This is a genomic window from Trinickia symbiotica (genome assembly GCF_003028655.1).
In the GTDB taxonomy this organism is placed as follows: Bacteria; Pseudomonadota; Gammaproteobacteria; order Burkholderiales; family Burkholderiaceae; genus Trinickia; species Trinickia symbiotica_A.
In genome coordinates this window covers 745,528-786,277 of sequence record NZ_PYUC01000001.1, presented here as the reverse complement: position 1 = coordinate 786,277, position 40,750 = coordinate 745,528, and the positions used below count along the sequence as shown (strand labels likewise).

At 63.2% G+C, this 40,750-nt stretch carries 36 protein-coding genes (1 of these 36 cut by a window edge); 26 read left to right on the top strand and 10 right to left on the bottom strand.

The window, feature by feature from the left end; all coding sequences use genetic code 11:
- From C9I57_RS03450 to C9I57_RS03425, 5 genes are all read left to right on the top strand, one after another.
- On the top strand, nucleotides 1–188 hold a 188-nt coding region (locus C9I57_RS03450; protein ID WP_369008102.1), incomplete at its 5' end, for a citrate/2-methylcitrate synthase.
- Nucleotides 189–344: 156 nt separating this feature from the next.
- Nucleotides 345–857 (top strand): hypothetical protein, encoded by a 513-nt coding sequence (locus C9I57_RS03445; protein ID WP_107149195.1) that lies wholly within the window; start codon nucleotides 345–347, stop codon nucleotides 855–857.
- Between the two features lie 30 nt (nucleotides 858–887).
- On the top strand, nucleotides 888–2,339 hold the full coding sequence (locus tag C9I57_RS03440) for a bifunctional 2-methylcitrate dehydratase/aconitate hydratase (RefSeq protein WP_107149194.1): 1,452 nt from the start codon (nucleotides 888–890) through the stop codon (nucleotides 2,337–2,339).
- A 105-nt stretch (nucleotides 2,340–2,444) separates the two neighbouring features.
- Entirely contained in the window at nucleotides 2,445–5,162 is a 2,718-nt protein-coding gene (gene acnA, locus C9I57_RS03435) for an aconitate hydratase AcnA (protein ID WP_107149193.1), read from the top strand.
- 291 nt (nucleotides 5,163–5,453) lie between these two features.
- Nucleotides 5,454–6,809: a Fic family protein gene (locus tag C9I57_RS03425; RefSeq protein WP_107149191.1), complete on the top strand. Its 1,356-nt coding sequence runs from the start codon at nucleotides 5,454–5,456 to the stop codon at nucleotides 6,807–6,809.
- A 77-nt stretch (nucleotides 6,810–6,886) separates the two neighbouring features.
- Here C9I57_RS03425 and C9I57_RS03420 read toward each other — a convergent pair whose 3' ends face one another.
- Entirely contained in the window at nucleotides 6,887–7,780 is an 894-nt protein-coding gene (locus C9I57_RS03420; RefSeq protein WP_107149190.1) for a LysR substrate-binding domain-containing protein, read from the bottom strand.
- Between the two features lie 63 nt (nucleotides 7,781–7,843).
- Between C9I57_RS03420 and C9I57_RS03415 the strand changes: the two genes are divergently transcribed.
- The 11 genes from C9I57_RS03415 (at nucleotide 7,844) to C9I57_RS03360 (ending at nucleotide 18,780) form a co-directional block, all read left to right on the top strand.
- Complete coding sequence (locus C9I57_RS03415; RefSeq protein WP_440130170.1) at nucleotides 7,844–8,779, top strand: ABC transporter permease; 936 nt, start codon at nucleotides 7,844–7,846, stop codon at nucleotides 8,777–8,779.
- A 5-nt stretch (nucleotides 8,780–8,784) separates the two neighbouring features.
- Entirely contained in the window at nucleotides 8,785–9,870 is a 1,086-nt protein-coding gene (locus C9I57_RS03410; protein WP_107149189.1) for an ABC transporter ATP-binding protein, read from the top strand.
- Complete coding sequence (locus tag C9I57_RS03405) at nucleotides 9,855–10,943, top strand: extracellular solute-binding protein (protein WP_107149188.1); 1,089 nt, start codon at nucleotides 9,855–9,857, stop codon at nucleotides 10,941–10,943. The genes C9I57_RS03410 and C9I57_RS03405 overlap by 16 nt, the downstream gene beginning before the upstream one ends.
- Nucleotides 10,944–10,953: 10 nt before the next feature.
- A complete protein-coding gene (locus C9I57_RS03400; RefSeq protein ID WP_107149187.1) occupies nucleotides 10,954–11,781 on the top strand; it encodes an ABC transporter permease in 828 nt (275 codons plus the stop codon).
- A gap of 73 nt (nucleotides 11,782–11,854) precedes the next feature.
- Entirely contained in the window at nucleotides 11,855–12,325 is a 471-nt protein-coding gene (locus C9I57_RS03395) for a TIGR00725 family protein (RefSeq protein ID WP_107149283.1), read from the top strand.
- A gap of 279 nt (nucleotides 12,326–12,604) precedes the next feature.
- On the top strand, nucleotides 12,605–13,510 hold the full coding sequence (locus C9I57_RS03390) for a S1C family serine protease (protein ID WP_107149186.1): 906 nt from the start codon (nucleotides 12,605–12,607) through the stop codon (nucleotides 13,508–13,510).
- Nucleotides 13,511–13,528: 18 nt separating this feature from the next.
- Nucleotides 13,529–14,197 carry a response regulator transcription factor gene (locus C9I57_RS03385; protein ID WP_107149185.1) on the top strand — a complete coding sequence of 223 codons (669 nt, stop codon included), beginning with the start codon at nucleotides 13,529–13,531 and terminating at the stop codon, nucleotides 14,195–14,197.
- 158 nt (nucleotides 14,198–14,355) lie between these two features.
- The gene (locus C9I57_RS03380) at nucleotides 14,356–15,102 is read left to right on the top strand and encodes a COG4705 family protein (protein WP_107149282.1); all 747 of its coding nucleotides are present in this window, start codon (nucleotides 14,356–14,358) and stop codon (nucleotides 15,100–15,102) included.
- A gap of 87 nt (nucleotides 15,103–15,189) precedes the next feature.
- Nucleotides 15,190–15,597, top strand: coding sequence for a histidine kinase (locus C9I57_RS03375; protein WP_107149184.1), 408 nt, complete (start codon nucleotides 15,190–15,192; stop codon nucleotides 15,595–15,597).
- Between the two features lie 477 nt (nucleotides 15,598–16,074).
- Nucleotides 16,075–17,436, top strand: a complete 1,362-nt coding sequence (locus C9I57_RS03365; RefSeq protein WP_107149182.1) for an MFS transporter — start codon at nucleotides 16,075–16,077, stop codon at nucleotides 17,434–17,436.
- A gap of 117 nt (nucleotides 17,437–17,553) precedes the next feature.
- Nucleotides 17,554–18,780 carry a porin gene (locus C9I57_RS03360; RefSeq protein WP_107149181.1) on the top strand — a complete coding sequence of 409 codons (1,227 nt, stop codon included), beginning with the start codon at nucleotides 17,554–17,556 and terminating at the stop codon, nucleotides 18,778–18,780.
- 48 nt (nucleotides 18,781–18,828) lie between these two features.
- Here C9I57_RS03360 and maiA read toward each other — a convergent pair whose 3' ends face one another.
- From maiA to C9I57_RS03325, 7 genes are all read right to left on the bottom strand, one after another.
- A complete protein-coding gene (gene maiA, locus C9I57_RS03355) occupies nucleotides 18,829–19,473 on the bottom strand; it encodes a maleylacetoacetate isomerase (RefSeq protein ID WP_107149180.1) in 645 nt (214 codons plus the stop codon).
- Between the two features lie 17 nt (nucleotides 19,474–19,490).
- A complete protein-coding gene (locus C9I57_RS03350; protein WP_107149179.1) occupies nucleotides 19,491–20,189 on the bottom strand; it encodes a fumarylacetoacetate hydrolase family protein in 699 nt (232 codons plus the stop codon).
- 113 nt (nucleotides 20,190–20,302) lie between these two features.
- Nucleotides 20,303–21,349, bottom strand: coding sequence for a gentisate 1,2-dioxygenase (gene gtdA / locus C9I57_RS03345; protein WP_107149178.1), 1,047 nt, complete (start codon nucleotides 21,347–21,349; stop codon nucleotides 20,303–20,305).
- Nucleotides 21,350–21,376: 27 nt separating this feature from the next.
- A complete protein-coding gene (locus tag C9I57_RS03340; RefSeq protein ID WP_107149177.1) occupies nucleotides 21,377–21,688 on the bottom strand; it encodes a non-heme iron oxygenase ferredoxin subunit in 312 nt (103 codons plus the stop codon).
- Nucleotides 21,689–21,695: 7 nt separating this feature from the next.
- On the bottom strand, nucleotides 21,696–22,169 hold the full coding sequence (locus C9I57_RS03335) for an aromatic-ring-hydroxylating dioxygenase subunit beta (protein WP_107149176.1): 474 nt from the start codon (nucleotides 22,167–22,169) through the stop codon (nucleotides 21,696–21,698).
- Between the two features lie 2 nt (nucleotides 22,170–22,171).
- Nucleotides 22,172–23,428: an aromatic ring-hydroxylating dioxygenase subunit alpha gene (locus tag C9I57_RS03330; RefSeq protein WP_107149175.1), complete on the bottom strand. Its 1,257-nt coding sequence runs from the start codon at nucleotides 23,426–23,428 to the stop codon at nucleotides 22,172–22,174.
- A gap of 64 nt (nucleotides 23,429–23,492) precedes the next feature.
- On the bottom strand, nucleotides 23,493–24,479 hold the full coding sequence (locus C9I57_RS03325) for a 2Fe-2S iron-sulfur cluster-binding protein (RefSeq protein ID WP_107149174.1): 987 nt from the start codon (nucleotides 24,477–24,479) through the stop codon (nucleotides 23,493–23,495).
- A 193-nt stretch (nucleotides 24,480–24,672) separates the two neighbouring features.
- Here C9I57_RS03325 and C9I57_RS03320 point away from each other — a divergent pair, with 193 nt between their 5' ends.
- Entirely contained in the window at nucleotides 24,673–25,575 is a 903-nt protein-coding gene (locus C9I57_RS03320) for a LysR family transcriptional regulator (RefSeq protein ID WP_018440042.1), read from the top strand.
- A 29-nt stretch (nucleotides 25,576–25,604) separates the two neighbouring features.
- On the opposite strand, the gene C9I57_RS03315 is transcribed toward C9I57_RS03320, so the two are convergent.
- Entirely contained in the window at nucleotides 25,605–26,522 is a 918-nt protein-coding gene (locus tag C9I57_RS03315; RefSeq protein WP_107149173.1) for a LysR family transcriptional regulator, read from the bottom strand.
- 120 nt (nucleotides 26,523–26,642) lie between these two features.
- On the opposite strand from C9I57_RS03315, the gene C9I57_RS03310 reads away from it, so the two are divergent.
- The 8 genes from C9I57_RS03310 (at nucleotide 26,643) to C9I57_RS03275 (ending at nucleotide 39,886) form a co-directional block, all read left to right on the top strand.
- Nucleotides 26,643–27,167, top strand: a complete 525-nt coding sequence (locus tag C9I57_RS03310) for a hypothetical protein (RefSeq protein WP_107149172.1) — start codon at nucleotides 26,643–26,645, stop codon at nucleotides 27,165–27,167.
- Nucleotides 27,168–27,560: 393 nt separating this feature from the next.
- Nucleotides 27,561–28,019, top strand: coding sequence for a cellulose biosynthesis protein BcsD (bcsD, locus tag C9I57_RS03305; protein ID WP_107149281.1), 459 nt, complete (start codon nucleotides 27,561–27,563; stop codon nucleotides 28,017–28,019).
- Between the two features lie 72 nt (nucleotides 28,020–28,091).
- Nucleotides 28,092–28,574 carry a cellulose biosynthesis protein BcsP gene (gene bcsP, locus C9I57_RS03300; protein ID WP_107149171.1) on the top strand — a complete coding sequence of 161 codons (483 nt, stop codon included), beginning with the start codon at nucleotides 28,092–28,094 and terminating at the stop codon, nucleotides 28,572–28,574.
- Nucleotides 28,571–29,359 carry a cellulose biosynthesis protein BcsQ gene (gene bcsQ / locus C9I57_RS03295; RefSeq protein WP_107149170.1) on the top strand — a complete coding sequence of 263 codons (789 nt, stop codon included), beginning with the start codon at nucleotides 28,571–28,573 and terminating at the stop codon, nucleotides 29,357–29,359. Before bcsP ends, bcsQ begins: the two co-directional genes overlap by 4 nt.
- The gene (gene bcsA / locus C9I57_RS03290; RefSeq protein WP_107149280.1) at nucleotides 29,356–31,566 is read left to right on the top strand and encodes a UDP-forming cellulose synthase catalytic subunit; all 2,211 of its coding nucleotides are present in this window, start codon (nucleotides 29,356–29,358) and stop codon (nucleotides 31,564–31,566) included. The genes bcsQ and bcsA overlap by 4 nt, the downstream gene beginning before the upstream one ends.
- 2 nt (nucleotides 31,567–31,568) lie before the next feature.
- A complete protein-coding gene (bcsB, locus tag C9I57_RS03285; RefSeq protein ID WP_258187468.1) occupies nucleotides 31,569–33,950 on the top strand; it encodes a cellulose biosynthesis cyclic di-GMP-binding regulatory protein BcsB in 2,382 nt (793 codons plus the stop codon).
- Between the two features lie 9 nt (nucleotides 33,951–33,959).
- On the top strand, nucleotides 33,960–35,141 hold the full coding sequence (bcsZ, locus tag C9I57_RS03280; protein ID WP_107149168.1) for a cellulose synthase complex periplasmic endoglucanase BcsZ: 1,182 nt from the start codon (nucleotides 33,960–33,962) through the stop codon (nucleotides 35,139–35,141).
- Nucleotides 35,132–39,886: a cellulose synthase subunit BcsC-related outer membrane protein gene (locus tag C9I57_RS03275; protein ID WP_107149167.1), complete on the top strand. Its 4,755-nt coding sequence runs from the start codon at nucleotides 35,132–35,134 to the stop codon at nucleotides 39,884–39,886. Before bcsZ ends, C9I57_RS03275 begins: the two co-directional genes overlap by 10 nt.
- Before the next feature lie 39 nt (nucleotides 39,887–39,925).
- Here C9I57_RS03275 and C9I57_RS03270 read toward each other — a convergent pair whose 3' ends face one another.
- Complete coding sequence (locus tag C9I57_RS03270) at nucleotides 39,926–40,363, bottom strand: VOC family protein (protein WP_107149166.1); 438 nt, start codon at nucleotides 40,361–40,363, stop codon at nucleotides 39,926–39,928.
- Between the two features lie 172 nt (nucleotides 40,364–40,535).
- Here C9I57_RS03270 and C9I57_RS03265 point away from each other — a divergent pair, with 172 nt between their 5' ends.
- On the top strand, nucleotides 40,536–40,750 hold the beginning of the coding sequence (locus tag C9I57_RS03265) for an MFS transporter (RefSeq protein WP_107149165.1). The gene runs 1,057 nt beyond the window's last position; 215 of the gene's 1,272 nt are visible here — the first part of the coding sequence; its start codon is at nucleotides 40,536–40,538; its stop codon lies beyond the right edge, outside the window.

The window sequence follows — 40,750 nt, the reverse complement described above, 5'->3', positions numbered from 1 at the left end:
GCGCCGTGTCCTATCACCTGATGGGCGTGCCGACGGCGATGTTCACGCCGCTCTTCGTGATCTCGCGCACCTCCGGCTGGAGCGCGCACATCATCGAGCAGCGGATCGACAACAAGATCATCCGGCCCAGCGCGAACTACACCGGCCCAGAAAGTATGAAGTTCGTCCCGCTAAATAGGAGAAAATAGCGACCGCCGCGCGCGCCCAGTCAGATGGACGGGACGCGCGGCACCCCGCCCGGCGCCCCGCGGCTCTCGCGGTGGCACTGCAACCAAGGGGCTCGTCATTTGTCTCTGTCATTTGTCCCTGTCATCTATTCCAAAATCGAAAGGTCCGGCATTCCCATGAAAAAATTGCTGATCGCAACCCTTATCGGCACAATTTCCGCCACGATGTCGCTCGCAGCAGCGGACGCGTCCGCTCAAACGCAGTCGACGCAATCGACGACTGCCACGAAGAAGGTAGGCAAGGCGCCCGCGCCGAAGCACCGGCTCGTGAAGCGCAAGTCGCGCGAAACGACGGCTGCCGCCAAGAACGATCCGATCCCCGAAGGCTCCGTGGAGTGGAAGTGCAGTGAAGGGCTTTCGTTCGACCTGAAGGGCGACATGAAGAAGGACCAGATCGTCACCATTCACTGGGCGAACAAGAACTACAACCTGCCGCGCGAATCGACGACGACGGGCGCGGACCGCTTCCATGACGCGGCGACCGGCCTCGACCTCGTCGTGATCCCGACGAAGGCGATGCTGTTCTCGGATCACGACGGTGGGCGTCTCGCGGACGAATGCCAGACTACGGCGATGGCGCAAGGCGCGCCCGCTCCGACGCAATCGAACGCGTTGAAGAAGGGCGACTGATCGTTTTTCTTCCTCCACGAGCCGACCACCATGTCCGCCTCGACTTCGAACGTAAGGCCAGAGCCTGATCGAGTACTCGTCGATATCGTCGATTACGTCCTCGGCTTCGAGGTGGACAGCGCGCTCGCGCTCGAAACGGCGCGCCATTGCCTCATCGACACGCTCGGTTGCGGCCTGGAAGCGCTTTCCTATCCGGCATGCACGAAACTGCTCGGCCCTATTGTGCCGGGTACGATCGTGCCGCATGGCGCAAAGGTGCCCGGTACGCAGTTTCAGCTCGACCCGGTGCAGGCCGCGTTCAACATCGGCGCGATGATCCGCTGGCTCGATTTCAACGACACATGGCTCGCGGCCGAGTGGGGTCATCCGTCGGACAATCTCGGCGGCATTCTCGCGACGGCCGATTGGCTCTCGCGCGTTGCCGTCGCGTCGGGCAAGAAGCCGCTCCCCATGCAGGACGTGCTGATTGCGATGGTGAAGGCGCACGAGATTCAGGGCGTCATCGCGCTCGAGAACTCGTTCAACCGCGTCGGGCTCGATCATGTGCTGCTCGTGAAGGTGGCTTCGACGGCAGTCGTCGGCTGGCTGCTCGGACTGTCGCGCGACGAGCTCATCAACGCTGTTTCGCTCGCGTTCGTCGACGGACATTCGCTGCGCACGTATCGCCATGCGCCGAATACAGGCTCGCGCAAATCATGGGCGGCCGGCGACGCCACCTCGCGCGCCGTGCGCCTCGCGCTGATCGCGAAGACGGGCGAGATGGGCTACCCGTCCGTTCTCACGGCTCCAACCTGGGGCTTTTACGACGTGCTGTTCGAAAGCCGCCCGTTCAGCTTTCAGCGCCCCTACGGTTCGTACGTGATGGAGAACGTGCTGTTCAAGATCTCGTTTCCGGCCGAGTTTCATGCGCAGACCGCCGCCGAAGCGGCGATGACGCTGCACGGCGTCCTGAAAGCGAACGGCAAGACGGCCGAAAACATCGCGAAGATCACGATTCGCACGCACGAAGCGGCGATTCGCATCATCGACAAGAAAGGCCCCCTGAACAATCCGGCCGACCGCGATCATTGCATTCAGTACATGATCGCGGTGCCGCTGCTTTTCGGACGACTGACCGCGGCCGATTATGAAGACGCCGTGGCGGCCGATCCGCGTATCGACGCGCTGCGTGCCAAGATGCAGTGCGTCGAAGACGCGCAGTTCACGAAGGATTATCACGATCCGGACAAGCGCTCGATCGCCAACGCGTTGACCGTCGAGCTTGACGACGGGACGACGCTCGATGAAGTCGTCGTCGAATATCCGATTGGCCATCGGCGTCGGCGCGCCGAGGGTGTGCCGCTGCTCGTCGAGAAGTTCAGGACGAACCTCGCGAGGCGCTTTCCGGCGAAGCAACAGCAAGCGATTATCGACGTCTCGCTCGAGCAGACGCGGCTCGAAGCCATGCCGGTCAACGAGTACGTCGATCTGTATGTCATTTGATCGAGCATCGAATCGGATACAGTAGTTCGTTACAAGGTTCAAGTAAGGTTTCAGAAAGAAAGGCAACAAGATCGTTGTTTCCTCGCTCCAAACCTAGGACAAACCATGGCCCACAACCTCCACAACACGCTCAAGGAATTCGACAGCGGCTCAGGAAAAGGGAAGTTCTACTCGCTGCCCGAGCTCGGCAAGGCATTGAACGTCAAGATCGAGCGCCTGCCGGTGTCGATCCGCATCGTTCTGGAATCGGTGCTGCGTAACTTCGACGGCAAGAAGGTCGCCGAAGAGCACGTCGCACAGCTTGCCAACTGGAAGCCGAACGCGCCGCGCGTCGACGAGATTCCGTTCGTCGTCTCCCGTGTCGTGTTGCAGGACTTCACGGGCGTTCCGCTGCTCGCCGATATCGCCGCGATGCGCGGCGTGGCGCAGCGCATGGACAAGAACCCCAAGCTGATCGAGCCGCTCGTACCCGTGGACCTTGTCGTCGATCACTCCGTGCAGGTCGACTACTACCGCCAGAAGGACGCGCTCGATCTCAACATGAAGCTGGAATTCCAGCGCAACAACGAGCGCTACCAGTTCATGAAGTGGGGCATGCAAGCGTTCGACACATTCAAGGTCGTGCCGCCCGGCGTCGGCATCGTGCACCAGGTCAACCTCGAGTACCTCGCGCGCGGCGTCCACAAGAAGGCCGAAAACGGCGACTCGGTCTACTACCCCGACACGCTCGTCGGCACCGATAGCCATACGACGATGATCAACGGCATCGGCGTCGTGGGCTGGGGCGTGGGCGGTATCGAAGCCGAGGCCGGCATGCTCGGCCAGCCCGTCTACTTCCTCACGCCGGACGTCGTCGGCGTCGAGCTCAAGGGCAAGCTGCGCGAAGGCGTCACGGCAACGGACCTCGTGCTGACGATCACTGAGCTGCTGCGCAAGGAGAAGGTGGTCGGCAAATTCGTCGAGTTTTTTGGAGAGGGCACGGAATCGATCGCGGTTCCGGATCGCGCGACGATCGGCAACATGGCGCCTGAGTACGGCGCGACGATGGGCTTTTTCCCCGTCGACGAAAAGACGATCGATTTCTTCAAGGGCACCGGCCGCACCGATGCCGAAATCGCCGCTTTCCAGAATTACTTCAAGGCGCAGCAGCTCTTCGGGATTCCGAAGGCAGGCCAGATCGACTTCACGAAGGTCGTCACGCTCGACCTCGCAACCGTCGCCCCGTCACTCGCCGGTCCGAAGCGTCCGCAGGATCGCATCGAAATCGGCTATGTGAAGTCGACGTTCGCCGATCTGTTCTCGAAGCCCGTCGGCGAAAACGGCTTTGCGAAGAAGCCGGCCGAACTGGACACCGTGTACGAGACGTCGAACGGCATCAAGCTGAAGAACGGCGACGTGGTGATCGCCGCCATCACGTCGTGCACGAACACGTCGAACCCGAGCGTGCTGCTGGCCGCCGGCCTGTTGGCGAAGAAGGCCGTCGAGGCGGGCCTGACCGTGGCGCCGCATATCAAGACTTCGCTCGCGCCGGGATCGCGGATCGTGACCGAGTACCTGACGAAGACGGGCCTCCTGCCCTACCTTTCACAACTCGGTTTCGAGCTCGCGGCCTACGGCTGCACGACCTGTATCGGCAACGCCGGCGATCTCACGCCCGAGATCAACGAGGCGATCACGAAGAACGACATCGTCGCGGCCGCCGTGTTGTCGGGCAACCGCAACTTCGAGGCGCGCATTCACCCGAACATCCGCGCAAACTTCCTCGCCTCGCCGCCGCTCGTCGTCGCTTATGCGATCGCCGGTACGATCACGCGTGATCTGATGACGGAGCCCGTCGGCAAGGGCAAGGGCGGCAGGGACATCTACCTCGGCGACATCTGGCCGTCGAGCGAAGAGGTTCATGCGTTGCTCAGATATGCGCTCGACCCCGAAGCGTTCCGCAAGAACTACTCGCAGCTCACGAAGGAAGGCGACCTGTGGAGCAAGATTCAGGGCGAGGAAGGTCAAGTCTACGACTGGCCGAAGTCGACCTACATCGCCGAACCGCCGTTCTTCGGCGAGCAGTTTTCGATGCAGCCGATCGACGCGATTCCGACGATCAAGGGTGCGCGTGCGCTCGGCGTCTTCGGCGATTCCGTCACGACGGACCACATCAGCCCCGCGGGTTCGATCAAGGAAGATTCGCCGGCCGGCAAGTGGCTCAAGGCCAACGGCGTGCAGAAGGCCGACTTCAACAGTTACGGCTCACGCCGCGGCAATCATGACGTGATGATGCGCGGCACGTTCGCGAACGTGCGGATCAAGAACCTGATGATCCCGCCGAAGGCCGACGGCACGCGTGTGGAGGGCGGGCTGACGATTCATCAGCCTAGCGGCGAGCAACTGTCGATTTACGATGCCGCGATGAAGTACATCGATGCCGGCACGCCGACCGTGATTTTGGCCGGCGAGGAGTACGGCACCGGATCATCGCGCGACTGGGCCGCGAAGGGCACGCAGTTGCTCGGCGTGAAAGCTGTCATCGCCCGTAGCTTCGAGCGAATCCACCGCTCCAATCTCGTCGGCATGGGCGTCTTGCCGCTGCAGTTCAAGGGCTCCGACAGCATCCAGTCGCTTGGCATCACCGGCGAGGAGACGTTCGACATCGAAGGCCTCGGCGACGACTTCAAGCCGCAGCAAGAAGTCACGCTCGTGATCCATCGCAAGGACGGCAAGGAGCAGCGTGTGCCCGTTTTGTTGCGCATCGATACGCCGATCGAAGTCGATTACTACAAGCACGGCGGGATTCTGCCGTTCGTGCTGCGGTCGTTGTTGGCGGCGTAAGGCGTAAGGCGCGGGTGCCGGCGCGCTCCGCCGTCCGAGTGGTCATCGCCGCGCTTCGATCGTCGAAGCGCGGCCGTTCGAAAGGCCCGGCTGCCCTGCCGGGCCTTTTCATTGGAGCTGGCCGGAAGCCCGACGTTCATGTGGGTGGTTACCGACCAAAATATCGGCTCATCGGCTCACGAATCGGCTCATTGCATGCCGAATCGGCTCAAAATCTTGCGAATCGGCTCAAATCGGCTCAGAATCAGCTCAACTGTGAGCCGATTCTGAGCCGATTCTGAGCCGATTTTCATGAGAACTGGACTGCCGCCCGCCGAAGACGTCATTGAAGCCCTACGCCGTTTTGCGGCACAGGGCCATAGCCATGTCACGTCTTCCGAACTTGCCAACGCCACCGGGAAAAGTCTCGCGACGATAAAGCGGCTTCTTGACGACCTGCGCGCGGCAGGCCGAGTGAACCGCCAAGGGACGGGCCGTGCAACGCGCTACTCGCTTGCTTCGAACATACCTTCGCCGGAACCGGCGGTCGATACGCTCAGCCCGGCAGAGATGCAATGGTCTCCTGCGAGCGTTGCCGCGCGTCGGCGATTGGCCGCTCCATTGGCGAGCCGCGCCCCCGTTTCTTACAAACGCGATTTCGTCGACCACTACGAACCCAACAAATCATGGTTGATCCCTGAGCCGCTCGCCATCCAGCTCGCAAACGCCGGACGCATGCGGTGGCAACAGCCGGCGGGCACGTACGCCCGCAAGGTGCTGGAGCAGCTGCTGATCGACTTGTCATGGTCGTCCTCGCGCCTTGAAGGCAATCGGTTCACGCTGCTCGACACGCGCAAACTGTTCGAAAGCGGCATAGCCGATGGCGATTTCGATGCCGTGATGCTGCTCAACCACAAGAGCGCTATCGAGTTTCTTGTCGACGCTGTGCCGACGGAAGGCCTGTCGACACCCGTTATCCGCAATTTGCACGCGGTGCTGATGCAGAACCTGCTCGTCGATGAAGACGGTCTCGGAACGATCCGTAAAAAGGTCGTCAACATCAGCGATACGACCTACCTGCCGATGCAGGTGCCATCCGTCCTGGAGGAAATGCTCGACCTCATCGTCAGCAAAGCTCGATTGATCAGGAACCCTGTCGAAGCAGCGTTTTTCCTATGGACGAACCTTGCTTATCTGCAGCCGTTCGAGGATGGCAACAAGCGTACGAGCCGCCTGGCGGCGAACATTCCGCTGATGCTCTACAACTGCGCGCCCCTATCGTTTCTGGATGTCGACTTGCACGATTACGCGGTTGCGATGATAGGCGTCTACGAACTGCGCGACGTCTCGCTCGCTGTCGATCTGTTCGAGTGGACCTATCGGCGTTCGATCGATAAATACAAGGTCGTGCTCGAATCGATGGGAGTGCCCGATTCGATGCGTCTGCGTTATCGGCAAGCACTGAGTGAGGCGATAGGACTCGTCGTACGCGGAGGAAAAACCGCAGTCGAGGCAGCGTCCGAGCTTCGACTCACTGAGGACTCCGCACCGGGATTCCACACCATACTCGCCGATGAGTTGGCGAAGCTGGAAGTTTTCAATTGTGCGCGCTATCGGTTGACGATGGCGGAAACGAAGGCATGGATCGAAGCCGGGCGGCCAAGCTAGCCGCGATCACTTGAAAAGATATCGGCGACCGACGCGCTGCCGGCTAACAGCAGCGGCGGCGCGACAGCCGATACGCCTCAACCCCGACATTCCTCGAGCATCCAGGCTCTGAAGCGTTGCAGCCCGGGTTTGGCGGCGAGACGCTCCCCCGAGTAGCAGAGATAGTGGCCCTGATCATCGACGTCGACCGGTGCATCGATCGGCTCGACGAGCGCCGCCGACCCGAGCAGATCGCGAATCAGGAACGCCGGAACGAGCGCGAGACCGAGCCCCGCGCACGCCGCCTGTATCAGTACCGCGTATTGCTCGAAGCGTGGTCCCGCCAGGGCTCGCATCCGCGTCACGCCATGCCGCTCCGCCCACTTAATCCATGCCGTTGCGGCTTGCTCATGCACGAGCCGAGGCGCGTCGGCAACGTCGGCCGGCTCGCGGATCGGATGCCGCTGCGCAAACTCGGGCGAGCAGACAAGCGCGAACGTATGTCCGTCCAGGTAGTCGCTTAGCACTCCTTCCCAACGGCCGTCTCCGTAGCGAACGGCCGCATCGAGCTCCGGTGGAAACGCATCGCCGTGCGCCAGATGTCGCCGAAAGCTCAGTGTCACGTTCGGCGCGGACGCGAGGAAGCGCGGCAGACGCGGCACGAGCCATCTTGTCGTAAAGGTAGGCACGCTCGCGATCGTGAGCAAATCGGCTTCCTCGCGCGAGGCGAGGAGTTCCAGCGAAGCGTGACAGATTTCACGCAACGGCTCCTTGATTCGTGCGTGATACGTGGCCCCGGCCGGCGTGAGCGCGAGCTGGCGGCCGTCGCGTACGAAAAGCCGGACGCCGACCTGGGCTTCGAGATTCGATACCTGTCGGCTGACCGCGCTCGGCGTCAGTCCCAGCTCGCGTGCCGCACGCGAGAAGTTGAGGTGCTTCGCGGACGCCAGGAACGTGAGCAACTCCACGGTACTCGGGCAAGAAGACTTCATTGGAGCTGTTCCAAATCCGCACAGTACATTGCGTGCTTTTTACCCTCGTTTCATGACGATGCAATGTCCGCCCCGCAAACTGCACGTTGCGTCGTCGCCTCCGGCAGCTTTGCGCAGCGGGGCGCGGCGAGTCATTTATCGAACACACGCGAGAAAGACTTGACATCGAACACCGCGCCAGCCCCGACTGTGCCGTTTCGTCAAAGGAGCGCCCAGCCGTCCATCGGACGAATCGCGGTTCGCGCCGTCGTCGCGCTGTTCGCGCTCTATCTGCTGATGCCGATGGTATTGCTGCTGATCGGCTCAGTCGGCAAAAGCTGGACGAATACCTTACTCCCGAGCGGCTTCACCTGGCGCTGGTTTGTCGAGTTAGCAACGGATGCCAGTTTCCGACGAGCGTTTGGCGTGAGCTTCGTCGTTGCGCTGGCTTGTTGCGCAGTCGATGCCTGCATCGGCTTGCCGCTCGCCTATGCGTTGAATCACCGCGCGGAAAGCGGGCGAGGAGCCGCGTCGCGCGTCGTTATGCTGATGCCTGTCGCCGTGCCGGCGCTCACCCTCGGCTTCGGCTATATCTCTGTATTCGGCGGCGATACGCTGCCGTGGCTCGGGACGCTGCCGTTGATGGTCGCCGCGCACGCCGTGCTGACGCTCCCCTATCTCGTGCAAACGCTGCTCAGCGACTTGCGCCATCTCGATCTGGCACAACTCGAAGACTGTGCCGCGACGTTGGGCGCCACGCCCTCACGTCAGTTCTTCTCGATCGTCGTACCGAACCTGCGGCAGAGCCTGTTTTCGGGCCTCGTGATGGTCTCGGCGCTCTCGATCGGCGAATTTCAGATCTCGAATTTGATTGCGGGCTTTCGTTACCGCAACTTTCCGGTCGTGTTGCTCCAAGCGTTTTACGGCGCTTCCGGCTTGGCTTGCGCCGCAACCGTCGTCCTGCTCGTCCTGGCCGTGGCGGCCACGCTCGCGTCGATCAACACCATCAACAGGCTGTAATCAGCATGAGCCTCGATTTCGACAACGTCAGCTTCAAATATCCGCGCGGCGGGCATGGCGTCGATGCCGTCACGCTCGCAGCGCAGCCCGGCGAACTGCTCGCCGTCATGGGCCGCAGCGGATCGGGCAAATCGACGCTGCTGCGCCTTGCTGCCGGCCTGCTCGACGGCTACGACGGGCGCATCGCGATTGCAGGCGACGACATGGCCGGCGTGCCGGTCTGGCGTCGAGAGGTCGGTATGGTGTTTCAGCAGTACGCGCTCTTTCCCCACCTGTCCGTCGTCGAAAACGTCGCCTACGGCCTGCGCATGCGTGGCGTGCCGGCCTCGCAGCGGCGCGTCCGCGCGCTCGAGATGCTTGAGCGCGTCGGACTCTCGTCGCATGCGGATCGCGGCACGACGATGCTATCGGGTGGGCAGCAGCAACGCGTCGCGCTCGCTCGCGCGCTCGTGATCGCGCCGCGCGTCTTGCTGCTCGATGAGCCGCTCGCCGCCCTCGACGCTGGCATTCGCCATCAACTCCGAGATTTGATTCGTGCGTTGCAGCGGGCAAGCGGCGCCACGACGCTGCTCGTCACGCACGATCAAGAGGAAGCGCTCAGCATGGCCGATCGCGTCGCAGTCGTCGAGGGCGGCCGCGTGCTGCAGGCCGACACGCCGTGCAAGCTTTACGAGCGTCCCGTTTCGGGGCAGGTCGCGCGTTTCGTCGGCCATTCGACGATCCTGTCTGGCCGCATCCGCGCCAAAGACACGGTCGACGTGGGGTTCGCGTTGCTGACTGCCGATACGGGCATTCGCCAGATCGGCGATTACGTCGAATTGCTATTGAGACCCGAGCATATCCAACCTAATCCGCCTGTAGGCGCCGCCAATCGCATTGACGGCGTACTCGGCGAAATTCGGTATTTCGGCGCTACGCAACGCTACGACTTTTTGCCGAGCGGCTCATCGCAGCCGCTGTTATGCGAAGGCCGATCGCTTCCGACAAGCAGCATCGCCATCGATCCGCGCCATCTCGTTACGTTGAATGCGACGCCCGACACTCAATCCATCCCTTTGCCCAACGGAGAACCCGAATGTCTGCAGTCCTGACCCTCTCGACCGCCTTGCGCCGTATCGGCGTCTTGCTCGGCGCGTGCGCAGCGCTTGCAGCGACCACGGCGCATGGCGCATCGCTTTACCCCGGCGAGGATGCGCTTTACGCCAAAGCCGCCGATGAGGGAATCGTCGTCTCGTTCGATACGGGTCCCGAATGGGCGAACTGGAAGTCACTGTTTACCGAATTTCGCAGGCGCTATCCGAAGGTCGAGATTACCTACAACGACATAGGTTCGGCCGCAACGGTCGTCGCCCTCGACAAGTCGCGCCATCGCCCGCAGGCCGATACGGCCTATTATTTCGCGGCATCCGCGCTCGACGCGGTGAGTAAAGATGTCGTCGAACCGTTCAAACCGGTCAACTTCGACAAGCTGCCTACTGTGTTTCGCGAGGCCGACGGCCGCTGGTTCACCGTGCATTCGCTCAACATTGCCTTCCTCGTCAATAAGAAACTCGTGAAGGACGTGCCACAGCGATGGGCCGATCTGCTGAAGCCTGAATATCGCAATGCGGTCGTCTACCTCGATCCGCGCTCGACAGGCCAGGGACAAGTCGACGTTTTCGCGGCCGCCTACGCGTTCGGTGGCAATGTCGACAATCCGAAGCCCGGTGCCGACTTCTTCGGGAAACTGACGTCGGCGGGCAACGTGCTGCGCGTCGAAGGCACGACGCCTTACGCGAAGTTCGTCAAAGGCGAGATTCCAATCTTGATCGGCTACGAGAACGACGGCCTCAAGGCTAAATACACGGACGGCATGGGCGACGCGGTCGATGTCGTGATTCCGCAGGACGGCAGCGTCTCGGCGCCCTATGCGATGAGTCTCGTCAAGAAAGGTCCGAATCCCGCCGCTGCGCAGTTGTGGCTGAACCTGGTGATGAGCGACGTCGGTCAGGCATTGTTCGCGCAGGGCTACGTGCGGCCGGCTGTGCCCGGCGTCACGCTCGCCCCCGAAATCGCCGCGAAGATGCCGAACGCGCCGCAAGTTCACCCGCTCGACGTCGCGAAGGCCGCGGCGCACAAGGCCGAAATCGATCAGCTCTGGTCGCAAGCCACACTCGGCAAGTGAGGATGAGGCGATGCGCGGCTCGTTACTAGAGCGAGAGGGCCTCATTCGGCGCTTCGGCTCGGCGCCGGCAGGCGTTCTTTTGGCGGTGTGCTTCGCACTGCCGCTCGCCGCGCTCGTCGCCGCAGCCTGCGGCAACGGTGGCACTGCATTCGCCGTCATTGCGCGCGACCCGCTCGTCGTGAGTGCGATCGCGCATTCATTCGCGCTGGCGCTGGGCGCCGGTACGTTGTCGACCGGCGTCGGTCTCGTGCTCGCCTTCGAGCTTGCGGGACGGCCTCCTGGCGAGCGGCGCTGGTTGCTGGCCATCCTTGGCGTGCCGCTCGCGTTTTCGGGGCTCGTGATCGCCTACGGCTTCATTCTGACGTTCGGCCGCGCCGGATTCGTGACGATGCTGCTTGCTCGTTTCGGCGCCGATGCGGCGAAATTGGGCGGCTTGATCTACACGATCACGGGCCTCGTCATCGCATACGCCTATTACCTCATTCCGCGCGTTGCGCTCATGCTCTTTCCAGCGTTCGCGAATCTCGACCGGCGGCCGCTCGAGGCAGCGATGACACTCGGCGCGCACCCTTGGCGGGCATGGCTCGACGTCGCATGGCGCGAGCTTTGGCCGTCGGTGCTTTCAGCGTGGTGCCTCGTCACCGCGATCGCGCTCGGGACGTACGGAACTGCCCTCGCATTGGCCGGCACGCAGATCAATATGCTGCCGCTCTTGATGTATTTGAAAATGTCTGACGGGCAGACAGATTTTTCACAGGTGGCCGTGCTGTCGATCATACTGACCGCGTTATGCACCTGTGTCCTTGCAATCGGAGAATGCATTGTCAGACGTCGCTAGGGATGATGGGACTGCGGTCGCGGCAGCGCTCGAACGCGTGTCGTTGCGTCAACAGGGACCGGATCGGCTCGCGATGCCGATGGCGATGATTGGGCCGCGCGTTGCTACCGAGGAGCAGCTGCGCACTGCGGAAGCGGTTGCGCATGCGTTTGCAGGCGCAGGCGTCGCGCTTCTCTGCGGAGGTAAAGGCGGCGTCATGGAGGCGGCTGCCCGCGGCGCACGTAAAGCCAATGGGCTCGTCGTCGGCTTGCTTCCCGAAGACGATGATGGACAAGCGAATCCCTATCTCAGCGTGGCATTGCCGACGGGACTCGGCATCACGCGTAATGCATTGATCGCGCGCGCATCGCTCTGCCTTGTTGCAGTGGGAGGAGGACTCGGCACGCTTTCCGAAATTGCGCTCGGTCTGCAATGGGGCAAACCGGTGTTCGGAATCTGCGGCGCGCCGCAGGTGCAGGGAATCGAACAGTTTGAAGATCAGTCGGCCTTGCTCTTGCGTGTCGCGCGATGGCTTGCCGATGTCGGCGTGACAAGCCGCGCGTAGCCGTTCGACGCAGGGCCGAGATAGCGGTTGCCGACGATTCAAGCTCGTATGTCCCGATCTCTGCCTCACGCTGCTTAGCGAAATCCGCACCGCATCTACCCGGCTACCCATTTGGGTGATGTGCGCCCCCTGTCCTTCTGTCATTGTGAAACCGTCGTCACAACGCTCTACCCGCATTGGGCAAGTGAGCAATTGACGATGACGAGAAGCGCAAGCAGCTCGCATGCAATTGGCAGGAGACTTGAAATGGAAACCACATCCTCGAGCGGAAATCCTTTGATGGATCTGTCGGACAATCTGGCAGACATTGCCGTGCGAGTCGGGCGGAGCGTCGTGGCAGTACACGGCGGACATCGCATGCCGTCGAGTGGGGTAATCTGGCGAAATGGCGTAGTCGTGACGGCTGCACACACGATCAGGCGAGAGGACGGGATCGAGGTCACATTGACCGACGGCCGTACGGTCGCCGCAGTCCTCGCGGGCCTGGATTTGGGCTCCGACGTCGGCGTGCTGAAACTGGACGGCGTGGACCTGGACCCTATCGATTCTGGCGATGCCAGCTCACTGAAGCCGGGTCATCTTGCGCTCGCGGTCGCGCGGGCGGACGAGTTCGGCACCAGCGCAGATTTTGGCGTGATCGGCAGCACGGGTGGTCCGTGGCGCACCTGGAGAAATGGACAGCTCGATGCGTTCGTGCGCCTGGACGGCGGTCTACGTCCGGGTTTCTCCGGGGCGGCCCTCGCGGATATGCGCGGGCAGGTCATGGGCATCTGCACGTCGGCACTGATGCGCGGCGCCGGCGTCGTGATTCCCGCGGTGACAGTGGAGCGCGTCGCCGATGAATTGTTGGCTAAAGGGCGCGTTTCACGCGGCTACCTTGGCGTCGGCACACAGCAGGTCAGCCTGCTGGACGCATGGGTCAAAAAAATGAACCTGCCGTTCAGTAGCGGCTTGCTGATCAATTCGCTTGCACCGGGCGGTCCTGCGGAACAGGGTGGCGTGCTGATAGGCGATGTGATGATCGAACTGGACGGCAAGCCTTGCAGCGACATGAATGACTTGCATGCCGCGCTGGGCTCCGCAAGCATTGGGCAGCAGTTGCAAATCGCGTTGATCCGAGGTGGCGAACGCCACGCGTATTCGGTAACAGTGGGCGAACGCCCCCAACGGAATTCGTGCAGGTGATGTCCGGGAAGCGACGAAATGTCGGATGGACAAACGGTACACAGGGCGCCGGTTCAGGTCCTGGTGATTGCGGCATCGTCGCAGGTGCGCGCTAGCCTGCAATCGCTTGTCGAGGCGAACCCGGCACTTGCGTTCTTAGGTAGTGCAGCCGATGCTGAAACGCTCGTCGATTGCCTCGCCGGGTCGGTGCCGGATGTGATCGTGACCGACATCGAGCCGGAGGCGAGCGACGCGATCAAAACGCTGTTCGACCTCGGGCACGCGCCACCGTCGCTCGTTCTGTTGAGCGACGATACGGACAGCGACTGGCTCCTTGATGTGCTACCCGCCGATGCGGCGGCGATCCTGCCGCGCAACGCGATGCCCGCCGAAATCGTTATGTCCATCGAAGCAGTCGCCGCGGGCCTTTGCGTGCTGTCGCCCGATACCCTCGCAAGGCTACTGGCCGGACGAAGACCGTCGCGCCAGACGGCATCCGGCAAACCGTTCGAAGCCTTGACCTTACGCGAGATCGAAGTGCTGGCGATGCTCGCCGACGGACTCGGCAACAAGGACATCGCGCGGCGACTCGACATCTCGGACAACACGGTGAAATTCCATCTCTCCTCCATCTTCGGCAAACTCGGTGCGACCAACCGCACCGAAGCGGTGATGCTCGGGATGCGGCACGGATTCATCATGGTGTAGGCCATAAGCTTCTCGTAAGCAAAGTCCAAGCAGACTCTCGCACACGGTTCCCGGCCTTGCGAGGTGCGCATCGTCGCGCCCCGCCCGATCGGCCACCGAACGATGCGTAGACCTAGGAGAAGAATGTGAACAAGCTTGGAACTGGCCGCGCCGCCGAGATGCTGAACAAGGTGCCCGAAGTCACCGCCGTTTTCTGGTTGATCAAGATCCTGTCGACGACCGTCGGCGAGACCGGGGCCGACTACCTCGCTGTCCATGTCGGTCTCGGCACCGCGGTGACGGGCGCACTCATGCTCGCGCTGTTGGTGCTCGCGCTCCTCCGGCAACTCAACGCCACCCGGTACGTACCATCGACCTACTGGCTCACGGTCGTGCTCGTCAGCATCGTCGGGACACAGATCACCGATGCGCTCACCGATACGCTCGGCGTGAGCCTCTACGCCAGCACCGCCGTTTTCGCCGTCGCGCTCGCGGCCACCTTTCTTCTTTGGTATCGCTGCGAACGGACGCTTTCGATTCACACGATCGTCACGCATCGCCGAGAACTGTTCTATTGGGCCGCAATCCTGCTGACGTTCGCGCTCGGCACGGCTGCCGGCGATCTCGCGACCGAAGCGCTAGGCCTCGGATTCAGACTCGGCGTAGTGGTCTTTGGTGCGCTTATCGGCATCACTGCACTCGCCTATTACCTGGGCGGCAACGCTGTGCTGACGTTTTGGGTCGCCTACATACTGACACGCCCGTTGGGCGCTTCGCTCGGGGACCTGCTTTCGCAAGCCAGCGAATACGGCGGAGTGGGCCTGGGCACGGTTCGCACGAGCATCGCATTCCTCGCCGTCATCGTCGCCCTCGTGGCTTGGCAGAGCGCCATCGAGCGCGGCCCTCGCGGGCAAACCTCACGCTGAGCCGGAGCTTCGACTGGTTCAATGAACGGGGGCGACACCGCCCTCTCCCCCGCGCCAAGCGGATTCAATGCTAAGGAGAACGAATCAATGAGCATCAAAAAAATCACCATCACTTTCGCTTCGGCTGCCGTACTCGCCTTCGCGGGTTTGGCACAGCTTCCGGGCGGCGGCATGATCGTCGCGTCGGCTCGCGCCGCGACGCCCTCGAAGCTTGGCGATCTCGCGCCCTTCCGCAAGATCGCGAGCGACTCCGCTACGCTCGTCGACAAAGGCGATCTTGCCGGCGCGAAGACACGCATCAAAGACCTCGAAACTTCTTGGGACGACGCGGAACCTTCGCTGAAACCGCGCGCGGCGGCGGATTGGCATGCCGTCGACAAGGCGATCGACCGTGCGCTCGCGGCATTGCGCGCCGCCAAACCCGAGCAGGCATCCTGCAAACAGGCGCTAACCGAACTCCTTGCGACGATCGATCGAGCCAGCGGCAAGCAGTGAAGCCCTCATGATCGGTCTGCGGCGTATCGAAACGCGCGAGCCTCAAAACTCGTCAGCACACGCATAGCAGGCCGATCTCCGCATCATTCCTTTTTCGTTTTTGGTTCCTGGGCTCGCTGCTGCGGCTCCGGTCCGCGCTCGGTCGGGGCCCTCGTACATGCGTCCGGTGGCGTGAGATAAGGCAGGTCGTTGCGGCAGCACGCATAAACCGGGAACCCGTATGCGTTCGTGCCGATGATAGTCGTTGGCCCATGCAGCGGGCACACCGCGTTCATGGCACCTCCCGAAATTGATCGATGAGCCAGTTTTCCATCGTACTCGCGGATTGACGTTTCGGCACGCACAGCCCGCAATATTGATTCGGTGAATGCGCCGAATTCACGTTCCTATGTCGACGGGTGGTGCGACGCAGTTTAAGTTCCCTTTCATAACGAAAGGCCGACAACCGCTCGGCCATGATGAAAGGAGACACCCCTCATGTCGTCGGCACCGCCCCCTATTGACGTTCGAGCCTGGCTCGACGAGCGCCCGTTCTCGCATTTTCAATGGCGAGTCCTACTTTTATGCTTTTGCATCGTCGCGGTCGACGGCTTCGACACGGCCTGCGTCGGTTTCATCGCACCGCTTCTGATGCGGGACTGGCATATCGGTCCCAATGTTCTCGGCATGTTGTTCGGCGCCGGCCTCGGTGGCTTGATGGTGGGCGCGCTGCTGCTCGGGCCCGTCGCCGATCGAATCGGGCGAAAGAAGACCTTGATCGCCACCGTCGCCTTCTTCGGTCTCGCGAGCCTCGCGACCGCGCATTCGCCGAGCGTAGCGATCCTGATCGCACTGCGCTTCGCCACCGGGCTCGGACTCGGCGCGGCCATGCCGAATGCGATCGCGCTTACGTCTGAGTATTGCCCCGAGCGCCGCCGGGCGTTTCTCACGACGGTCATGTTCTGTGGCTTCACGATGGGGTCGGGCCTGGGCGGCGTCGTCGCGGCCCAGCTGATTCCCGATTACGGTTGGCGCGGCGTATTCCTCTTCGGCGGCATTGCGCCGCTCGCGCTCGCAGCCGCGCTCGCGGTATGGCTGCCCGAATCGGTACGCTACCTCGTCGTCAAGGGCGCGGACGCAAGCAAGATCGCCGCGTTGCTCAACCGCATCGCCCCGCTTCGAGCTGACGTCGATACACGCTTCACCTTGCACGAAACCCGAACGGCGGGTTCGCCCGTGAAACAATTGTTCGCGCCGGCGTTTCGCACCGGAACGCTGCTTCTGTGGTGCGTCTTCTTCATGAGCCTGCTGATTGTCTATCTCATGACGAACTGGCTGCCGACGCTCGTTCATGCCTCCGGCCTCTCGCTCGCCGCGGCCTCGCGAATCGGCGTGTTCTATCAAGTGGGCGGCACGCTCGGCGCGCTCGTTCTCGGAAGACTCATGGACAGGTTTTCCGCCACTGGCGTTCTCGGACTCTCCTACGCGTTCGGCGCAGTCTTTCTCGCTCTGACCGGCTGCATGCCGGGCGACTTGCTCGCCGTCACGGTCGCGGGCGTCGGCTTTTGCATCAGCGGTTCGCAGATCGGCGCCAATGCATTCGCGGCGCGCTACTACCCCACTGCCAACCGCGTGACCGGCCTCAGCTGGGCGCTGGGGGTGGGCCGGCTCGGCTCTGTCTGCGGCGCGCTCGTCGGCGGCGCCTTGCTCGCGGCCCATATCCGGTTTTCGGTGCTGTTCCTCATCGTTGCGGTACCGGCCGGCGTCGCGGCCGCCGCCATCTACCTATGCGGAGTGCAGGCTCGACGCCGCGCAGCCCTTCCCGCGCTTGCCGCATCCGCCGGCATCGACGCGGCTTGAACCGGCGGGCGAAGGAACGAAGGCGGCAATGACCGCCGCCCTCCGCCCGCATTCCTCAGACCCATCGCAGGTCCGGCAGTAATCGTAAGCATCCCTAACAAAGTACGGAGACACTTGATGAAGAAGCAACTCGCCGCTTGCGGCTTTGCCGTCGCGGCCACTGCCTCGCACGCGCAGACGAGCGTCACGCTCTATGGCATCGTCGATCTCGGCATGACCTATACGAACAGCGCGCAAACAGGCGTCGCAAGCGGCCATCCACACGGGGGAAGTCAATTCGCTCTGACCGACGCTCATACGACGGGCCTGTCCGGCAGCCGATGGGGATTGCGCGGCACGGAAGAGCTCGGAAACGGGCTGAGCGCGGTCTTCGTCATCGAAAACGGCTTCATGGCGAACAGCGGGGTCCTTGCTCAAGGCGGGGCCGAGTTCGGACGGCAAGCGTACGTCGGCTTGTCTTCGTCGCGGCTCGGCACCGTCACGCTCGGACGTCAGTACGACCCTTTGGTGGAATCCGTTCAGTCTTTCGGGGCATCGGGCGCATGGGGCGGCTATATGTCGTCGCATCTCAACGATGTCGACAACCTCAGCAACACGAATCGCATCAACAACTCGGTCAAATTCACGACGCCGACCTATCGCGGCTTCCGCGCCGGCGCGCTCTATAGCTTCGGCGGCGTTGCTGGCAACACGAGCCAAAATCAAATCTGGTCGCTCGGCGTCAGCTACAGCGGCACGGCATTCTCATTCGGGGCGGGATACCTCAACGCGCGAAATCCGAATGTTTCATTCTACGGAAATACACCCAACAAGGGACTCGCGACCGCGAACAATCTCGGGTCGTTCGGTTCAGCCACGGCGCCTGAGTCCTCGCCCGGCTATGCCGGATACGCCTCTGCGCATACGACGGAGATACTCGGCGCCGGCGCTTCCTATACGCTCGGCCAAGCAACGATCTCGACGGTGGTGACGAATACGCGCTTCGACTCGCTAGGTTCTTCATCCGGTCCGAACCCGCTCGGCTACACGGGCAACGCCATCTTCACGAGCGCGGAGCTCGGCGTTCGTTATCGCTGGACGCCGTCTTTGCTGACCGGCGTGGCGTTCGATTACACCTGGCGCAATTCGGTGAAAGGTGACGGCGGCGCCAAGTATCTTCAGCTCGACCTCGGCACCATCTATAGGCTGTCCAAACGAACCGACCTTTATGCGTTGGCCGTATTGCAGCGCGCAACCGGTCGCGATTCGCTCGGGCAGCCCGCGGTCGCCAACATCAGCGGCTTCACGCCGTCCGCCACCGACAAGCAGCTTGGCGTACGCCTAGGCATACGCCACAAGTTCTGATCGGGAATGTGCAGGTTCGCTCGCGGCGCGTGCCGCGAGCGACTTCGTTTACGAGCCCAGATAGTCGGGCTGCTTGTTCGGCTGAGCAGCGTCGAACGCCGGATGCTCCATGGCGTGGCGGTAGGCGGCGAGGCTCAACGGATAGAGCGTTAGATCACACCCCATCCGCTGCGCGTTCGCGATCTGAGGCACGAGGCAGCAATCAGCCAACGTCGGTGCATGTCCGAAGCACCATGGCCCTTGGCCGTGTCGCGCGAGCATCCGCTCGACCCCGGCCATTCCTTCCGCGATCCAATGCTTGTACCAGGCGTCCTTTTGCTCGGGCGTGACGTGAAGCACCGCATCGAGGTATTTAAGGATCCGCAGGTTGTTGACAGGGTGGATATCGCATGAGATCAAATAGGCGAACTCGAGGACGCGCGCACGCAGTATCGGCTCGGACGGAATCAGGCGCGGCTCGGGATGACGCTCGTCCAGATAGTCGATGATCGCGAGCGACTGGCCGAGCGTGAACTCGCCGTCGACGAGCGCGGGCACAACCGCCGAAGGATTGATGCGATCGACATATTCCGCGTCGCGATGCGCGCCCGCGCGAATGTTCACGGGGACGTAATCGCTGGCAAGCCCTTTGAGCGCAAGCGCGATTCGCACGCGATAGGAGGCGGAGCTATTGAAAAAACTATGAAGTTGCATGCAAGGCGCCCTCGCAATCAATCCACGCGCACGCTCAGCTCGCCCAGCCGCTCGATTCCAACCATCATCGAATCGCCCTTGACCACCGGGCCCACGCCTTCAGGCGTCCCCGTGTAGATGAGATCGCCGGGCTCGAGCCGGAAGAACTTCGAGAGGTCCGAGACGGTTTCCGCCACCGACCAGATCAAATGCGATACATCGCTTTCTTGTTTGGTCGCGCCGTTCACCGTCAGCCATATTCCACCGCTTTCGAAATGGCCGACATCGCTTGCCCTATGGAGCGGACCGATCGGAGCCGAATCGTCGAATGCCTTGCCGATCTCCCACGGCCGCCCCATCTCGCGCATCTTCATCTGCAAATCGCGACGCGTCATGTCCAGACCAACCGCGTAGCCCCAGACATGATCGAGCGCGTCAGCCACCGCGATGTCCGTGCCCCCCTTGCCGATGGCCGCGACGAGCTCGGCTTCGTAATGGTAGTTGGTCGTCTGAGACGGGTAAGGGATCTCCAGCGTCTCGCCATAGGCCACGGGAATCACCGCTCCCGCCGGCTTGCAAAAGAAGAAGGGCGGCTCGCGATCGGGATCGAATCCCATCTCGCGCGCGTGAGCCGCGTAGTTGCGCCCGACGCAGTAGACGCGGCGCACGGCGAATTTGTCGTCGCTGCCCGCGACAGGCACAGCGATGGGCGGCTCGGGAGGAAATACGAATGCCATGGCGATAGGCCTCAAATTAAATGGAACATCGGAAGTTCAATTGCAATTGCGATCAATGGTAGGCAGCGGGTACTGCGCGCCTACCGGATCGATTCAGTCCTACTGAATTGAAGTTATTGGCGCTCTTCGCGCAGCAGATTGAGCGCCGACATGACCGGCCGATCCGAATAGCTGAAGAGCACGCTTTCCGTCGATGCCGTCAAGCTGGCCGGTTGCCACACCGGCACGACGAAGACGTCGCGCGGCTCGAACGCAAAGGACGTATCACCGATCCGCACCGATCCCTGCCCTTCCACGACGCAGTAGACCGTGGCATCCGTGCTGCGATAAGACCTGCCGGAGAAGCCCGCGGGAAGAAGCTGCATGAACGTGGCAATCGTCGGCATCGGCCATCCACCCGTGGCCGGATTCACGTAGCGAAGCTTCACGCCATCCCATTCGTCGAGCTCGCCATTGCGGTGAAGGATGTCGAGCGCTTCGCGGCTACGATCGTACGGATAGCTGAATACAGGCGAACTCGGATCGTCGACGCGATGGCGAACCGGGACCATGTTGTGGCCGAAGCGCGCAAAGCTGTCGCCTTCGGGACGGGCGACAGGCTGAGTCGCTCGCGGATAGCTTTCCGCGAAGCCCGCATTGAGGCTCGCGATCAACGGAATGTCGAGCCCATCGAGCCACACGACCGGCTCGCCGCCTTCTTCCACGGACGGATTGCCATGATCGTGCCAAGTCCAGGAAGGGGTAATGATGAAATCGCCCGGATGCATCGTCGTGCGTTCGCCGTTCACGGCCGTCCACGCGCCGCGACCTTCCACGATGAAGCGCAACGCGGACTGCGTATGCCGATGACTCGGCGCGATTTCGCCGGGCAGAATGAGTTGCAGGCCGGCATAGAGCGTCGATGTGATGCTCGCTTTCCCCTCAAGGCCCGGGTTCTCCAGAACGAGCACGCGGCGAATCGCCTCCTCGGCGCTGATCAACGTGCCGGCCCGCATGATCAGGTCGCGAATCCGCGCGTACTTCCATATTGCCGCGACGGCCTGCGGCCGCGGCTCCTTCGGCACGAGGCTATGCAGGGACTCCCAAAGCGGGGAAAGGCCGCGTGCTGCGAGTTGCTCGTAGTAGGCCGACCGCGCTTCACGTGTCGAATCTGTCTCCATCCGGCGTCTCCTTTGGTTGATATCCGTTTAGATTTCGACGAAAACGCTGCCGTCCTCGATCCTGATCGGATACGTACGGATATCGGCCGCAAGCGGCTCGCAAAGCGCTTTTCCTGTTCTGACGTCGAAGCGGCCCTGGTGCAGAGGACATTCGATTTCGTGTCCCTCCAGAAATCCGTCGCAAAGACGGGCGTGGCCGTGCGTGCAGATGTTGTCCGTGGCGTACACAGCGCCATCCACGCCGTAGAGGGCGAGCTCTTGTCCGGCGGCCTCGACCGCCACCACGTCGTCGCCCGGCACCGCGGCCAGATCGATGACTTTGATCCATTGCTTAGTCATAGGAGGCTCAAATCGGGTAAATGAGGGAGTTGGCGATCATCTCGCTATCGAATACGCAAAGCCGCGATTCGAACTTCAAGCCACTGTCCGTGCGCACGATCGTGTCGATATACCGGCCGACGTTGAAGACGGTCGTCATCTCGTCGGGCTTCGTGCGGAACACCGCATAGTTGGCCTCGGCTTGGATTCGTGCGTCCTCCACGACGACGACACGTGGCGCGCCAACGACATGGCGTTGGTAGTACGGATCGTGAAAAATCGTCTCGGTCATGCCGTAGACGCGATCCTTCAACATGCCCTTGCTCTCGAACGACAGCGTCGCGAGCGGAAATCCCCGATCGTAGTTCTCGCGCGCCTGGACTTTGTAGACGCAATGCTGCGTAAAGAACTCGGGCCACTTGTCCCACTCGTTGTTGTCGACAGCCGCGGCGTAGTCGGTATAGAGCGCGACGAGTTGCTGATAGGTTTGGAAATCGAGCATCGTCAGATCTCCATCACGCGACGCCAGTAGTCGTACATGCCGCGAATCAGCGTCTCCGTCACCATGTGATCGGTATCGCCGATTTCGCGACCGCCGAGCTCCGCGATGGTTCGGTGAGACGGCTTTTGCTCGAAACCTTCCTGCGAGAACTCGATCACCTCTCCGTCGTCAGCCGAAACGAAACCCGCGGGTCCGAACAAATTCGCCTGGCGCAAACGGCGACGCGTCATCTCGCCGCTATCGTCTTCGAAACCGAAATGCGTCCAGATGAAATCGAACGAGCCCTGCCCGTTCGGCTGGATATGGCGTGTCGACAACGAATTGACCTGCTGCTGAATGATGACGCTCGGAAACACCGTGGTCATGACCGCCGTCGGGCCGCCCCACCAGGGCTCGTGGACGACATCGAGGAAGCGGTCGTCGTTCAGCGTCATCTGATCCTTGAAGCTCGATACGCCGCTCGTCACCTCTCCTTTTCCGCCCGAGCCGCGGGTCGAGATCATGGCCGCGTGGCGATACTGCTCGTCCATTTTCAGCTCGGACTTGTTGTCGGCGCGCCAAAGGCCGAACGTCACGAACCACGTATGAAGCAGGCCTGGATGGTACGGGTCCTTGATGTTCTCCTGCATCAGCTTCCAGTTGCCGGGAATACGTTGCCGGCTGTAGCCGAGGATCGTCAGCTTGCGCCCGTCGAAGACGCGATCGAAATAGCGCAAAATCGTCGGGCCAAGGAACGCTTCGAGCGAAGGCAGGTCGGGATCGAACGACGCGAAGATGACGCCGTTTCGCGTGGCCACGTTGAGCTTCGTGAGGCCGTGCTCCTTCGGGTCGAAGTCAGACGGCATGCCGCCGTTGATCTTGCCGTCCTGCTTGACGCCGCGCCGGAACGGCACGCCGACCAGATTGCCCTTCAGGTCGTAATTCCATTGGTGGTAGGGGCAAGTGAAGTCCTTGCGGTTGCCGAACTTCTCGCGGCAAAAGCGCACGCCCCGATGCGCGCAGACGTTTTCGACCACGCTCACGTCTCCGTCCTGCGTTCGCGCGACGATGACGGAACGCTCGCCCACGACCGTTCGCTTGAAATCGCCCGGGTTCGGGATCTCCGCCTCGAGGCCCACATAGCACCAGTGGCCCGTATAAAAGAGTCGCTCGAGCTCTCGGCGGTAGATGTCGGCATCCGTGTAGGCCCTGAATGGAATGCGGCTCGATCCGGCGCCGTTCCATACGGGTTCTGTGAAGGCAATAGGAGCCTCGTTCATGCTTTGTCTCCTGGGGATTCGTAGGATTCGTGAGTTTCTGTGTGCCATCGGCCCAGTTTCGAGGTCATATGCCGCTTGCGTAGAACGCATCGGCATAGACGTGCTCGGCAGCCACGCCGCGTTGACGCAGCAAGATCGACGCGGCATCGACCATCACGGGCGCACCGGCGACATAGGCACGCCAGCCCTTGAGGCTCGACCAATCCTTGCCGACGGCTTCGGTCACGACGCCGCCGCGGTATCGGTCCGACTTGCCAGCCGAAGCCACGACGACATGCGCCGTCAAATTCGGGAGCCGTTCGCGAAGCTCGTCGATCCAATGTGTGCCATAGATGTCGTCCGGCGAACGCACGCCGAAATACAGTTGCACGGGGTTCGTCATGCCTTCATCGGCGATGCCCCTCAGAATCGAAAGAATCGGCGCGAGGCCAGTGCCGCCGGCAATGCATACGATGGGGTCGGTCGTCTTGCGGCGCAGGTAGGCCGTCCCGAGCGGGCCGCTCAGGCGAACGACGTCGCCTACCTTCAGCTGGGTTGCAACGTAGCTGGTAGTGCGGCCGCCCGGGACGAGCCGAATATGGAACTCGACCTCTCCCGCGTTGGGTGCGACCGCCATCGAATACGGCCGGCTATGTTGCGGCGTGAACTGCAGCGTCGCGTATTGCCCGGGCGAGAATTCGAACGGTTTCGACAGGGCGAGCCGAAGCCGCTTGATGTCGTGCGTCATGTCTTCGATGCCGACGACCGTCGCCTTGATGATCTTCGCCGGATGGACGACGATTTCGTCGACTTCCGGCAATTCGATCGCGCAGTCTTCGACGATGGTCGTCTGGCAGGCCAGCACGGTCTGCCCCGTGGCCGCCGGCGCATTCGTCTCCGCGGCGCCCGTCACGAGCACATTGCCTGAAACCACGCGACAACGACAGGTGCCGCAACGGCCGGCCATGCAGCTATAGGAAACCGGAACGTCGTGCGCACGCAGCACGTCGAGCAGGTTTTCGCCGGCCGGTGCGTCGAGCACGCGCTTGAGCGGCAAAATCGATACTTCCATGGCGCCAGTGTCTCCGGGGCTGGTCAATTCGTCGTGCCATGATGCCGCTGCGCATAGTATTGATAAATAGAAACTTCTTGATAATCCACATCACCGACAGTGATAATGCCGCGGAGTAGTGATTAGGAGTGCCAGACGAGCACTCGAGCGCGAGTCCCGATCGGACCGCGGCATGGGACCAGGAGACACGGATATGGAGCTTCAGGACATCGATCTGAACCTGCTCGTGGTATTCAACGAGCTGCTCAGGCAACGGCGCGTTTCCACCGTGGCGCAGACGCTGGGCATCTCGCAGCCGGCAATCAGCAATGCGTTGAACCGCCTGCGCAAACTGCTCGGCGACGAGCTGTTCCTCCGGACGTCCAAAGGCATGATGCCCACGCCGTTCGCGGAATCGCTCGCCGAACCGATCGGCTACGCTTTGGGGGCGATATACAACACGCTCAACGCGACGTCGACGTTCGAGCCCGCGTCGAGCAACCGGTCGTTTACTGTTGCAATGACGGACATCGGCGAGATTTACTTCCTGCCCGCGCTCATGAAGCGATTGGCGAAGGAAGCGCCGGGCGTCACGATCAGTACCGTGCGCAATTATCCCGATGCGCTTCGGGATGCCATGGAGACCGGCCAGGTCGACTTGGCCATCGGCTTTATGCCCGATCTGAAGACGGGCTTCTTTCAACGGCGCTTGTTCAAGCAACGATACGTGTGTCTCTTCCGGAAAGGCCATCCCCTGGCGAAGAGCGGCATGACGATGAAGGCGTTTCTCGAGGCGGAGCACGTTGCCATCGTCGCGGAGGGCACGGGCCACGGGATGGTCGATGCGGCGATCCAGCGCGCGAGCGTGCCGCGGCGCGTTTGTCTGCGCGTGCCGCACTTCGTGGCGGTGGGACACATTCTTCAGACAACGGACCTGATCGCCGTGGTCCCGCAGGCGTACGCCACTCGCACGCTTGCGCCATTCGGCCTCGATAGCGCGCCGTGCCCCGTGAAAATTCCCGATATCACGATCAACGTCTTATGGCACGCCCGCAATCATCGCGAGCCCAGCAATCAGTGGCTCAGGCAGCTTGTCTTCGAGGAGTTTTCGCAATAGCGGCTCGACGATGAACGAGCCTGCCTTCATCAACGGCGTGCGCGCTCGCTCTTCACGTGATCGATGAACGCTCGCAGTTTCGGCATCGTCTGCTTGCGATCGGGATAGTAGAGAAACACTCCGGGCACCTTCGGCGCGAACGGCTCCAATACGCGTTCGAGTTTGCCCTGCGCCAGCAGGTCGGCCGCAATCGGCTCGGGCACTTGCGCAAGCCCGACGCCATCGACAGCCGCGCCCAGTACGGTGAGAAAGTCGCTCGCGATGAGCGGGCCCGAAACCGCAATCTCGACCGCTCGCCCGTTGTTGCTGAGCGACCATGGCGCAAGCGCACCGTTCGATCGACGCAGTCTCAGGCATGCGTGCCCGCGCAAATCATCGGGCCGTTCGGGCCGGCCGCGATCGGTAAGGTAGGAAGGGCTGCCAACGACGATCAGGCTGAACGGAGGCGTCAGCCGCACGGTCACCATGTCGGCGGCGATGAACTGGCCCAGCCGAATCCCGGCATCGAACCCTTCGGCGGCGAGATCGACGAGTTCTTCGCTTGCCGAGACTTCCACTTCGACTTCGGGATAGGCCCGACAAAACGATGCGATCAGCGGCTGCAGCAGGATCGGCACCACGGCGCGCGGCACCGAAAGACGCAGCCGGCCGGTCGGCCTCTGTCCGAGTTCGCGCGCGAGCTCACCGGCGGCAACGAGTTCCTCGAAAGCGGGCTTGGCGCGCGCAAGGAAGCGCTCGCCGGCTTCCGTCAGGCCGACGCTGCGCGTGGTCCGTATGAAAAGCGTTGCGCCGACACGCGCCTCCAGCGACCGTACCGCCTGGCTCATGGCAGACGGCGTCACGCCGAGTTCGGCGGCCGCTTTGCGAAAGCTGCGGTGCTGAGCGACGCTGAGAAACGCCTCCACGCCGTCGAGCGCGCCCTGCCTGACTGTGAAGTTTTGCTTCATACCTCGTCGCCATTGTCGCAAATAGTCAACCAGTGGAAGCAATGGTACATCTATGTTGCCGAACAGGAGCGAGCCGATGGTCCGGCTCGAAAGCGCCTTTTTTTGATCATGGAGGACAGCATGTCGACGGAAACCTTATTTCGGATCCATCTCGCGTCGGGCTACGTTGCGTGGCTGCTTTGCTTCAGCGCCTACATCTGGCCTAAGCTGAAATCGATGGCTCGCATCGACGCGCAGCGCGGTATCGCCACGTTGCACAGCTTCCGGTTTTTCGGTCTTGTCTTCATGCTTCCTGGCGTCGTCGGCCCTCATCTGCCCCCCGCCTTCGCCACGTGGTCGGCCTACGGCGATCTGGCCACGAGCGTGCTGGCTATGATGGCGCTCCTTACGTTCAGGCTGCGCAGGCTCTTCTGGCTGTTCGTTATCGCCTTCAATCTCGTGGGAGTGACCGACCTCATCGTCGACTATTCGCTTGCGGTCCAACTCGACCTTCCGAAGATTGCCGGCGAATTAGGTAGCGCTTATGTGATTCCGATCGTCTACGTGCCGCTACTGATGATCACGCACGTCGCCGCCTTCTATTTACTCTTGCGAGCGCAGCCCCGCGCGGCGCGTGCGCTCGCTCATAACGCGGCGGCAACATAACGCGCCGTGACGGAAGCGATGACCTCCGGCACTGCGGCCGCGATGTGAGGCTAGAGTGCCAATTAGACAAGTGCAACCTTTCGATCCATGCGATGAAGCGCGCAAACCTTTGCGCGTTTCGCCAATTCGGTAAGTTGATGAGCCCGCCGCTCGCGCAACGCACGCTGATTAAAAAAAGTAAAGAACTGACAAATTCCGGACAGTGTTGCGCTACGTTAACTCTCGCCAGTTATTTTTGACGGTTGTCAACCGTGCGTTAACGCTGGCAGGGCATAATGCGTCCCGCGTCGCATCGTCGGTTGGAAGACTCGAACCGAGCGCCCAAACGCCGGCAAAAGATCGGAGGTGCGGATCGACGCCCTGGACAACTTCCAAGAACGCCTTGCAAAGACCATGCAAACACCGCTCGCTACGACCATGCTCGCCTTTTATGCGAGCACGCATCCCTCGCCGCAATGGGGGGGATTTCTCACCGCGCTCGCCGAAGAGTTCGAAAGCGAGCTCGATCATGCGCAGCTCAGGCAGTTGATGGCACGCATCGGCCAGCGCTTTGCCGATGCGCATCCGCTCGGACAATGCGAGACGATCGACGACCTTGCCACCGCCCTCAACGCAAATTGGGCGCGACTCGACTGGGGATTTGTGCGCCTCGCCGACGAATCCGATCATCTCAGCCTGACTCATCTCTGTGCACCGCTCGCCGCGTTCGGCCCCGGCGCCGATACGTGGGCAACGGCGTTTCTCGAAGGCGCCTATCGCCGTTGGCTCGAAACGCTCGGTGCCGACGCACTGACGTTGAAGCAGGTACGCGCCGCCGGACACACCGAGCTCGAGTTCCGGCTCGCGCGATAAATCGTCCTTCCCCCGTTGCACCGGGCGGCGCTGGTCGCCTCTGAACGTGCGCTTCTCGCAGGAGTGTCAGTCATGAGCCAATCAAGCGATGTCGAGAATCTCTTTCGGCGTTTTGGCGGAAACGCCGCGGATTACCAGGAAGTCGGCCGCGAAGACGGTGCGGAGGTCGCGCGTCGGCGTTGGCCGCTGCTCGGCTCACTGACGCAGACGACCCGAGGCGCCGTTCCCCCGCTCGCGGAGCAACCGTTGCGGCCGTCGCCGGTTTTGGCAAAAGCGCCCGTCGCCGCGACAACGACTACTCCAACGGACGGCGCAAGCCCGGCGCCGATATCGACCGACAAGACCGACACGGCAGAGCCGATCGAGCGCTCACCGCTCGCCGGCCTTTTCGGTACCCCGGACGCGAGCGCGAGCGGCGAGCGGCCGATACCCGCGGCCGGCTCGTCGCGCAAATTGACGGATCTGTTCCGGCGGCTCGCCGCCGTCCCCGGCGGCTCCGATACCGACTCCTCGCCGCTGCGCCAGCTCGCGAGCGCGAAACGGAACCTGCCATGAACATCGTCGCTGTCGTCTCGGCAAAGGGCGGCGTCGGCAAGACGACGCTCGCCGCCAACCTTGCCTCCGTGCTCGCCGCGGGCGGCCAGCGTGTCGTCGCGGTCGATCTCGATCCGCAAAATGCGCTGCGCTTGCACTTCGGCGTACCGCTCGAGAGCGTCGATGGCCTCTCTCGCGCCACGCTGCGCGGCGAAAGCTGGGTCACGGCCCTCGTCGGCGGAACCGATGGCGTGATCGTGTCGCCGTATGGCGAGCTCAACGAGGACGACCGGCGCCGCTTCGAAGCCCATCTCGACGCCAAGCCCGATGCGGTACGCCACGCGCTCGACGAATTGCCGCTCGACGCGTCGGACATCGTCATCATCGATACGCCGCCGGGCGCCTCGGTCTATGCGCGCGCGGCGCTGCGCGCAGCCACGTTCGCGGTCAACGTGGTGCTCGCCGATGCGGCCTCGTACGCGGCGATTCCGCAGATGGAGCGCCTCATCGACTGTTACGCCGCGCCGCGGCGGGAGTTCGTCGGTCACGGGTACGTCGTCAATCAAGTCGATCAGACGCGTCAGCTGACGAAGGACGTGCTGAAGGTGCTGCGCGATTCGCGCGGCGCAACGATGTTCCCGGGCGTCATTCATCACGACGAAGGGGTCAGCGAAGCGCTCGCCTATCAGACGACGCTCGTGGCCTACGATGCGGTAAGCCGTGCCGCCGCCGATCTTAAAAGCTGCGCGCGGTGGCTCCTCGATGCCCTCGCTTGCGCGCCTGCCCGCACGCGGAGCATCGCATGAGCAGCAAGCCGCTTCCGTCGCTCGACGGCACCACCGCCCCCTCTCGCCTCGAGCGGTTCGTCGATGCATCGCTGTGGGACACGCGTGTGATGCGCCTCATCGTGACCGCCTTGGCGCTCGTCGCGCTCTACTTCGTCGTCACGGTGCCGTTCGCCTTCTCCGAGCAGTTGCTGTTCGCCGTTCTCTGCTTCGCCGCCGCGCTTTTCTTCCGGCGGCTCGAGGGCCGCTATGCAACACTCGTCATGGTGATGCTCTCGGTCGTCGCCTCCGGCCGCTACATATACTGGCGGCTGACGGCCACGACGCAGTGGGAGCACGCGCTCGACGCCATCTGGGGAACGTTCGTCGTTGCCGCGGAGCTCTACTCGTGCGTCGTGTTGCTGCTCGGCTACTTCCAGACGTCGTGGCCGCTCAAGCGTGCCCCGGTGCCGTTGCCGGCCTCGCGCGACGAATGGCCGACCGTCGATATCTTCATCCCCACCTATAACGAGCCGCTTTCCGTCGTCAAGCCGACGATCTATGCGGCGATGGCGCTCGACTACCCCGCTTCGAAGCTGTCGATTCACGTCCTCGACGACGGCCGCCGGCCCGAATTCAAGGCCTTTTGCGAGGAAGTCGGCGTGCATTGGACGATTCGCACGCACAACCGCCATGCGAAAGCGGGCAACATCAACGAGGCACTCAAGCATACGAGCGGCGAATACTTCGCGATCTTCGACTGCGATCACATTCCCACGCGCTCGTTCCTGCAGGTTTGCCTCGGCTGGTTCCTGCGCGACAAGCGCCTCGCGATGCTGCAGACGCCGCACCACTTTTTCTCGGCTGACCCGTTCGAGCGCAACCTCGGCACGTTCCGCAAAGTGCCGAACGAGGGCGAACTGTTCTATGGTCTTGTGCAGGACGGCAACGATCTCTGGAACGCGACCTTCTTCTGCGGCTCGTGTGCGCTGTTGCGTCGCTCGATGGTCGAGGAGATCGGCGGCATCGCCGTCGAAACCGTCACCGAGGATGCGCATACTGCCCTCAAGCTTCATCGCCGCGGCTACACGACGGCCTACCTCGCCATTCCGCAGGCGGCCGGCCTCGCTACCGAAAGCCTCTCGGGTCATATCGGACAGCGAATCCGCTGGGCGCGCGGCATGACGCAGATCTTCCGCATCGACAATCCGCTGCTGCGCGGTGCCGGGCTCAAGATCAGTCAGCGGCTTTGCTACCTCAACGCGATGATGCACTTCTTCTACGGCATCCCGCGACTCATCTTCCTGACGGCGCCGCTCTCTTTCCTGTTTTTCGGCGCGCACATCATCGATGCCGCGGCCGGCACCATCGCCATCTACGCGTTGCCGCACATGGCGCACGCCAACGTGACGAACTCTCGGATGCAACGCGCGTTTCGGCATTCGTTCTGGGCGGAAGTCTACGAATCGGTGCTCGCCTCTTACATCACGTTGCCCACGCTGCTTGCGCTCATCAACCCGAAGCTCGGCAAGTTCAACGTCACGGCCAAAGGCGGCCAGATCGAAAAGAACTATTTCGACTGGGCGATTTCGCGGCCCTATCTGCTGTTGCTGCTGCTGAACGTGCTCGGCATCGTCGCGGGCGTCGCGCACATCGGCTTCAACTGGCATGTGAAAGGCGAAGTACAAACGACGCTGCTGAACCTGGCCTGGACCGGCTACAACGTGCTCATTCTCGGCGCATGCGTGGCCGCGGCGCGAGAACGTAAACAGATCCGCGCCGTGCACCGCGTGGCGATGCGCATTCCCGTCACGCTCAAATTTTCGACGGGCCGCACGCTTGCCTGCGAAACGATCGATTACTCGGAGGGCGGCGTCGCCGTCGCGCTGCCGCAGCAGATGAGCGTGCCCTCCGAGGAGCGCGTGATCGTCTCGCTCTTTCGCGGCACCGAGGAGTACGCGTTTCCCGCAACCGTCGGCTACAGCGAGCCTGGCAGAGTGGGCTTGCGGTTCGACGCGCTCACACGCGAGCAGGAGTTCGAGCTCGTCAGCGCGACGTTCGCGCGCGCCGATGCCTGGACCGGCTGGGCGGAGGGCCGCGCGCACGACACGCCGCTGCGCGCCCTGTCACACGTGCTGCGAGTCGGATCGAGCGGCATCGCCGGATTGTTCGAACACCTCGGCAGCGACCTCAAGGCCCGGTTCTCGCGCAAACGCGAGCCACAACAGCAAGAAAAAGGCACAGCCTGAGAATGAAACACGCCCGACGCTCACTCTATCTGCTGCCCCTCGTGGGCGTAGCGCTGATCGCGAGTGCGATCACCTCGTCGATGGCGGCCAGCGCCACGCCGAGCGCCCTGCCGCCCGCCGCGCCGTTCACGCCGAATGCGATCGTTCAAGCCGCGCTTGCCACGCCGGCACCGCAGGATACGCTCGCCGCCAAAGCGACCGCGGCAACCATGCCGACGACGGCGAACCCCGGCATCGTCGTACCGGGCGGGCGGCGCCAGGGTCTGACGTTTGCCGAACTCGGTGCCCTCGATCCGCTGCAGTTGCGCGGCGTCGAGGGGCAGAACGGCGTCGAGTTCTCCGTGCGTCGCGACGAAGTCGTGACGAGCGCGATACTGCATCTCGTCTACAGCTATTCGCCGGCGCTGCTGCCCGACCTCTCGCAGCTCAACGTGCTCATCAACGGAGAATTGGCCGCCACGCTGCCGCTTCCACGCGAGCAGGCCGGCATGCAAGTCACGCGCGACGTCTCGATCGATCCGCGCTTCATCACCGAGTTCAATCACGTCAACGTCGAGCTCGTCGGCCATTACACGCGCAAATGCGAAGACCCGGCGCACTCGTCGCTCTGGGCCTCGGTCAGTAATCATAGCTCGCTCGAGCTCACCTACGCGACGCTGCAAAGCAAACCCGATCTCGCCGATCTGCCGCGGCCGTTCTTCGATCGGCGCGACGTACGCCGGCTCGAGCTGCCCTTCGTGCTGCCGGCCAAGCCCGACATCGGCACGCTCGAAGCAGCGGGCGCGGTCGCGTCGTGGTTCGGCGCGAATGCCGGCTACCGCGGCGCGCTTTTCCCGACGCAGTTCGATAACGCGCCGCTCACGGGCAATGCCGTCGTCTTCGCGACCACGGACAATCGCCCGAGCGGGATCGCGCTGCCCGAGATCGCGGGACCGATGCTCGCCATCGTGGACCGCCAGGCGCCCGCTCAAGGCAAGCTCCTTCTCGTGCTCGGCCGAAACGAAGCGGAGCTGAAGACCGCGGCCGAGGCGTTGAGTCTGGGCGGCAACGAGCTTGCCGGCTCGAGCGTCACGATCACGAACGTCAAGTCGCTCGCACCGCGCGTGCCGTACGACGCGCCGAACTGGCTGCCCACCGATCGTCCCGTTCACTTGGGCGAACTGGCGGCCGAGCGCGATCTGACCGTGTCGGGCTACAGCGCTGGAGCGGTGCGCGTGAATCTGCGCGTTCCGCCCGATCTCTTCATGTGGCATTCGAAAGGCGCGCCGATCGACCTCGACTATCGCTACAGCGTGCGGCCGACGCCGGACCGCTCGTCGCTCAACATCAGCGTCAATGACGGCTTCGTGGAGTCGCTGCCGATCCCGGCGCGCCCAACGTCGATATTCGACCCGGGTCGTTACCTGAGCAGCGTATTGCCCGACGGCACGGCGCAAGCGCACAAGCGCGTCTACATTCCGCCGCTGCTGCTCACGCCGCGCGCGCAGTTGCGCCTGCACTTCTTCTATGACATTCCGAACACCGGCGAATGTCACGGACGCATGCTCGAAAACGTGGTGGGCACGATCGATCCGAACTCCGTCATCGACGTCTCGTCGTTTCCTCACTACATTGCCCTGCCCGATCTCGCGGCATTCGCCAACAGCGGCTTCCCGTTCACGCGGATGGCGGATCTGTCCGAGACGGCCGTCATCCTGCCCGACGACGCGAGCGCGAGCGACTACAGCCTCTATTTGCTCGAAATGGGACGCATGGGGGCCTCGACGGGCTATCCGGTTCTCGGCGTGACCGTGGCGAGCGCGGGCGATGTCGACAAGTTCGCCGACAAGGACCTGTTGGTGCTCGGCGCACCGGGACATCAGCCGCTCTTGCAAAAATGGGCGAACTCGATGTCGTTTTCGGGCGACGGCAACGCCACGCGTTTCACCGTCTCGGACATCGTCTACAAGGTCGAAGACTGGTGGCAAGGCGGCGAGCGCGGCGTCTCGCGCCCGCCCGCGCGAGCGGATCTCTCGCTCGTCAGCTCGGAAAGCGACGCCGTCGTCACCGCGTTTCAATCGCCGCTGCGCCGCGGCCGCAGCGTCGTCGCGCTGATCGGCGCGGCTGGGCAGTCGGACGCCAACCTCGCCTCCGCATTGCTCGATTCCGACGTCGTGCCGATGATCCAGGGCGCCACCGACGTCATTCACGGTCGGTCCGTCACGGTGACGTCGAACGGCAACACCTACTACGTTGGCCATCTTTCGCCGTTGGACTACCTGCGCTGGGCGCTTTCGTCGCATCCGATCCTGCTGGCATTGTCGGGCATATTCGCGGCGCTCGTTTTCGGTGCGCTGTTCTATCGAGCGTTGCGCGCAGTCGCAACGCGGCGTCTGAGCGAATGAGCGGCTGAAATGGCAACAAGATCAGCCCTGGTGCAAACCATCGCCCTCGCGCTATCGCTCGGCCAAGGCCATGCGGCGCACGCGGCCAATCCGCCCGAGCCGGCCTCGCATGTCGCCGCGCAGTGCGACGACTGGCACGCCTATCGCCTCTTTATCGAGCGTGATGTCTCCGGCGACGGTCGCGTCATCGATGCGTCGACGCCCGCGCAACAAACGACGACCGAAGGACAGGCCTACGCCATGTTCTTCGCGCTCGTCGCGAACGACCGCGCCACGTTCGACCGACTGCTTGGCTGGACGCGAGCGAATCTCGCGTCGAACCGCTTCGATGCGACCGCCGTAGCACTGCCGGCATGGCTGTGGGGCCGCAGGCCCGACGGCTCGTGGGGCGTGCTCGATCCGAATTCGGCCGCCGATGCGGATCTCTGGCTCGCCTACGATCTCATCGAGGCGGGCCGCCTTTGGCGTGAGCCCGAGTATCGGCAATTGGGCGAGGCACTCGCGCAACGCATCGCGAGCGACGAAGTCACGGACCTGCCGGGTCTCGGCACGATGCTGCTGCCGGGCCCGCACGGCTTCGTCAAAGATGGCGTCACGCGCGTCAATCCCAGCTATATGCCGCTGCCGGTCTTGCGCCGCCTCGCGCATGCGGCGCCCAAGGGGCCGTGGAATACCGTCGCGAACAACTCGTTGACCCTCATCAAGGCGACCGCGCCGCAGGGATTTGCACCCGACTGGGCCGCCTGGCAGCAGGGCCGCTTCGGCGTCGACCCGCAAAAGGGCGATACGGGGAGCTACGACGCGATTCGCGTCTACCTGTGGGCCGGCCTGACCGCCTCCAGCGACGCGCTTGCCAAGCCCTGGCTCGCCGCCCTCGGCGGCATGCGCGCGCGCGTGGACAGCACAGGCTTTCCGCCCGAGAAAGTCGCGACCGCAACCGGAACGGCGAGCGGCGAAGGTCCGCTCTCGTACTGGGGCGCGCTGGCGCCGTACTTTTCCGCGCTCGGCGACAAGCGTAATGCCTCGCTTGCGCGCCTGCACCTCTCAGTGCTCGACGGCGATGCGCCCGACAAGCAACCCCTTTACTACGATCGCGTGCTGGGCTTGTTCGGCACCGGATTCATCGACGGCCGCTTCCGCTTCGACGTAGACGGCCGTCTCGTGCCGAATTGGAGACCTGCATGCGGCTGAAGTCCCTTGCACTCGCATTGAGCGTTGCCGCGGCCTGCGGGGCGACGAACACCCCGCGCGCGCAGACGGCGCCGGCCAAAATCGATCCGATGAATGTCCTCATCTCGCAGGGCAAGTATTGGCAGGCGCATCGGCGCGGCGATCTCGCCGAGCAAGCATGGCGCAAGGTGCTCGGCATCGATCCCAACCAGCCCGATGCGCTCTACGGGATGGGTATCGTCCTTGCCGACCGCAAGAACGTCGGCGAGGCGCAGCAGTATCTCGAACACCTGCGCCAAGTGGCGCCGAACTATCCGGAGCTCGACGAGCTCGCGCGCCGCTTGGGCATCTTCAGTCCGCGGGATCAGGCCGTCAACGAGGCGCGACGTCTCGCGCAAAGCGGCCAGAACACGGCGGCGGCGCAGGAGTACCAGCGAGCGCTGACGGGCAAGCCCGCGTCGGCCGAGCTGCAGCTCGAGTACTACCAGGCGCTCGCGGCGACGCCGCAGGGGTGGGACGAGGCGCGCCGCGGTCTCGAGCAGCTCGCGCGCGAGCATACCGACGATCCGCGCTATGCGCTCGCTTACGCGCAACATCTCACGTATCGCGACGCGACGCGCCGGGAAGGCATCGCGCGGCTCGAAAAGCTCGCGAACGATGCCACGACCGGCGAGGCCGCGCGCCGAAGCTGGCGCCAGGCGTTGCTCTGGCTCGGCGCACGCGCGTCGGATGCTGCGTTGTACCAGGACTACCTGCATGTTGCAGGCGACGACGTGGCGGTGAGAGCGCGCTACGAGTCGATGGTCGAGCAGGATAAAGAAGCGCGGACGCGCGCGCAGCAAGCCGCGGCGGCAAGCGCGCACGGACGTGCGATTGCCGATGCCTTCGATGCGCTGAACCGCGGGGATCTCGAGTCCGCGAAGCGGCAATTCACGGCGATCCTCTCGAAGTCGCCCGAGGATCCCGACGCGCTTGGCGGCATGGGCATCGTCGCGCTCAAGCAAGAGCGTTTTGCGGAGGCACGCAACGATCTCGAGCGTGCGAGCGCGCGAAGCGCCAACCCCGCACGCTGGAAGAGCTCTTTGCAGAGCGCAACCTATTGGAGCTACACGAGCGAGGCGATCGGCGCGCGCAGCAACGGCGAGTACGCGAAAGCAAAGACACTCTTCGAGCGCGCCATCGCGCTCGATCCGTCGGACGTCACGGCTCAAGTGCTGCTCGCGGACATGCTGCTCGCCAATCGCGATGCTTCCGGCGCCGAGCAGGCGTACCGGATGGCGCTGCGCCGGCAGGCGGACAATCCCGATGCGATCCGCGGACTCATCGGCGCGCTGGCCGCGCAAGGCCGCGCCAGTGAAGCGCTTGCGCTCGCGAGCAAGCTCACGACCGAGCAGCAGGCAAAGGCCGGGGGCATCGATCGGTTGCGCGGCACCGTCGAGGCCGGACAGGCGCGCGCGGCCGAAGCGCGTGGCGACCTCGGCACGGCGCGCAGCCTCTTCGAAGATGCGCTCGCGAGTAACCCGACGGACGCATGGCTGCGTCTCGACCTTGCGCGCATCTACGTACGCGAGGGCGCCCTCGGCAACGCGCGCAGCATCATGGACGGGTTGCTTGCGACGAACCCCGATATGCCCGATGCGATCTACGCAAGCGCGTTGCTTGCCGCGGAAACGCACGATTGGTCGAAGGGACTCGCGCTGCTCGAGAAGGTGCCGGCGAAACAGCGAACCGATGCGATGGCGACGCTGCAGCACCGTCTCTGGGTACACCAGCAAGCCGAGCTCGCGGCGCAGCTCGCTCGCGAGGGCCGGCCACAGGATGCCGCGGCGACGCTGCGTTCGGCGCTGCCTGCCGCAGGCGGCAATGCCGAATTGATCGGCGCGATCGCAACGGGCTATCTGCAGATCGGCGACGCGGGCCAGGCGCTTGCGCTCGTTCGCGACGCCGCCCATGCGGCGCCCGGCAGCGCCGACGTCCTCTTGCAATACGCGGGCATCGCGCTCGCGGCGCGGCAAGACGCCGAGCGCGACGACGTCATGCGCCGACTCGCGGCAATGCCGCTGACGGCGGCCCAGCATGCCGACCTCGACAAACTCAACATTGCGATCGTCGTGCAGAGAACGGACGCTGTCCGCGAGCGTGGCGATCTCGCCGGTGCTTACGACGTCATGTCGCCGTGGCTTGCGGCCATGCCCGACGAGCCGGACCTCGAAGCTGCACTGGGCCGGCTCTACTCGAGCGCCGGCGATGATGCCAACGCGCTCGCGAATTACCGTGCGGCGCTCGCGCGCCGCCCCGACGATCAGGGATTGCTGTTGGCCGCGATCGGGGCCGCTAGCGGCGTGAAGCAGTTCGACTATGCGAAATCGCTCGCTCGGAAGGCGCTCAATGCGGCGCCGAACGATCCGCAGACGCTCGCCGCTGTCGGCCGCATGTACCGGGCCGAGGGGGATCTCTCGCATGCGGCGCTCTACCTCCGACGCTCGCTGATCGCCGCGAACAGTTCGGCCGGTAATCAGGCCGGACGCGCCGACCGCTTCAGCAACGTGCCGCGCAATTGGCAGATCGCGATGCAACGGATCGGCACCGCGCCGCTGCCGGGCACGAACCCGTTCGTGGGGAAGACGCCCGTTGCCGGCGCAGCGCAATCGGCGAGTCTCGACGCCGACGCATCGGCAGATGCGAACGGCGGCGCGCGCAGTGCTTTGCCGACACTCCCTGCCTTCTTATCGCCTTCTACTCCGAGGCAAAACGTGCCTTACTATCCGCCGGTTTCCCAGCCTGCCTCTCAGCCGGGGCTCGAGCCCGCTCCCTACGTCGCTCCGTATAACGCGCCGACAGCGGCGCCCGCCGGGGGGTATGGTCCTGAGATTTACGGTGCCGCCGAATCGGGAGCGGCGGGCGCCGCACCGTATGTAGGTGTGCCTGACGGCTACGCGCCGACGCCTTGGCCCATGTCGCCGGCCGCGCAGGATGCGCAGATGGCACAGGCGTATCCCGCAGGGGCGCCGTATGGTCAGGGGATGCCTGCTGGAACGCAGGAAGCTCAACGCGGCAACAAGAAGACAGCGGCGCGCAAAAACGCGGGCTCAGCGGCTAATGGGACGACGCGCGGCGCTTACGCACGAGCGAACGGCATGCCGGCCGGATATGCGCCGCAGCCGTATTACGGGCAACCGGGCTATCCGCAGCAACAGCCGGCATACGCGCAACAGCCGTATCCTTACGCACCACAGCCCGCCTATGCGCGCCAGCCTGCGTACGCACAGCAGCAGGGGTATGCGCAGCAGCCTGTCTATGGGCAGCCGTACCCGCGCCAGGCCGCGTATCGGCAGCAGCCGCAGCCGTACACACCGTACGCACCCGTGCCGCAACCGGCGTATGCCGCGCAACAGCCGTATATGCCGCAGCCGCCGTACCCTGTGCAGTCGCAGCAGGCATATGTTCCTCAACCGCCGGCCGGATATGGGCAGCCCTACTATGCTCAGCAAGCTATGCCGCGAGGCTACGCCGACGAGATGAGTGCGGACGCTAACGTGGACAGTGCGACCGGCGCTAGTTCGCAAACGACGAGCGTCGCTGACGAACTTGCCGATATCGACCGCGAACGAGCGAGCACTGTCTCTGGCGGCGTCGTATTTCGCAATCGAGACGGCGAGGACGGACTGTCCAACCTGACCGACATCGAAGCCCCGATCCAAGGACGTATTAAAGCGGGCAATGGCCACATCGTCGTAACGGCGACACCCATTCTGCTCGATGCGGGAACAGCGGCCAACACTCCGAATGCGATCGCTCGGTTTGGAACCGGCGGCGCCAATTACACGCCGAGCACCTATGGCGCGCAGAATGCGAGCGGCGTCGGACTTTCGATCGGCTACGAGAGTCGCTCCTGGAGCGGCGATGCCGGCGTTACCCCGCTCGGCTTCGTCGAGATGAACGCTATCGGCGGGCTCAAGTATCGGGGCGCAGTTACCGATAAGCTCACCTACTCGCTCGAAGTGGCCCGGAGAGCCGTGACGGATAGCATGCTGTCTTACGCTGGCACGCGCTATTTCGATCCGAACTCGGGCTCTACCGTGAAGTGGGGCGGTGTAACTTCGAACGGGGGACTGGCCGCGTTGGATTGGGATGACGGGACCAACGGTGCATACGTGAACGCGTCATACCAGTTTTATCAGGGCGACAACGTCGCATCGAACAATGCGTTGAAGGGAGGAGGCGGCTTTTACTCCCGCGTCTATAAAGACGCCGATCAGACACTTACGATCGGTGCCAATACGACGCTGATGCGTTACGCCAAGGACCTTTCTTACTACACCTACGGGCAAGGGGGCTACTTCAGCCCGCAGCAATATATCATCCTGAACTTCCCGGTCGAATGGACCGGGCGCAACGGCAATTTCACGTATGACCTGCTCGGCTCGGTCGGCGTCCAGCACTTCCGCAACAAGGGCTCGAATTACTTCGTGCTGTCTGATAACGCGTCTGTTCAGGGCAAAGCCAACGATACCAACGCCCCTGATTCGCAGCTCACCTATCCTGGCACGAGCAAGACCGGTCTCGCGTACTCTTTGAAAGCAGAGGCCGAATACCGCTTCGCCCCGCAACTGTCGCTTGGCGCAACAGCCTCGCTCGGCAACGCATATCAGTACCGTGAATGGATTGCGGCCGTATATCTGCGCTACAGCTTCACGAAGGAAATGGGCCTGCAGCCGTTCCCGCCGAGACCCCTCACGTCGCCGTACCTGTCGTTGTCGGAGTGACCTGACATTCGCGGCAGCCGATCTGTCCTCGTGCTGCGCTCAGCTGAGCTCTTGGGCGAGCCCAATGAGAAGCCCTTCGGGCCCGCGGATGTAGCAAAGCCGATACGCGTCTTTATACCGGACCACCTCGCCCACGAGCTGCGCACCGCGCATGCGCAGCCGTTCGAGCGTCTCGTCGATGTCATCGACGGCGAACATGACGCGAAGATAGCCTAGGGCGTTGACCGGGTCGTTCCGGTGATCGGTGACGACTGCCGGCGTGATGAACCGGGAGAGCTCGAGCCGGCTGTGGCCGTCCGGCGTGCCCATCATCGCAATCTCGACACGCTGATCGCCGAGCCCAGTAACACGTCCCGCCCATTCTCCGTCGATCGTGGCCCGCCCCTCGAGTTCAAGGCCGAGTTCGCGAAAGAAATCAATCGTCCCTGCGAGGTCTTCGACGACGATTCCTACGTTGTCCATCCGCTTGAGCGCCATTGTGCCAATCTCCAAGGTGTCGTTGCGATCTCGCACGTGTCGTCTAGTCTAACAACGGACGCTGGGTGCGCCCGGGCACGGATGATGCTTCGTGGACGTTACGCACTGGTCTTCGCGCAATGCGCGGACGGGCGCCGGAACGACAGCAGTTCATCGATCGCGCCCGTCAATAATGGAAGGACGCAAAACGAAGCCGAGCATCCCCCTACTGGCAGTCAGTTTCTTCGCCGCGGATGTGCAGGCAGGCGCGGGTCCGTTTCTCGGCATCTACCTGCAAGAACACGGATGGACCCCCGACATGATCGGCACCGTGCTGACCTTGGGGGCGATCGTCGGAGTGATCGCGACGGTGCCGGCCGGCGCGCTCGTCGATGCCACCTGTCATCG

Coding starts and splice junctions, on each gene's coding strand:
- bcsQ (WP_107149170.1), top strand. CDS start 28,571: ATGAACATCGTCGCTGTCGTCTCGGCAAAGGGCGGCGTCGGCAAGACG.
- C9I57_RS03440 (WP_107149194.1), top strand. CDS start 888: ATGTCCGCCTCGACTTCGAACGTAAGGCCAGAGCCTGATCGAGTACTC.
- bcsP (WP_107149171.1), top strand. CDS start 28,092: ATGAGCCAATCAAGCGATGTCGAGAATCTCTTTCGGCGTTTTGGCGGA.
- bcsD (WP_107149281.1), top strand. CDS start 27,561: ATGCAAACACCGCTCGCTACGACCATGCTCGCCTTTTATGCGAGCACG.
- maiA (WP_107149180.1), bottom strand. CDS start 19,473: ATGCAACTTCATAGTTTTTTCAATAGCTCCGCCTCCTATCGCGTGCGA.
- bcsZ (WP_107149168.1), top strand. CDS start 33,960: ATGGCAACAAGATCAGCCCTGGTGCAAACCATCGCCCTCGCGCTATCG.
- C9I57_RS03360 (WP_107149181.1), top strand. CDS start 17,554: ATGAAGAAGCAACTCGCCGCTTGCGGCTTTGCCGTCGCGGCCACTGCC.
- C9I57_RS03320 (WP_018440042.1), top strand. CDS start 24,673: ATGGAGCTTCAGGACATCGATCTGAACCTGCTCGTGGTATTCAACGAG.
- C9I57_RS03425 (WP_107149191.1), top strand. CDS start 5,454: ATGAGAACTGGACTGCCGCCCGCCGAAGACGTCATTGAAGCCCTACGC.
- gtdA (WP_107149178.1), bottom strand. CDS start 21,349: ATGGAGACAGATTCGACACGTGAAGCGCGGTCGGCCTACTACGAGCAA.
- acnA (WP_107149193.1), top strand. CDS start 2,445: ATGGCCCACAACCTCCACAACACGCTCAAGGAATTCGACAGCGGCTCA.
- C9I57_RS03310 (WP_107149172.1), top strand. CDS start 26,643: ATGTCGACGGAAACCTTATTTCGGATCCATCTCGCGTCGGGCTACGTT.
- C9I57_RS03335 (WP_107149176.1), bottom strand. CDS start 22,169: ATGCTCGATTTCCAAACCTATCAGCAACTCGTCGCGCTCTATACCGAC.
- C9I57_RS03340 (WP_107149177.1), bottom strand. CDS start 21,688: ATGACTAAGCAATGGATCAAAGTCATCGATCTGGCCGCGGTGCCGGGC.
- bcsA (WP_107149280.1), top strand. CDS start 29,356: ATGAGCAGCAAGCCGCTTCCGTCGCTCGACGGCACCACCGCCCCCTCT.
- C9I57_RS03385 (WP_107149185.1), top strand. CDS start 13,529: ATGTCGGATGGACAAACGGTACACAGGGCGCCGGTTCAGGTCCTGGTG.
- C9I57_RS03350 (WP_107149179.1), bottom strand. CDS start 20,189: ATGGCATTCGTATTTCCTCCCGAGCCGCCCATCGCTGTGCCTGTCGCG.
- C9I57_RS03375 (WP_107149184.1), top strand. CDS start 15,190: ATGAGCATCAAAAAAATCACCATCACTTTCGCTTCGGCTGCCGTACTC.
- C9I57_RS03400 (WP_107149187.1), top strand. CDS start 10,954: ATGCGCGGCTCGTTACTAGAGCGAGAGGGCCTCATTCGGCGCTTCGGC.
- C9I57_RS03390 (WP_107149186.1), top strand. CDS start 12,605: ATGGATCTGTCGGACAATCTGGCAGACATTGCCGTGCGAGTCGGGCGG.
- bcsB (WP_258187468.1), top strand. CDS start 31,569: ATGAAACACGCCCGACGCTCACTCTATCTGCTGCCCCTCGTGGGCGTA.
- C9I57_RS03445 (WP_107149195.1), top strand. CDS start 345: ATGAAAAAATTGCTGATCGCAACCCTTATCGGCACAATTTCCGCCACG.
- C9I57_RS03275 (WP_107149167.1), top strand. CDS start 35,132: ATGCGGCTGAAGTCCCTTGCACTCGCATTGAGCGTTGCCGCGGCCTGC.
- C9I57_RS03325 (WP_107149174.1), bottom strand. CDS start 24,479: ATGGAAGTATCGATTTTGCCGCTCAAGCGCGTGCTCGACGCACCGGCC.
- C9I57_RS03415 (WP_440130170.1), top strand. CDS start 7,844: ATGTCCGCCCCGCAAACTGCACGTTGCGTCGTCGCCTCCGGCAGCTTT.
- C9I57_RS03315 (WP_107149173.1), bottom strand. CDS start 26,522: ATGAAGCAAAACTTCACAGTCAGGCAGGGCGCGCTCGACGGCGTGGAG.
- C9I57_RS03420 (WP_107149190.1), bottom strand. CDS start 7,780: ATGAAGTCTTCTTGCCCGAGTACCGTGGAGTTGCTCACGTTCCTGGCG.
- C9I57_RS03380 (WP_107149282.1), top strand. CDS start 14,356: ATGCTGAACAAGGTGCCCGAAGTCACCGCCGTTTTCTGGTTGATCAAG.
- C9I57_RS03365 (WP_107149182.1), top strand. CDS start 16,075: ATGTCGTCGGCACCGCCCCCTATTGACGTTCGAGCCTGGCTCGACGAG.
- C9I57_RS03270 (WP_107149166.1), bottom strand. CDS start 40,363: ATGGCGCTCAAGCGGATGGACAACGTAGGAATCGTCGTCGAAGACCTC.
- C9I57_RS03410 (WP_107149189.1), top strand. CDS start 8,785: ATGAGCCTCGATTTCGACAACGTCAGCTTCAAATATCCGCGCGGCGGG.
- C9I57_RS03330 (WP_107149175.1), bottom strand. CDS start 23,428: ATGAACGAGGCTCCTATTGCCTTCACAGAACCCGTATGGAACGGCGCC.
- C9I57_RS03405 (WP_107149188.1), top strand. CDS start 9,855: ATGTCTGCAGTCCTGACCCTCTCGACCGCCTTGCGCCGTATCGGCGTC.
- C9I57_RS03395 (WP_107149283.1), top strand. CDS start 11,855: ATGCCGATGGCGATGATTGGGCCGCGCGTTGCTACCGAGGAGCAGCTG.